The 49,241-nt window shown below is 70.7% G+C and carries 45 protein-coding genes and 1 pseudogene; 3 read left to right on the top strand and 43 right to left on the bottom strand.

Features of this window, described 5'->3' with window-relative positions:
• From B9S61_RS08560 to pyrR, 14 genes and pseudogenes are all read right to left on the bottom strand, one after another.
• Positions 1-404 (bottom strand): annotated as a pseudogene (locus tag B9S61_RS08560) (primosome assembly protein PriA); the annotation flags it as partial.
• 309 nt (positions 405-713) lie between these two features.
• Entirely contained in the window at positions 714-1,922 is a 1,209-nt protein-coding gene (gene metK, locus B9S61_RS08555) for a methionine adenosyltransferase (RefSeq protein ID WP_103541709.1), read from the bottom strand.
• A 236-nt stretch (positions 1,923-2,158) separates the two neighbouring features.
• Positions 2,159-3,361 (bottom strand): bifunctional phosphopantothenoylcysteine decarboxylase/phosphopantothenate--cysteine ligase CoaBC, encoded by a 1,203-nt coding sequence (gene coaBC, locus B9S61_RS08550; RefSeq protein ID WP_103541708.1) that lies wholly within the window; start codon positions 3,359-3,361, stop codon positions 2,159-2,161.
• 130 nt (positions 3,362-3,491) lie between these two features.
• Positions 3,492-3,764, bottom strand: a complete 273-nt coding sequence (gene rpoZ, locus B9S61_RS08545) for a DNA-directed RNA polymerase subunit omega (protein ID WP_004933985.1) — start codon at positions 3,762-3,764, stop codon at positions 3,492-3,494.
• A gap of 62 nt (positions 3,765-3,826) precedes the next feature.
• Positions 3,827-4,420, bottom strand: coding sequence for a guanylate kinase (gene gmk, locus B9S61_RS08540; RefSeq protein WP_103541707.1), 594 nt, complete (start codon positions 4,418-4,420; stop codon positions 3,827-3,829).
• 60 nt (positions 4,421-4,480) lie between these two features.
• Positions 4,481-4,804 carry an integration host factor gene (locus B9S61_RS08535; RefSeq protein ID WP_003977346.1) on the bottom strand — a complete coding sequence of 108 codons (324 nt, stop codon included), beginning with the start codon at positions 4,802-4,804 and terminating at the stop codon, positions 4,481-4,483.
• 257 nt (positions 4,805-5,061) lie between these two features.
• A complete protein-coding gene (pyrF, locus tag B9S61_RS08530; RefSeq protein ID WP_181007294.1) occupies positions 5,062-5,907 on the bottom strand; it encodes an orotidine-5'-phosphate decarboxylase in 846 nt (281 codons plus the stop codon).
• The gene (locus B9S61_RS08525; RefSeq protein WP_103541706.1) at positions 5,904-7,010 is read right to left on the bottom strand and encodes a quinone-dependent dihydroorotate dehydrogenase; all 1,107 of its coding nucleotides are present in this window, start codon (positions 7,008-7,010) and stop codon (positions 5,904-5,906) included. Before B9S61_RS08525 ends, pyrF begins: the two co-directional genes overlap by 4 nt.
• A gap of 51 nt (positions 7,011-7,061) precedes the next feature.
• On the bottom strand, positions 7,062-10,373 hold the full coding sequence (gene carB, locus B9S61_RS08520; RefSeq protein ID WP_103541705.1) for a carbamoyl-phosphate synthase large subunit: 3,312 nt from the start codon (positions 10,371-10,373) through the stop codon (positions 7,062-7,064).
• On the bottom strand, positions 10,366-11,523 hold the full coding sequence (carA, locus tag B9S61_RS08515; RefSeq protein WP_103541704.1) for a glutamine-hydrolyzing carbamoyl-phosphate synthase small subunit: 1,158 nt from the start codon (positions 11,521-11,523) through the stop codon (positions 10,366-10,368). The genes carB and carA overlap by 8 nt, the downstream gene beginning before the upstream one ends.
• Positions 11,520-12,080 (bottom strand): hypothetical protein, encoded by a 561-nt coding sequence (locus B9S61_RS08510; protein WP_103541703.1) that lies wholly within the window; start codon positions 12,078-12,080, stop codon positions 11,520-11,522. The genes carA and B9S61_RS08510 overlap by 4 nt, the downstream gene beginning before the upstream one ends.
• A complete protein-coding gene (locus tag B9S61_RS08505; RefSeq protein WP_103541702.1) occupies positions 12,077-13,363 on the bottom strand; it encodes a dihydroorotase in 1,287 nt (428 codons plus the stop codon). The genes B9S61_RS08510 and B9S61_RS08505 overlap by 4 nt, the downstream gene beginning before the upstream one ends.
• Before the next feature lie 5 nt (positions 13,364-13,368).
• Positions 13,369-14,349: an aspartate carbamoyltransferase catalytic subunit gene (locus B9S61_RS08500; protein WP_103541701.1), complete on the bottom strand. Its 981-nt coding sequence runs from the start codon at positions 14,347-14,349 to the stop codon at positions 13,369-13,371.
• A gap of 102 nt (positions 14,350-14,451) precedes the next feature.
• Positions 14,452-15,027 (bottom strand): bifunctional pyr operon transcriptional regulator/uracil phosphoribosyltransferase PyrR, encoded by a 576-nt coding sequence (pyrR, locus tag B9S61_RS08495; protein WP_103541700.1) that lies wholly within the window; start codon positions 15,025-15,027, stop codon positions 14,452-14,454.
• A 264-nt stretch (positions 15,028-15,291) separates the two neighbouring features.
• Between pyrR and bldD the strand changes: the two genes are divergently transcribed.
• The gene (gene bldD / locus B9S61_RS08490; RefSeq protein WP_103541699.1) at positions 15,292-15,792 is read left to right on the top strand and encodes a transcriptional regulator BldD; all 501 of its coding nucleotides are present in this window, start codon (positions 15,292-15,294) and stop codon (positions 15,790-15,792) included.
• 153 nt (positions 15,793-15,945) lie between these two features.
• On the opposite strand, the gene nusB is transcribed toward bldD, so the two are convergent.
• The 18 genes from nusB to B9S61_RS08395 form a co-directional block, all read right to left on the bottom strand.
• Entirely contained in the window at positions 15,946-16,374 is a 429-nt protein-coding gene (gene nusB / locus B9S61_RS08485) for a transcription antitermination factor NusB (RefSeq protein ID WP_103541698.1), read from the bottom strand.
• A 2-nt stretch (positions 16,375-16,376) separates the two neighbouring features.
• Positions 16,377-16,943: an elongation factor P gene (gene efp / locus B9S61_RS08480; protein ID WP_103541697.1), complete on the bottom strand. Its 567-nt coding sequence runs from the start codon at positions 16,941-16,943 to the stop codon at positions 16,377-16,379.
• A gap of 70 nt (positions 16,944-17,013) precedes the next feature.
• Positions 17,014-18,120 (bottom strand): aminopeptidase P family protein, encoded by a 1,107-nt coding sequence (locus B9S61_RS08475; protein WP_103541696.1) that lies wholly within the window; start codon positions 18,118-18,120, stop codon positions 17,014-17,016.
• Between the two features lie 289 nt (positions 18,121-18,409).
• On the bottom strand, positions 18,410-19,252 hold the full coding sequence (locus B9S61_RS08470) for a Pro-rich N-terminal domain-containing protein (RefSeq protein ID WP_103541695.1): 843 nt from the start codon (positions 19,250-19,252) through the stop codon (positions 18,410-18,412).
• Between the two features lie 122 nt (positions 19,253-19,374).
• Entirely contained in the window at positions 19,375-21,012 is a 1,638-nt protein-coding gene (gene aroB, locus B9S61_RS08465; RefSeq protein WP_103541694.1) for a 3-dehydroquinate synthase, read from the bottom strand.
• On the bottom strand, positions 21,009-22,193 hold the full coding sequence (gene aroC, locus B9S61_RS08460; RefSeq protein WP_103541693.1) for a chorismate synthase: 1,185 nt from the start codon (positions 22,191-22,193) through the stop codon (positions 21,009-21,011). The genes aroB and aroC overlap by 4 nt, the downstream gene beginning before the upstream one ends.
• 180 nt (positions 22,194-22,373) lie before the next feature.
• On the bottom strand, positions 22,374-22,763 hold the full coding sequence (locus tag B9S61_RS08455; RefSeq protein ID WP_103541692.1) for a hypothetical protein: 390 nt from the start codon (positions 22,761-22,763) through the stop codon (positions 22,374-22,376).
• Between the two features lie 51 nt (positions 22,764-22,814).
• Positions 22,815-23,642 carry a shikimate dehydrogenase gene (locus B9S61_RS08450; RefSeq protein WP_103541691.1) on the bottom strand — a complete coding sequence of 276 codons (828 nt, stop codon included), beginning with the start codon at positions 23,640-23,642 and terminating at the stop codon, positions 22,815-22,817.
• The gene (gene mltG, locus B9S61_RS08445; protein WP_103541690.1) at positions 23,642-25,330 is read right to left on the bottom strand and encodes an endolytic transglycosylase MltG; all 1,689 of its coding nucleotides are present in this window, start codon (positions 25,328-25,330) and stop codon (positions 23,642-23,644) included. The genes B9S61_RS08450 and mltG overlap by 1 nt, the downstream gene beginning before the upstream one ends.
• Positions 25,331-25,458: 128 nt before the next feature.
• Positions 25,459-25,923, bottom strand: coding sequence for a Holliday junction resolvase RuvX (gene ruvX / locus B9S61_RS08435; protein WP_181007295.1), 465 nt, complete (start codon positions 25,921-25,923; stop codon positions 25,459-25,461).
• A 35-nt stretch (positions 25,924-25,958) separates the two neighbouring features.
• A complete protein-coding gene (gene alaS / locus B9S61_RS08430; protein ID WP_103541688.1) occupies positions 25,959-28,628 on the bottom strand; it encodes an alanine--tRNA ligase in 2,670 nt (889 codons plus the stop codon).
• On the bottom strand, positions 28,628-28,999 hold the full coding sequence (locus tag B9S61_RS08425; RefSeq protein WP_103541687.1) for a hypothetical protein: 372 nt from the start codon (positions 28,997-28,999) through the stop codon (positions 28,628-28,630). Before B9S61_RS08425 ends, alaS begins: the two co-directional genes overlap by 1 nt.
• Before the next feature lie 7 nt (positions 29,000-29,006).
• Positions 29,007-29,459, bottom strand: a complete 453-nt coding sequence (locus B9S61_RS08420; RefSeq protein WP_181007293.1) for a DUF948 domain-containing protein — start codon at positions 29,457-29,459, stop codon at positions 29,007-29,009.
• Between the two features lie 203 nt (positions 29,460-29,662).
• Positions 29,663-30,277, bottom strand: a complete 615-nt coding sequence (rpsD, locus tag B9S61_RS08415) for a 30S ribosomal protein S4 (protein WP_103541685.1) — start codon at positions 30,275-30,277, stop codon at positions 29,663-29,665.
• 301 nt (positions 30,278-30,578) lie between these two features.
• Positions 30,579-31,934, bottom strand: coding sequence for a replication-associated recombination protein A (locus B9S61_RS08410; protein WP_103541684.1), 1,356 nt, complete (start codon positions 31,932-31,934; stop codon positions 30,579-30,581).
• 43 nt (positions 31,935-31,977) lie between these two features.
• Complete coding sequence (locus B9S61_RS08405; protein WP_103541683.1) at positions 31,978-32,646, bottom strand: vitamin K epoxide reductase family protein; 669 nt, start codon at positions 32,644-32,646, stop codon at positions 31,978-31,980.
• Between the two features lie 208 nt (positions 32,647-32,854).
• On the bottom strand, positions 32,855-34,117 hold the full coding sequence (hisS, locus tag B9S61_RS08400) for a histidine--tRNA ligase (RefSeq protein ID WP_103541682.1): 1,263 nt from the start codon (positions 34,115-34,117) through the stop codon (positions 32,855-32,857).
• Positions 34,118-34,129: 12 nt separating this feature from the next.
• On the bottom strand, positions 34,130-34,837 hold the full coding sequence (locus B9S61_RS08395) for an MBL fold metallo-hydrolase (protein WP_103541681.1): 708 nt from the start codon (positions 34,835-34,837) through the stop codon (positions 34,130-34,132).
• Positions 34,838-35,020: 183 nt separating this feature from the next.
• On the opposite strand from B9S61_RS08395, the gene B9S61_RS08390 reads away from it, so the two are divergent.
• A complete protein-coding gene (locus B9S61_RS08390; protein ID WP_103541680.1) occupies positions 35,021-35,869 on the top strand; it encodes a peptidylprolyl isomerase in 849 nt (282 codons plus the stop codon).
• 138 nt (positions 35,870-36,007) lie between these two features.
• Positions 36,008-37,237 (top strand): DUF349 domain-containing protein, encoded by a 1,230-nt coding sequence (locus tag B9S61_RS08385; protein ID WP_103541679.1) that lies wholly within the window; start codon positions 36,008-36,010, stop codon positions 37,235-37,237.
• A 72-nt stretch (positions 37,238-37,309) separates the two neighbouring features.
• Here B9S61_RS08385 and relA read toward each other — a convergent pair whose 3' ends face one another.
• The 11 genes from relA to pdxS form a co-directional block, all read right to left on the bottom strand.
• Entirely contained in the window at positions 37,310-39,832 is a 2,523-nt protein-coding gene (gene relA / locus B9S61_RS08380; protein ID WP_103541678.1) for a GTP pyrophosphokinase, read from the bottom strand.
• A gap of 191 nt (positions 39,833-40,023) precedes the next feature.
• Positions 40,024-40,572: an adenine phosphoribosyltransferase gene (locus B9S61_RS08370; RefSeq protein WP_103541677.1), complete on the bottom strand. Its 549-nt coding sequence runs from the start codon at positions 40,570-40,572 to the stop codon at positions 40,024-40,026.
• Positions 40,569-41,684 carry a protein translocase subunit SecF gene (gene secF / locus B9S61_RS08365; RefSeq protein WP_103541676.1) on the bottom strand — a complete coding sequence of 372 codons (1,116 nt, stop codon included), beginning with the start codon at positions 41,682-41,684 and terminating at the stop codon, positions 40,569-40,571. Before secF ends, B9S61_RS08370 begins: the two co-directional genes overlap by 4 nt.
• Before the next feature lie 3 nt (positions 41,685-41,687).
• The gene (secD, locus tag B9S61_RS08360) at positions 41,688-43,460 is read right to left on the bottom strand and encodes a protein translocase subunit SecD (protein WP_103541675.1); all 1,773 of its coding nucleotides are present in this window, start codon (positions 43,458-43,460) and stop codon (positions 41,688-41,690) included.
• A gap of 130 nt (positions 43,461-43,590) precedes the next feature.
• Complete coding sequence (gene yajC, locus B9S61_RS08355; protein WP_103541674.1) at positions 43,591-44,091, bottom strand: preprotein translocase subunit YajC; 501 nt, start codon at positions 44,089-44,091, stop codon at positions 43,591-43,593.
• A gap of 165 nt (positions 44,092-44,256) precedes the next feature.
• Positions 44,257-45,327 carry a Holliday junction branch migration DNA helicase RuvB gene (gene ruvB / locus B9S61_RS08350; RefSeq protein WP_103541673.1) on the bottom strand — a complete coding sequence of 357 codons (1,071 nt, stop codon included), beginning with the start codon at positions 45,325-45,327 and terminating at the stop codon, positions 44,257-44,259.
• 43 nt (positions 45,328-45,370) lie between these two features.
• Complete coding sequence (gene ruvA, locus B9S61_RS08345; protein WP_103541672.1) at positions 45,371-45,976, bottom strand: Holliday junction branch migration protein RuvA; 606 nt, start codon at positions 45,974-45,976, stop codon at positions 45,371-45,373.
• Entirely contained in the window at positions 45,973-46,557 is a 585-nt protein-coding gene (ruvC, locus tag B9S61_RS08340) for a crossover junction endodeoxyribonuclease RuvC (protein ID WP_103541671.1), read from the bottom strand. The genes ruvA and ruvC overlap by 4 nt, the downstream gene beginning before the upstream one ends.
• 205 nt (positions 46,558-46,762) lie before the next feature.
• Positions 46,763-47,515 (bottom strand): YebC/PmpR family DNA-binding transcriptional regulator, encoded by a 753-nt coding sequence (locus B9S61_RS08335; RefSeq protein WP_103541670.1) that lies wholly within the window; start codon positions 47,513-47,515, stop codon positions 46,763-46,765.
• Between the two features lie 48 nt (positions 47,516-47,563).
• Positions 47,564-48,172: a pyridoxal 5'-phosphate synthase glutaminase subunit PdxT gene (pdxT, locus tag B9S61_RS08330; protein WP_103541669.1), complete on the bottom strand. Its 609-nt coding sequence runs from the start codon at positions 48,170-48,172 to the stop codon at positions 47,564-47,566.
• Positions 48,173-48,179: 7 nt separating this feature from the next.
• The gene (pdxS, locus tag B9S61_RS08325) at positions 48,180-49,091 is read right to left on the bottom strand and encodes a pyridoxal 5'-phosphate synthase lyase subunit PdxS (RefSeq protein WP_103541668.1); all 912 of its coding nucleotides are present in this window, start codon (positions 49,089-49,091) and stop codon (positions 48,180-48,182) included.
• Positions 49,092-49,241 lie beyond the last annotated feature (150 nt).

Here is a 49,241-nt window from a genome sequence, read left to right as displayed (position 1 = left end):
GGCTCCGGCGAGACGACCTGGGCCAGCGCCGCCAGCGGGCCGGGGTAGTCGGATTCGGCGAGCCGCTCGACGAGGAATCCGTCGATCAGGCCGCCGCCCTCGCGCCGGCCCTCGCGCACCCGGTGCCGGCCGGCGCCGAACCGCACCCGCACCCGCACACCCGGCTGCGCGTCCGCGTCCAGTTCCTCGGGCACGGCGTAGTCGAAGTACCGGTCGAGATGGAGCACGCCCTTGTCGACGAGGACGCGGGCGACGGGCAGGTCCTTGGCGAGCGCTGCGCCCCGCCAGGTGCGCGGTTTGGCCCGGGGGACCTTCGCCTTGCGCACGCTGTCCCGGATGAGCGCGAGCTGCTCGGGCGGCGCGTCCCGCGCGCCGCCGTCCCGCTGTCCGTTCTCGCTGCTCACGCCTGCATTCTTACCAAACGACACGGACAACGGCGCCGGGCCCGAGACCGGGCAGGGCACGGACGGACGCCCGGAGGCGCTTCTGCCCTGGTCCACTCGGCCATACCGGTCCAGGACCGGCAGCAGGATTCGAACCTGCGAGGGATTCACCCGGAAGGATCCGTGCTCTTCGCACCGGGCCACGGCACCGCTGTACCCGCAGCGCAGGACTCACGGGCGCGGGCGCGCACGGGGATTACGGCCCCCGGGACGCACGGAGGCCCGGCCGCCCCTCGGGAGGGATCGCCGGGCCTCGACGCGAGGCGGGACCTACAGACCCGTCGCCTTGCGCAGGGCGTCCACGCGGTCGGTGCGCTCCCAGGTGAAGTCGGGCAGCTCACGTCCGAAGTGACCGTAGGCGGCGGTCTGGGCGTAGATCGGGCGCAGCAGGTCCAGATCGCGGATGATCGCGGCCGGGCGGAGGTCGAAGACCTCGTCGATGGCCTTCTCGATCTTCTCGGTGTCGATCGTGGCGGTACCGAAGGTCTCGACGAACAGGCCGACCGGCTCGGCCTTGCCGATCGCGTACGCCACCTGCACCTCGCAGCGGGAGGCCAGTCCGGCCGCCACCACGTTCTTGGCGACCCAGCGCATCGCGTACGCCGCGGAACGGTCCACCTTGGAGGGGTCCTTGCCGGAGAAGGCGCCACCGCCGTGGCGGGCCATGCCGCCGTAGGTGTCGATGATGATCTTGCGGCCGGTCAGGCCCGCGTCACCCATCGGGCCGCCGATCTCGAACCGGCCGGTGGGGTTCACCAGCAGCCGGTACTTCTCGGTGTCGAGCTTGATGCCCTCGTCCAGGAGCGCCTTGAGCTCCGGCTCCACGACGAACTCGCGGATGTCGGGGGCGAGCAGCGACTCCAGGTCGATGTCGGAGGCGTGCTGGGAGGAGACGACCACGGTGTCCAGGCGGACCGCCTTGTCACCGTCGTACTCGATGGTGACCTGGGTCTTGCCGTCCGGGCGGAGGTAGGGGATGGTCCCGTTCTTGCGCACGTCGGACAGGCGCTTGGACAGACGGTGGGCGAGGAAGACCGGCAGCGGCATCAGCGTCGGCGTCTCGTCCGTCGCGTAGCCGAACATCAGGCCCTGGTCGCCGGCGCCCTGCCGGTCCAGTTCGTCGTCGTCGCCCTCGACGCGGGCCTCGTAGGCGGCGTCGACACCCTGCGCGATGTCCGGGGACTGCGCGCCGATGGACACCGAGACGCCGCAGGAGGCGCCGTCGAAGCCCTTCTTCGAGGAGTCGTAGCCGATCTCCAGGATCTTGTTGCGCACCAGCGTCGCGATGTCCGCGTACGTCTTGGTGGTGACCTCACCGGCCACGTGCACCAGGCCGGTGGTGATCAGGGTCTCGACGGCGACCCGGGAGGCCGGGTCCTCGCGCAGCAGTGCGTCGAGGATGGTGTCGCTGATCTGGTCAGCGATCTTGTCGGGGTGGCCCTCGGTCACGGACTCCGAGGTGAACAGACGACGGGACACAATGCTCCCTGTGGTTGCAGCGGCTGCTGGCTGATCATTGGCGGACGGCGGGGGCTGCACCCGGGCGCCGTCCGTCGGACAGTTTATCGGTCGCGCTCCGACACGGGTCCCCTGTCTCGCCTACCGGGAGTGCAGTGACCTGCGGCACGGGCATTCTCTCCGGGCCGGGCGAGCTTCGCCAGAGGTGCCACGCCCCCGGTGGACGGTTTGCCAGGGCCCGAGGGCGGATGGCTCACTCATCCGAGGCGTTCGGCCACCAGGTCCCAGACGGTTTCGGCCAGGGTCTCCTTCGGGCCGTACGCGACGGGGGTCTCACTACCGTCGGCCCCCAGCACCACGGCCTCGCTCTCGTCCCGGCCGAAGGTCTTGTGCTCCCCCACCTCGTTCACCACCAGCAGGTCGCAGCCCTTGCGCTTCAGCTTGGCGCGGCCGTTGGCGAGCACGTCGTCGGTCTCGGCGGCGAAGCCCACGATCACCTGTCCGGACCGCACCCGGTCGCCGGAGATCTCGGCGAGGATGTCCGGATTACGCACCAGGGTGACGGGCTCGGGCTCCTGTCCGTCCTTCTTCTTGATCTTCCCGGCGGCGTAGGCCGCCGGCCGGAAGTCGGCGACGGCCGCGGCCATGACCACCGCGTCCGCGTCGGCGGCGGCGCGCAGGACGGCCTCACGCAGCTCCACCGCGGTCCCGACGGACACGAGGTCGACTCCGGCCGGGTCGGGCAGCGCGGAGTTGGCCGCGATCAGTGTGACGCGGGCGCCCCGGGCGGCGGCGGTACGGGCGAGGGCGTACCCCTGTTTGCCGGAGGAACGGTTGCCGAGGAAGCGGACGGGGTCGAGGGGCTCGCGGGTGCCTCCGGCGCTGATGACGACGTGCCGGCCCCTGAGGTCGGGCACGGTCACACCGCGGGCGAGCACCCGGCGGCAGACCTCGAAGATCTCGCCGGGATCGGGCAGCCGGCCCTTGCCCGTGTCGACGCCGGTGAGACGTCCCACCGCCGGTTCGATGACGACGGCGCCCCGGGCGCGAAGCGTCGCCACGTTGTCCCGGGTGGCCGGGTGCTCCCACATCTCGGTGTGCATGGCGGGGGCGAAGACGACCGGGCAGCGGGCCGTGAGGAGGGTGTTGGTGAGCAGGTCGTCGGCCAGGCCGTGGGCGGCCTTGGCCAGCATGTCGGCGGTGGCCGGGGCGACGACCACCAGGTCGGCGTGCTGGCCGGTGCGGACGTGCGGCACCTCGTGCACGTCGTCCCAGACCTCGGTGGAGACCGGGTGCCCGGAGAGGGCGGACCAGGTGGCGGCGCCGACGAAGTGCAGTGCGGAGGCGGTGGGGACGACCCGCACCTCGTGCCCCGACTCGGTCAGCCGCCTGAGCAGCTCACAGGCCTTGTACGCGGCGATGCCGCCACTGACCCCCAGAACGACCTTCGGCTTGTCCACCGTCTCTCCCCGACCTCGGAAATGTGCGACCAGCACCCATGAGACACCACAGGCCCGGCAGACGTGCTGCCGGGCCTGTGGAAAAGTCAGCTGCGAACCGCTGATATGACGTACTGACCGGTGACCGGTGTTACTGGCCGGGGCCTTCGACGGCCTCGGAGGTCAGCAGTCCCGCGTTGATCTCGCGCAGGGCGATCGAGAGCGGCTTCTCGTGGACGTGGGTGTCGACAAGGGGACCGACGTACTCGAGCAGGCCCTCGCCGAGCTGCGAGTAGTACGCGTTGATCTGGCGGGCCCGCTTGGCCGCGTAGATCACGAGGCTGTACTTCGAGTCCGTGGCCTCGAGGAGCTCGTCGATCGGCGGGTTGATGATGCCCTCGGGCGCGGAGATGGAAGAGGACACGCTCTACCTTCCGATGGATGGGAAAGATTCAGCCGACCTGACCGGTGAGCGACTGCTCACGATCACACGACCTTCATCAAGGCTAGCAGCTCGCGGGCGACGTCCTGGACGGAGGTGTTGACCAGGGTCGTGTCGAACTCCGGTTCGGCGGCCAGTTCGGTCTTCGCGGCGCCGAGCCGGCGCTCGATGACCTCGGCCGACTCGGTGCCGCGGCCCGTGAGCCTGCGCACGAGCTCCTCCCAGGAGGGGGGAGCCAGGAACACCAGCTGGGCCTCGGCCATGGACCCGCGGACCTGCCGCGCGCCCTGGAGGTCGATCTCCAGCAGCACGGGCACACCCGACTCCAGGTGCTCCAGCACCGCCGCGCGGGGCGTGCCGTAGCGGTTGCCGGCGAACTCGGCCCACTCCAGCAGCTCGCCGTTGGCGATCAGCTTGTCCATCTCGTCGTCGCCGACGAAGAAGTAGTGGACTCCGTGCTGCTCACCGGGGCGGGGCTTCCGCGTCGTCGCCGAGACGGAGAGCCAGACCTCCGGGTGTTCCTTGCGCATATGGGCGACGACCGTGCTCTTGCCGACCCCGGAGGGGCCGGAGAGCACGGTCAGCCGCGGACGTACGTCCGGGGGTACGGGGGACGTCCCCCGGGGTGTTGCAGCCATGCGGCGATTATTCCAGCAATCCCGGGATGCCCGGGACGCCGGTCCCGGGCCGCCCGGCACTCAGGAGCCGGTGCTGCCGAACTCGCGCTCCAGGGAGGCGATCTGGTTGGAACCGAGACCGCGTACCCGGCGGCTCTCGGAGATGCCCAGTCGCTCCATGATCTGCTTGGCGCGGACCTTGCCGACGCCGGGCAGGGACTCGAGCAGGGCGGAGACCTTCATCTTGCCGATGACGTCGTTCTCCTGGCCCTGCTTGATGACCTCGTGAAGCGAGGCGCCGGAGTGCTTGAGTCGATTCTTGACCTCGGCCCGCTCCCGGCGAGCCGCGGCGGCCTTTTCGAGCGCGGCTGCGCGCTGTTCAGGGGTAAGGGGCGGAAGAGCCACGCCTACGTCACCTCGGATGTCGAACTGTCGGATACGGACCGGTGAGGAACCTGGACGCCCCACACCTGCGGAGTCACGGGCGACAGCGTCGTCCGTTCACTCTCCGTCGGAGACTAGCGGCCAAGTTCGCCTGAGTCAGCGAGAACTGCGGAAAAGTCCTGGTCAGCCTCCGCCAGGTCGGACATTTGAGACAAATGGTTGCTGATTCGTGGGTGTATTCACAGTGCGACGACCACGGATTCCCTCGCCGGCCGGTCTCAGGCCGCCGTCACGGCGGTCCGGATCTCGTCCGCGAACCGCTCCGCGGCATCACGCAGAGCGACCACGTCGGGACCGTGGCGCAACACTCCCCGGCTGACGTTGGGCACGACATTGCGCACCGCCCTCCCGAACACCGCCGGGAGATCGGCCGCCGTGGCCCCCTGCGCGCCGATGCCGGGGGCGAGGATCGGGCCACCCATGTCGAGGTCGTACGAGGACAGATCGCCGAGCGTCGCGCCGACCACCGCGCCGAACGACCCGAGCGGCTCCTCGCCCGCGTTCTCCAGGGCCAGGTGCCCGAGCACGGTCGCTCCGACGGTGCGCCCGTCCGCGCGGACCGCGTGCTGCACCTCCCCGCCCTCCGGATTGGACGTCAGCGCCAGCACGAACAGCCCGGTACCGGTCTCCCGGGCCATCACGACGGCCGGGCTCAGCGAGCCGTAACCGAGGTACGGGGAGACGGTGAGCGCGTCCGAGAACAGGGGCGCGTCCTTGTGCAGGAAGGACTCGGCGTAGGCGGCCATGGTGGAGCCGATGTCGCCGCGCTTGGCGTCCATGACGACCAGCGCGCCCGCCGCCCGCGCCTCCTGGACCGTCTTCTCCAGGACGGCGATGCCGCGCGAACCGAAGCGCTCGAAGAAGGCGCTCTGCGGCTTGAGCACGGCGACCCGGCCGGCGACCGCCTCCACGACGGTGCGGCTGAACGACTCCAGACCCGTCACATCGTCGTTCAGGCCCCACTCGGCGAGCAGGGAGGCGTGCGGGTCGATGCCCACGCACAGCGGGCCCCGTTCGTCCATCGCGCGGCGCAGCCGCGCGCCGAAGGGATCCAGACCTGTCATACCGATGTCCTCACGTCGGCGCCCACCGCGTCGGCGAGCGTGGCGTAGGGGCTGGTGCGCAGCCGCGCGGCGAGCCCCCTGTGCAGGGCACGGCCCCAGAAGGGGCCCTGGTAGACGAGCGCGCTGTAGCCCTGGACCAGCGTGGCACCGGCCAGGACGCGCTGCCAGGCGTCCTCGGCGTTCTCGATGCCGCCGACCCCGACCAGGGTGATGCGGTCGCCCACGCGCGCGTAGAGGCGGCGCAGCACCTCCAGGGACCGGGCCTTCAGGGGCGCGCCGGACAGGCCGCCGGTCTCCCCGACGGCCGCGGGGTCGGACGTCAGGCCGAGTCCCGCGCGGGCGATGGTGGTGTTGGTGGCGATGATGCCGTCCAGGCCGAGCTCCACGGCGAGGTCGGCGACCGCGTCGACGTCCTCGTCGGCGAGGTCGGGAGCGATCTTCACCAGCAGCGGCACCCGGCGGGCCGGGACGCCGCGGTCGGCAGCCTCCCGTACGGCGGTGAGCAGCGGGCGCAGGCGGTCCACGGCCTGGAGGTCGCGCAGTCCGGGCGTGTTCGGGGAGGAGACGTTCACGACCAGGTAGTCGGCGTACGGTGCCAGCCGCTCGGCCGACTTCACGTAGTCGGCGACGGCCTCGTCCTCGGGTACGGCCTTCGTCTTGCCGATGTTGACGCCGACCACGGTCCGGAAGACGGGCGTGCGGGAGGCCAGGCGGGCCGCCACCGCGAGCGAGCCGTCGTTGTTGAAGCCCATGCGGTTGATCAGGGCCCGGTCCGCGACCAGGCGGAACAGCCGCTTCTTCGGGTTGCCGGGCTGCGGCTCCCCGGTGACGGTGCCGATCTCGACGTGGTCGAAGCCGAGCATCGCCATGCCGTCGATGCCGACCGCGTTCTTGTCGAAGCCGGCGGCGAGGCCGAAGGGGCTGTGCAGGCGCAGTCCGAGGGCCTCGGTGCGCAGCTCCTTGTGGCGCGGGGCGAGCACGGCGGCGACGAAGGTGCGCAGCACGGGGACCCGCGCGACACGGCGGATCCAGGCGAAGGCCAGGTGGTGGGCCTGCTCGGGGTCCATCCGCCGGAAGAGCACAGAGAAGAGAATCTGGTACATGGTGTCCTCATGAAGAGGGGGACACCGTCTCCGGTGTCCCCCTGGGGGCTGCTAGTCGTCGCGGGCCGCGGTCAGATGTTGCGCGTGTTCCTGGAGCGAGCGGACGCCCACGTCCCCGCGGTTGAGCGCGTCGATGCCCTGGACCGCGGCGGCGAGCGCCTGGACCGTCGTCAGACAGGGCACGGACCGTGCCACGGCGGCCGTACGGATGTCGTAGCCGTCGAGGCGGCCGCCGGTGCCGTACGGGGTGTTGACGATGAGGTCGACCTCGCCGTCGTGGATGAGCTGGACGATGGTCCGCTCGCCGTTCGGGCCGGTGCCCTCGGACTGCTTGCGCACCACGGTGGCGTTGATGCCGTTGCGCTTGAGGACCTCGGCGGTGCCGGAGGTGGCGAGCAGTTCGAAGCCGTGCGCCACGAGCTCCCGCGCCGGGAAGATCATCGAACGCTTGTCCCGGTTGGCGACCGAGATGAAGGCCCGTCCCTTGGTCGGCAGCGGTCCGTAGGCGCCCGCCTGCGACTTGGCGTACGCCGTGCCGAAGACGGAGTCGATGCCCATGACCTCGCCGGTGGAGCGCATCTCCGGGCCGAGGACCGTGTCGACGCCGCGGCCGTGGATGTCGCGGAAGCGCGACCACGGCATCACGGCCTCCTTGACGGAGATCGGCGCGTCCAGCGGCAGTTCGCCGCCGTCGCCCTTCGCCGGGAGCAGGCCCTCGGCGCGCAGTCCGGCGACGGTGGCGCCCAGCGAGATCCGCGCGGCGGCCTTCGCCAGCGGCACCGCGGTCGCCTTGGAGGTGAAGGGGACGGTGCGCGAGGCGCGGGGGTTGGCCTCGAGGACGTAGAGGATGTCGCCGGAGAGCGCGAACTGGATGTTGATCAGGCCGCGTACGCCGACACCGCGCGCGATGGCCTCCGTGGAGGCGCGCAGCCGCTTGATGTCGAACCCGCCGAGCGTGATCGGCGGCAGGGCGCACGCCGAGTCGCCGGAGTGGATGCCGGCCTCCTCGATGTGCTCCATGACGCCGCCGAGGTAGAGCTCCTCGCCGTCGTAGAGGGCGTCGACGTCGATCTCTATGGCGTCGTCGAGGAAGCGGTCGACGAGCACCGGCCGGGAGGGGCTGATCTCGGTCGACTCGGCGATGTAGGAGTCGAGCCGGGTCTCGTCGTAGACGATCTCCATGCCGCGGCCGCCGAGCACGTAGGACGGGCGGACGAGGACCGGGTAGCCGATCTCGTCGGCGATGGCCTTGGCCTCGGAGAAGGTGGTGGCGGTGCCGTGCTTGGGGGCGGGCAGGCCGGCCTCCTTGAGGACCTGGCCGAAGGCGCCGCGGTCCTCGGCGGCGTGGATGGCCTCCGGGGAGGTGCCGACGATCGGCACGCCGTTGTCCTTCAGCGCCTGCGACAGGCCGAGCGGGGTCTGGCCGCCGAGCTGGACGACGACGCCGGCGACCGGTCCGGCCTGCCGCTCGGCGTGGACGATCTCCAGTACGTCCTCCAGGGTGAGCGGCTCGAAGTAGAGCCGGTCGGAGGTGTCGTAGTCGGTGGAGACGGTCTCCGGGTTGCAGTTGACCATCACGGTCTCGTAGCCGGCGTCGGACAGCGCGAAGGAGGCGTGGACGCAGGAGTAGTCGAACTCGATGCCCTGGCCGATGCGGTTCGGGCCGGAGCCCAGGATGATCACCGCGGGCTTCTCGCGGGACGCGACCTCGGTCTCCTCGTCGTAGGAGGAGTAGAAGTACGGCGTCCGCGCGGCGAACTCGGCGGCGCAGGTGTCGACGGTCTTGTAGACCGGGCGGATGCCGAGCACGTGCCGCACCTCGCGGACGACGTCCTCGCGCAGTCCGCGGATCTCGCCGATCTGCTGGTCGGAGAAGCCGTGCCGCTTGGCCTCGGCGAGCAGCTCGCGCGTCAGCTCGGGCGCTGCCGCCAGCTCGTCGGCGGTCTCCTTGATGAGGAAGAGCTGGTCGACGAACCAGAGGTCGATCTTCGTGGCGTCGAAGACCTCCCCGGCGGTGGCGCCCGCGCGGATGGCTCCCATGACCGCGTTGATCCGGCCGTCGGTCGGGCGGACCGCCTCGCGCAGCAGTCCGGCCTTGTCACCGGGCTCGCCGACGAAGGTGAACTGGCTGCCCTTCTTCTCCAGCGAGCGCAGCGCCTTCTGGAAGGCCTCGGTGAAGTTGCGGCCGATGGCCATGGCCTCGCCGACCGACTTCATGGTGGTGGTGAGGGTGGAGTCGGCGCTGGGGAACTTCTCGAAGGCGAACCTCGGGGCCTTGACGACCACGTAGTCGAGGGTCGGCTCGAAGGAGGCCGGGGTCTCCCGCGTGATGTCGTTGGGGATCTCGTCGAGGGTGTAGCCGACGGCCAGCTTGGCGGCGATCTTGGCGATCGGGAAGCCGGTCGCCTTGGAGGCGAGCGCCGAGGAGCGCGACACACGCGGGTTCATCTCGATGACGATGACCCGGCCGTCCGCGGGGTTCACCGCGAACTGGATGTTGCAGCCGCCGGTGTCGACGCCGACCTCGCGGATGACGGCGATGCCGATGTCGCGCAGGATCTGGTACTCGCGGTCGGTGAGCGTCATGGCCGGGGCGACGGTGATCGAGTCGCCGGTGTGCACGCCCATGGGGTCGAAGTTCTCGATGGAGCAGACGACCACCACGTTGTCGTGCTTGTCGCGCATCAGCTCCAGCTCGTACTCCTTCCAGCCGAGGATGGACTCCTCCAGGAGCACCTCGGTGGTCGGCGAGAGGGTGAGGCCCTGGCCGGCGATGCGGCGCAGTTCGTCCTCGTCGTGGGCGAAGCCCGAGCCGGCACCGCCCATCGTGAAGGACGGGCGGACGACGACCGGGTAGCCGCCGAGGGTGTCGACCCCGGCGAGGACGTCGTCCATGGAGTGGCAGATCACCGAGCGGGCGGACTCGCCGTGGCCGATCTTGGCGCGGACGGCCTCGACGACGTCCTTGAACAGCTCGCGGTCCTCGCCCTTGTTGATGGCCTCGACGTTGGCGCCGATCAGCTCGACGCCGTACCGCTCCAGCGTGCCGGCCTCGTGCAGGGAGATCGCCGTGTTCAGGGCGGTCTGGCCGCCCAGGGTGGGCAGCAGCGTGTCCGGCCGCTCCTTGGCGATGATCTTCTCGACGAACTCGGGGGTGATCGGCTCGACGTAGGTGGCGTCGGCGATCTCCGGGTCGGTCATGATGGTCGCCGGGTTGGAGTTCACGAGGATCACCCGCAGACCCTCGGCGCGCAGGACCCGGCACGCCTGGGTGCCGGAGTAGTCGAACTCGGCGGCCTGGCCGATGACGATCGGGCCGGAGCCGATGACCAGGACGGACTGGATATCGGTGCGCTTAGGCACGCTGGCCCTCCATCGGAACGGTGCTCATCAAAGACGTGAAGCGGTCGAACAGGTAGGCGGCGTCGTGCGGACCCGCTGCCGCTTCCGGGTGGTACTGGACGCTGAAGGCCGGCCGGTCGAGCAGCTGGAGGCCCTCCACCACGTTGTCGTTGAGGCAGACGTGGGAGACCTCGGCGCGGCCGTAGGGGGTGTCGGAGACCTTGTCCAGCGGGGCGTCGACGGCGAAGCCGTGGTTGTGCGCGGTGACCTCGACCTTGCCGGTCGTACGGTCCTGCACCGGCTGGTTGATGCCCCGGTGGCCGTACTTCAGCTTGTAGGTGCCGAAGCCGAGGGCGCGGCCCAGGATCTGGTTGCCGAAGCAGATGCCGAAGAGCGGGGTGCCGCGTTCCAGGACCGCCCGCATGACGGAGACCGCGTGGTCGGCGGTGGACGGGTCGCCGGGGCCGTTGGAGAAGAAGACGCCGTCCGGGTCGACGGCGTAGACGTCCTCCACGGTCGCCGTGGCGGGCAGGACGTGCACCTCGATGCCGCGCTCGGCCATCCGGTGCGGGGTCATGCCCTTGATGCCGAGGTCGACGGCGGCGACGGTGAACCTCTTCTCACCGACCGCCGGGACGACGTACGGCTCGGTGGTGGCGACCTCGGCGGAGAGGTCGGCGCCGCTCATCTCGGGGGCCTTCCGCACCTCCGCGAGCATCGAGGCCTCGTCGGCGACCGCGTCGCCGGAGAAGATGCCGACGCGCATGGCGCCGCGCTCGCGCAGATGGCGGGTGAGCGCGCGGGTGTCGATGCCGCAGATGCCGACGACGCCCTGGGCGGCCAGCTCCTCGTCCAGCGTGCGCGTCGAGCGCCAGTTGGAGGGCACGCGCGCGGGGTCGCGGACGACGTAACCGGAGACCCAGATCCTCCGGGACTCCATGTCCTCGTCGTTGACCCCGGTGTTCCCCACGTGCGGGGCGGTCATCACGACGACCTGGCGGTGGTAGGACGGATCGGTGAGGGTCTCCTGGTAGCCGGTCATGCCGGTGGAGAACACCGCTTCGCCGAAGGTCTCCCCCACTGCCCCGTAGGCACGGCCGCGGAAGATCCGGCCGTCCTCCAGGACGAGTACGGCGGGAACCCTGCCGGTTCCCCTGGTGGAGGTTGTCATCGTGCGCCTTCCGTCTTGTTGATCATGTGGTGGAGGGTCTCGACCCACTCGTTGTGCTCGGCCGCGTGGTCGGAGCGGAACCCGGAGTCGATCAGCCGCTCGCCGTGCGCCCAGGTGACGATCAGCAGACCGCCCTCGGTGAGGACCTTGCCGGCGATGCCCTTGTCCAGCCGGACCCCGCGCAGCGCGTCCGCCGGGACGAAGAAGTCCTCCGCTCCGGGGCGTTCGACGGCCAGTCCCGCGTCGGTGAGCGTCAGCTCGGCCCGGCTGCGGGTGCCCAGTCCGCGCGCCACGATGCGGTCGAGCCACTGGCCGGCGGTGGTGGAGCCGTGGTACCGGCCGCTCAGCTCCAGTTTCGCCGGGCCCGGGTCGTCCGGCGCGCTGTGCAGCTCAGGAAGGTCGCCCTGGAGGGTGCCTCGCCACCGCCAGCCCTCGCGCATCAGCCAGTGGACGAGCGCGACGAAGAGGGCGAGTCCGACGACCCAGCCGATCCGGGCGGCCCAGTCGGTCACTTCCGCCGATTCCTTCTCGGCGGCCAGCAGGATTACAGGTGTCACGTGAGCTTCCCGTCGACGAGCGTGGCCTTGCCCCGGAGCCAGGTGTGCGTGACACGGCCCGGCAGCTCACGGCCCTCGTACGGGGTGTTGCGGCTGCGCGAGGCGAAGCCCGCGGGGTCCACGAGGCCACGGTATGCCGTGTCGACGAGGGTGAGGTTGGCGGGCTCACCTGCCGAGACGGGACGGCCGTGGCCCGTCGCCCGGCCGATGCGCGCGGGCTCGAAGGACATGCGGTCGGCGACGCCGGCCCAGTCCAGCAGGCCCGTGTCGACCATCGTCTCCTGCACCACCGACAGTGCGGTCTCCAGGCCGACCATGCCCATGGCGGCGGCGGCCCACTCGCAGTCCTTGTCCTCGTGCGGGTGCGGGGCGTGGTCGGTGGCGACGATGTCGATCGTGCCGTCGGCGAGCGCCTCGCGCAGGGCCATGACGTCCCGCTCGGTGCGCAGCGGCGGGTTGACCTTGTAGACCGGGTTGTACGTCCGCACCAGTTCGTCGGTGAGGAGGAGGTGGTGCGGGGTGACCTCGGCGGTCACGTCGATGCCGCGGGACTTGGCCCAGCGGACGATCTCGACGGACCCGGCGGTCGACAGGTGGCAGATGTGGACGCGGGAGCCGACGTGCTCGGCGAGCAGCACGTCCCGCGCGATGACCGACTCCTCGGCGACGGCGGGCCAGCCGCCGAGGCCGAGCTGGGCGGAGACGACCCCTTCGTTCATCTCGGCGCCCTCGGTCAGCCGCGGCTCCTGGGCGTGCTGGGCGACGACGCCCCCGAACGCCTTCACGTACTCGAGCGCGCGGCGCATGATCACGGCGTCGTGGACGCACTTGCCGTCGTCGGAGAAGACGGTGACACCGGCCGCGGACTCGTGCATCGCGCCCAGTTCGGCGAGCTTTCGCCCCTCCAGCCCGACGGTGACGGCGCCGATGGGCTGGACGTCGCAGTAGCCGGACTCCTGTCCGAGCCGCCAGACCTGCTCGACGACGCCGGCGGTGTCGGCGACCGGGAAGGTGTTGGCCATGGCGAACACGTTGGTGTAACCGCCGCTCGCCGCCGCGCGGGTGCCGGTCAGCACCGTCTCGGAGTCCTCGCGGCCGGGCTCGCGGAGGTGCGTGTGCAGATCGACCAGGCCAGGCAGGAGAACCCTGCCGGCGGCCTCGACGACCTCGGCGCCCTCGCCGGACAGCCCGGTGCCGACCTGGGTGATCGTCCCGCCGTCGATCAGGACGTCCCGCGGCTCGCCGCCGAGGACCTTCGCACCGCGGATCAGGATCTTGCTCATGGTTCTTACTTCTCCTCGGTGGTACGGGCGTGGGTCACGGCGGGTTCGTTGCCGCCCAGCAGCAGGTAGAGGACGGCCATCCGGATGGAGACCCCGTTGGTGACCTGTTCGATCACGGTGCAGCGGTCGGAGTCCGCGACGTCGGCGGTGATCTCCATGCCGCGGACCATCGGACCGGGGTGCATCACGATGGCGTGCCCGGGCATCCTCGCCATGCGCTCGCCGTCGAGGCCGTAGCGGCGCGAGTACTCCCGCTCGGTGGGGAAGAACGCGGCGTTCATCCGCTCGCGCTGCACCCGCAGCATCATCACCGCGTCGGACTTGGTCAGCGTGGAGTCGAGGTCGTACGACACCTCGCAGGGCCAGCTGCCGACGCCGACCGGCAGCAGGGTCGGCGGGGCGACGAGGGTGACCTCGGCGCCGAGGGTGTGCAGCAGGTCGACGTTGGAGCGGGCGACCCGGCTGTGCAGGACGTCGCCGACGATCGTGATGCGCCGGCCGGACAGGTCCTGTCCGAGCCCCGCGTCCCGGCCGACGAGCCGGCGCCGCATGGTGAAGGCGTCGAGGAGGGCCTGGGTGGGGTGCTGGTGGGTGCCGTCGCCCGCGTTGATGACGTGCGCGTCGATCCAGCCCGAGGTCGCCAGGCGGTACGGGGCCCCGGAGGCGCCGTGCCGGATGACGACGGCGTCGACGCCCATGGCCTCCAGGGTCTGGGCGGTGTCCTTCAGCGACTCGCCCTTGGAGACGCTGGAGCCCTTCGCGGTGAAGTTGATGACGTCCGCGGACAGGCGCTTCTCGGCGGCCTCGAAGGAGATCCGGGTGCGGGTGGAGTCCTCGAAGAAGAGGTTCACGACCGTGCGTCCGCGCAGGGTCGGCAGTTTCTTGATCGGCCGGTCGGCGACCCGGGCCATCTCCTCGGCGGTGTCGAGGATCAGGACGGCGTCGTCGCGGGTGAGGTCGGCGGCCGAGATGAGATGACGCTGCATCTGTCAGGCTCCGTAAGGCAGTTCAATGAGGCGAAATCGGGCAGACGGGTACGCGCACGGGCGTGCCGAGCCGGCGCACACCGTCGGTGTGCGCCCGAAGTGCTACTGGGCGGTCCGCTTGGCGCCGAGCAGTACGGTGTCGCGACCGTCCTCCTCGGCGAGCAGGACCTTGACCGTCTCCCGCAGCGACGTGGGGAGGTTCTTGCCGACGTAGTCGGCGCGGATGGGCAGTTCGCGGTGACCGCGGTCCACGAGGACGGCGAGCTGCACCGCGCGGGGGCGCCCGATGTCGTTCAGCGCGTCGAGGGCGGCGCGGATGGTGCGGCCGGAGAAGAGCACGTCGTCGACGAGGACGACCAGCCGGCCGTCGATGCCGTCACCGGGGATCTCGGTGCGGGCCAGCGCGCGCGGAGGGTGCATGCGCAGGTCGTCGCGGTACATCGTGATGTCGAGCGAGCCGACCGGGACCTTGCGCTCGGTGATCTGCTCGAGCTTGGCGGCGAGCCGCCGGGCGAGGAAGACGCCTCGGGTCGGAATGCCGAGGAGCACCACGTCGTCGGCGCCCTTGGCGCGTTCGACGATCTCGTGGGCGATGCGGGTCAGCACCCGCGCGATGTCGGGGCCTTCGAGGACGGGCCGGGCCTCGGACCCCGTCTGCTGTGCATTCTGCTTGTCCATATGAAACGGACCTCCTTCTCCGCCTCACGGGACGGACGTTAAAGGACGTCGGGTCGCGTCGCTCAGGCTATCAGGCCCGGATCCACGCGGAGCGACACCCCCCATCACTCCGATGGAGTAGCCGATCTTCGCTACCACGGAAGAGTCGGTGTGGACCATTCGGCTTGACGCACGAGAGTAACGCTGCGTAACCTCACAGTGAGTTACCAGCCGCGCGGCATGGAAACCAGCCAGAGCCGCGTCGACACAGTGCCGGGGAGCCATATGTCCAGCGAATACGCCAAACAGCTCGGGGCCAAGCTCCGGGCGATCCGCACCCAGCAGGGCCTTTCCCTCCACGGTGTCGAGGAGAAGTCCCAGGGCCGCTGGAAGGCGGTCGTGGTCGGTTCGTACGAGCGCGGCGACCGCGCCGTGACCGTGCAGCGTCTCGCGGAGCTGGCGGACTTCTACGGCGTGCCGGTGCAGGAACTGCTGCCGGGCACGACCCCGGGAGGCGCCGCCGAGCCGCCGCCGAAACTGGTCCTGGACCTGGAGCGGCTGGCCACGGTGCCGGCCGAGAAGGCGGGCCCGCTGCAGCGCTACGCGGCGACGATCCAGTCCCAGCGCGGCGACTACAACGGCAAGGTGCTCTCGATCCGCCAGGACGACCTGCGCACCCTCGCCGTCATCTACGACCAGTCGCCCTCGGTGCTCACCGAGCAGCTGATCGGCTGGGGCGTCCTGGACGCGGACGCGCGGCGTGCGGTGGCCTCGCACGACGACTGACCGCTGCGCGGATTGCGCAGAAACGTGCCGCCGGGGTGGCCGGAACCGTATGGGTTCCGGCCACCCCGGCGGTCTTCGTGGGCGGGCGGCGGTCTCCTGCCGCGGGCCGTCGGTGGCTGCGCGCGCGGTTCCCCGCGGCTCTGCGGGGCGCTTCTAATCCCGGCGCAGAGACGGCTTGAGCTCCTTGAGCCGGCCGAGCAGGCCGTTGATGAAGGAGGGCGACTCGTCGGTCGAGAACTCCTTCGCCAACTGCACCATCTCGTCGAGGACCACCGCGTCGGGGGTCTCGTCCACCCAGATCAGCTCGTACGCGCCGAGACGCAGGAGGCTGCGGTCCACGACCGGCATCCGGTCGAGGGTCCAGCCGACCGAGTACTGGGCGATCAGCTCGTCGATGCGCCCCGCGTGTTCCGCGTAGCCCTCGACCAGCTGCATCGTGTACTCGCTCACCGGTGGCTGCCGGGTGTCGGTCCGGGAGTGCCGGATCCAGTCGGCGAGGACCGTAAGGACCTCCGTGCCGCGCTGGTCGCCCTCGAAGAGGATCTGGAAGGCGCGCTTGCGGGCCGTGTTGCGGGCAGCCACGGTTAGCTGTTCACCCGGCCGAGGTAGTCGCTGGTGCGGGTGTCGACCTTGATCTTCTCACCGGTGGTGATGAAGAGGGGAACCTGGATCTGGTGACCGGTCTCCAGGATGGCCGGCTTGGTGCCGCCGGTGGAGCGGTCGCCCTGCACACCCGGCTCGGTCTCCTGGATGGTCAGCTCGACGGCCGCGGGCAGCTCGACGAAGAGCACCTCGCCCTCGTGCTGCGCCACGGTGGCCTCGAAGCCCTCGATAAGGAAGTTGGCCGCGTCCGCGACCGTCTTGCGGTCGACGTGCAGCTGGTCGAAGGTCTGCATGTCCATGAAGACGAAGTAGTCGCCGTCCATGTACGAGAACTGCATGTCACGCTTGTCGACGGTGGCCGTTTCGACCTTGACGCCGGCGTTGAAGGTCTTGTCGACGGTCTTGCCGGACAGCACGTTCTTCAGCTTGGTGCGCACGAAGGCCGGGCCCTTGCCGGGCTTGACGTGCTGGAACTCGACGACGGACCAGAGCTGGCCGCCTTCGAGCTTGAGCACCATGCCGTTCTTGAGGTCGTTCGTGGAAGCCACGGTTGCGGAATCTCCTGGACTGGACTGACGTGGACGACGGCCGGGGCGGGGGCAGGCGCACAGCACGGGGCTAGAGCGCGAGCAGCTCCTTGGTCGTGATGGTGAGTAGCTCGGGTCCGCCGTCCGCCTCGGGGCGCACGACGAGCGTGTCATCGATCCGGACCCCGCCCCGGCCGGGGAGATGGACCCCCGGCTCGACGGTGACCGGCACACAAGCGTCCAGTTTACCCATGGCCGCAGGGGTCAATTGAGGGTCCTCGTCGATTTCCAGTCCCACACCGTGGCCGGTGAGCACCGGGAGGGCCTCGGAGTACCCCGCGGAATCCAGTACATGGCGTGCCGCGCGGTCCACGTCGCGGTAGGCGGCGCCCGGCACCAGCGACTCCCGGCCGGCCCGCTGGGCCGAGAAGACCAGGTCGTACAGCTCGATCTGCCAGTCGGCGGGTGCCGTGCCGATGACGAACGTACGGCCGATCTCGCAGCGGTAGCCGCGGTAGGTGGCGCCGAGGCAGACCGAGAGGAAGTCGCCCTCCTCGACGCGGCGGTCGGTGGGGCGGTGGCCCGGACGGCCGGCGTTCGGGCCGGTGGCCACGGAGGTGGGGAAGGCGGGGCCGTCGGCGCCGTGGTCGACCAGGCGGCGTTCCAGTTCCAGGGCGAGGTGGCGTTCGGTGCGGCCCACGAGGATCGACTCCAGGAGTTCGCCCAGGGCCTGGTCGGTGATCTCCGCGCCGATGCGGAGACACGAGATCTCCTCCTCGTCCTTGACGACGCGGAGCTGTTCCACGGCGCCGGCGATGCCGGTGAGGCGCAGTCCCGGGGCGACCGAGTGGATCCGGCGGTGCCGGGTCACGGTGAGGTGGTGCTCCTCGACGGCGAGGGAGTCGACGTCCTGGGCGACGGCGAGGCCGGCGGCCGTGGCGGCGGGGTCGCCGCCGATGCTGTTCGTCACGTGCAGGCGGAGGGACTCGTCGGGGCGGCTCTGCGGGGACCGGTCGTCGGGCGGTCCCGCGCACACCAGGACGTCCTCGGTCCTGCCGAGCAGGAGGACGGCGCCCTCGGGGGCGGCGCCGGCGAGGTAGCGCACATTGGCGGGGCGGGACACCAGCGCCGCCGCGCTGCCGACCGCGTTGCAGCATTCCCGTAGCCGCGTCCGGCGGATCGCGTAGACCTCAGACATTCTTCGAGCGTAGGAGGGGTGGGGGGATGTCGCCGGTCGAGCGGGGCCGAGTGGGGGCCGGGGGCGCCGGCGGAGGTGCCGTTGGCCGGGGGGTGCCGGCGTCCGGGGGCGGTTCCCGTGCCTCCCCCGGAGGTACACCCGGGGGAGGCACGGGTGGGCGGTGCGGGTATCTCCCGCTCGAGCAGAGCCGGGAGTGAGGGAGGCACCCCGCGAGCGCGGGTGAGTGAAGTCCCCCGGGTGGCACGGACTCCGGTTCGGTACGGCCCCGGTCAGACCGGCAGCGCGGCGATCACCACTGTGGCGGGCTGGCTATCGAGCGGGCCAGGACGTCGCCCAGGATGCGGGCCGTCTCCGGTATGCCCAGCTGGGAGTTGTCGATGATGGGCAGACCCGAGCCGTACCAGCCCGCCATGCGGCCGTGGATGCGGGCGACCTCCTCGTCGGTCAGGCGCCGGTTGCCGCTGCGCTCCGCGTTGCGTTCCAGGACGATGTCCAGGCCCGGGAGGAGGACGACCGGCAGCAGGCCGGGACCCACGTGCCGCTTCCAGCCGCCGAGGCCGACGACCGGGCGGTCGGGGAAGACCGCGTCGTCGAGGATGCAGGAGATGCCGTTGGCGAGGAAGTTGCGCGCGGCGAAGCCACAGGTGCGGCGGGCCAGGCGGTACTGCGCCTCGGAGTGGTCGTTCCACCCGGACTGCGGGTCGGCGAAGCCGGAGCGGACCCACTCGCGTACGTCGTCCAGGCTGATGTGGGCGGTCGGGACCCGGCGGTGGTCCGCCCAGTACTTGGCCACACTCGTCTTGCCGGCGCCCGCGGGCCCTATGAGCAGCACCGCGATGATCGCACCGGCCGGATCGTGCGCGGCGGGGGACTGCGGCGGGCTCGGCATGGCGACGGGGCCGCCGGGCGGCAGCGGCACGTGGCCGGTGGTGTCCGGGGGCGGGGGCATCGAGGCATGCCGCGGACCCGCGGACGGTGCGGGCGGAGGCGCGGGGTAGCCCGGTGCCGGAGGAGGCACGGGGGCGGGCCCCGGGTGCGGGCCCGGGTGGTGTGCGGCCGGTGACCAGCCGACGACCGGTCGGTGCCCCGGCTGATGGGGCGGCGGCAGCGGAGAACCCCCTGCGTGCTGCATCCGGTGCCACTCCGTCTCGTACAGGCGATGGGGTGCTGACCGCGGGGTTCCCCGCGCTACCGAACGGTACCGCCCCCTGCCGTCGTTGTGTGAACGGCCGGGGGCGGTGATGAGTGCCCGGGTTACTCCCCCACCTCGCCGTACGCGGCGAGCAGGACGGCGGGGTCGGGGCCTTCCAGCACGGTGGGCTTGGCGAGACCGTCGAGGACGATGAAGCGCAGCAGATCACCGCGGGACTTCTTGTCGACCTTCATGTTCTCCAGCAGCTTCGGCCACTGGTCGTGGCGGTAGTGCAGCGGCAGGCCGACCGATTCCAGGATCGCGCGGTGACGGTCCGCGGTGGCGTCGTCGAGGCGGCCCGCGAGACGGCCCAGCTCGGCGGCGAAGTGCATCCCCACGGACACGGCCGCGCCGTGGCGCCACTTGTAGCGCTCGTTCTTCTCGATGGCGTGGCCGAGGGTGTGGCCGTAGTTGAGGATCTCGCGGAGGCCCGACTCCTTCAGGTCGGAGGAGACCACGTCCGCCTTGACCCGGATCGAGCGTTCGATCAGCTCCGCGGTGTGCGGGCCGGCCGGGGTGCGGGCGGCCTCGGGGTCGGACTCGATGAGGTCGAGGATCGCCGGGTCGGCGATGAAGCCGGCCTTGATGACCTCGGCGAGTCCGGAGACGTAGTCGTTGACCGGGAGGGAGTCCAGCGCGGCCAGGTCGCACAGGACGCCGGCGGGCGGGTGGAAGGCCCCGACGAGGTTCTTGCCCTCGGCGGTGTTGATGCCCGTCTTGCCGCCCACGGCCGCGTCGACCATGGCCAGGACGGTGGTCGGGACGGCGATCCAGCGGACCCCGCGCAGCCACGTGGCGGCCACGAACCCGGCCAGGTCGGTGGTGGCGCCGCCGCCCACGCCGACGATCACGTCGGTGCGGGTGAAACCGGACTGGCCGAGCGCCTTCCAGCAGTAGGCGGCGACCTCGGCGGTCTTGGCCTCCTCCGCGTTGGGGACCTGGATGGCGATCGCCTCGTAGCCCTGTCCGGCGAGGTCCGCGCGGAGCGCCTCCCCGGTCTCGGCGAGGGCTTCGGGGTGCACGACCGCGACCCGCTTGGCCCGGTCGCCGACCAGACCGGCCAGCTCACCGAGGAGCTGACGGCCCACCAGGACCTCGTAGGGCTCGGATCCGGCGGTGCCGCCGATCCGGATCCTCGTCACGTCGTTCACCACAGCGTCCTCCGGCCGGGGGTCCTGCTCCCCGGGAAACACGGTCTCCGGTTCCAGCGCGTCCAGGACGGCCTCGGTGACCTCTTCGGGCGTACGTCCGTCGGTCGGCACCACGGCCGTGGCGACCTCCTCGTAGAGGTGCCGGCGGGCCTGCATCAGTTCGCGCCACTGTTTGCGGGGGTTGACCGCGAGCAGCGGCCGCGCGGCGCCCAGGCCGGTGCGCCGGACCGCCTCCTCGACCTCCATGGACAGGTAGACGACCTGTCGGGGGGCGAGCAGTGCGCGGGTGTCGGCGTCGAGGACCGAGCCGCCGCCCAGGGCCAGGACGCCCTCGTGCTCGGTGAGCGCCGTGCGCACCGCGCGCTTCTCGATCGCGCGGAAAGTGGCCTCGCCGTCGTCGACGAAGATGTCGGCGACGGTCCTGTTCTCGGCGGTGACGATGTCGTCGTCGGTGTCGCGGTAGCCGACGCCCAGCCGCTCGGCCAGCAGGCGGCCGACGGTGGACTTGCCCACACCCATCGGGCCGATCAGAACGATCCGTGGGCTCATCGGACGACCAGGTTGTCGAGGTACGACGTCACGTTGCGGCGCGTCTCGGCGACGCTGTCGCCGCCGAACTTCTCCGCGACCGCGTCCGCGAGGACCAGGGCCACCATGGCCTCGGCGACGATGCCGGCGGCCGGCACCGCGCAGACGTCGGAACGCTGGTGGTGGGCGGCCGCCTCCTCCCCCGTGGCGACGTCGACGGTCCGCAGTGCGCGGGGCACCGTCGCGATCGGCTTCATCGCCGCGCGTACGCGCAGCAGTTCGCCGGTGGTCAGACCGCCCTCCGTGCCGCCGGAGCGGCCGGAGGCGCGGGTGATGCCGTCGGCGGTGGCGAGGATCTCGTCGTGCGCCTTCGAACCGGGTACGCGGGCGAGGCCGAAGCCGTCGCCGACCTCCACGCCCTTGATGGCCTGGATGCCCATGAGGGCGGCGGCCAGGCGGGCGTCGAGGCGGCGGTCCCAGTGGACGTGGGAGCCGAGGCCGACGGGAACGCCGTACGCCAGCACCTCGACCACGCCGCCGAGGGTGTCGCCGTCCTTGTGGGCCTGGTCGATCTCCGCGACCATCGCCTCCGAGGCGTCCGCGTCCAGGCAGCGCACCGGGTCCGCGTCCAGTCGCTCCACGTCGGCGGGGGTCGGGTACACGCCGTACGGAGCCTTGGCCGCGGCCAGTTCGACGACATGGCTGACGATCTCGATGCCGGCCGTCTCCCTGAGGTACGACCGGGCCACCGCGCCCAGCGCCACACGGGCGGCCGTCTCCCGGGCGGAGGCGCGCTCGAGGATCGGGCGGGCCTCGTCGAAGCCGTACTTCTGCATGCCCGCCAGGTCGGCGTGGCCCGGGCGGGGGCGGGTCAGCGGGGCGTTGCGCGCCAGGCCGGCCAGGATCTCGGGGTCGACCGGGTCGGCCGCCATGACCTGTTCCCACTTGGGCCACTCGGTGTTGCCCACCATGACCGCGACCGGGGAGCCGAGGGTCAGACCGTGCCGGACACCGCCGAGGAAGGTCACCTCGTCACGCTCGAACTTCATCCGGGCACCGCGTCCGTAGCCCAGCCGTCGCCTCGCGAGGTGGTCCGCCACCATCTCCGTGGTGATCGGCACGCCGGCGGGAAGACCCTCCAGCGTCGCTACGAGTGCGGGACCGTGGGACTCCCCCGCGGTCAGCCAGCGCAACCTGCTCAACGGTGCTCCTCCGTGCTTCGCGCCCCGGTATGCCCTGCGTACGCGTCGTTCGCGTACCGCTGTGGCGTGACGGGGTGCGCGGCCCCGGTCCGCCACCTCCGATCCTCCCACGTCCGGACGGGGCGACCGGCCGCCGGTCCATCAGGCGGACGGCCCGGTCGGGCCCCGGACAAGGAGGAATCAAGCCGTGCCGTCGCCCCGGCGCTGCTGCCCGGGCGCGTAGGCGCCGAGGAAGTCGGCACCGCTCGGCTGCTGCCGCGCGGCCGGTGTCGCGGGCCGCGGCGCGTGGGCTCCGAGGTGGTCCGCCCCGCGGCTCTGCGGCTGGGGCGCGTACTGGCCCAGGTAGTGGGCGCCGCTGTCCTCGCCGTATTGGGCCGCCGTGCGGACCGGCGGCCCCGAGCGGGCGGCGCGGCGCTGGACGATCCTGCGCCTGATCCTGACGGCCCAGGAGGCCACGACCGCGAGCACGATCAGGGCCAGCACCGCGATCTGTATCCAGCCGGGCAGGAATCCCAGCACGGACTCGAATATCTGGGTCTTCCACGATGCCAGCGGCATGCTTTCGGACATGGAACGCGTTCCCCTCCCGTGTTCCGCCCCCTGCGGAACCGAAGGTGGATCCTAGCGGGCCGCGAGGGCCCGTTCCGCTGCTTTTCGGACGGCGTCCAGCGGGGCCGGCGAGCGTCCCGTCATCTGCTCCACCTGGAGCACCGCCTGGTGCACCAGCAGGTCGAGGCCGCTGATCACCGCGCCGCCGTACGCGGACCAGCGGGCGGCCAGGGGGGTCGGCCACGGGTCGTAGAGCACATCGAAGAGGGCCGTCGGGCGTTCCGGCACGGCCCGGGCGAGCGGGTCCGTGACACCGGCCGGGGTGGTGCTGACGACCAGCGGTGCGTCCAGGGCCCGCTCGGCGTCGTCCCAGTCGGCGGTGCGCACCGCGACGTCGAGCCGTTCGGCCCACCCTCTCATCTCGGCCGCCCGGGCCTCGCTGCGGACGTAGACGGTGATCTCGCCCCGGCAGATCCGGGCCAGGGCGGCCAGGGCGGAGGAGGCGGTGGCGCCCGCGCCGAGGATCGCCGCCTGCTCCACCTCCACGATGCCGTGCTCGCGCAGGGCGGCGGCCATGCCCGGGATGTCGGTGTTGTCACCGGTCCTGCGGCCGTCCTCGTGGAAGACGACGGTGTTCACCGCGTCCACCGAGGCCGCCGTCGCGCTGATCCCGTCGAGCAGCGGGATGACCGCCCGCTTCAGCGGCATGGTCAGGGAGAGCCCCGCCCACTCGGGGCCGAGGGTCCCGAAGAATCCCGGCAGCACCTTCTCGTCCACGTCGAACCGGTCGTACGTCCATCCCTCGAGTCCCAGATCCGCGTACGCGGCACGGTGCAGCACCGGGGAGAGGGAGTGGGCGATCGGGGAGCCGAGGACGGCGGCGCGGCGGGATTCGGCCATCAGTTCTTCCTCGAGGCGTTGAATTCCCTGACCAGCTCCGCGTGTTCGGCGTTGGTCCTGGTGAACTTGCTGGTCTTCCCGTCGAGGGAGATGAAGTAGAACCAGCCGTCGTCCGTCGGGCTGAGGGCTCCCTCGACCGCGTCCTCGCCGGGGTTGCTGATCGGCCCGGGCGGCAGACCCTTGTAGAAGTACGTGTTGTACGGGTTGTCGTAGTTCCTGAGTTCCGCGAGGGTCAGGTCGATCTTGCTCTGGTTCTTGATGTAGTTGTACGTGGAGTCGAACTCCAGCATGCCGTTGGTCTCGGTGTTGCCGGCTTCGAGGCGGTTGTAGATGACCTCGGCCATCTTGCGGAAGTCGCTGTGACTGGTGCCCTCCGCCTGGACGAGGCTGGCGACGGTGACCAGCTGCCACGGGTTCTCCAGCCCGAGGCTCTCGGCCTTCTCCTCGACCTTCAGCCGGTCGTAGACCTCGGTGGCCTGCGCGACCATGCGGGTGAGGACGTCCCCGGGCTTCTGCCCCTTGGACACGCCGTAGCTCGACGGGAAGAGGAATCCTTCCAGCGGGTCCTTGACGTTCTTGTGGTTCCGGGCCCACTCGGGCAGACCGAGTTTCTCCCAGTCCTCCTTGGCCACCTTCGCCGTCGTACCCGCCTGGACGCCGACGCGATCGTCGATGAGCCGGTAGATGTCGGCGTTGCGCTTGCCCTCGGCGATGATCAGGTTGTTGCGGCTCTTCGGGCTGAGCATCAGGTCGACCGCGCTGGCGGCCGACATCTCCTTCTGCAGCGTGTACACGCCGTCCTGGATGTTCTTGCCCTGCGGGTTGGCGGCCTGGGCCGCCACGAACGCGTCGACGCTCTCGACGACGCCCTGCTTCTTGAGCTCCTGGCCGATGGCGTAGCCGCCGGAGCCCTTGGGGATCGTGACGGTCACCTGCTCGCCGTTGCCGGTCCCCGCGTAGTCCGCGGGGCTGCCGAAACGATCCTGGTAGAACTGGTAGCCGAAGTAGGTGACACCGGCCAGGCCGCCGCCGAAGACCACGACCACCACGAGACAGGCCAGGCCGCTGCGCCGCTTCTTCTCCTTGCCGCCCCGGCGCTCGCCGCGTCGTTCGGCCGGTTCGTCGTCGCGGCCGTCATCGTCGTCGGCACCCGAGAAGAAGGCGTGCTCGCCCTGGTCGGGGCCGGGGTCCCAGTCGGCCTCCGCCTCGGGCTCGGGCTCCGGATCGGCGCGGCGGCGGCCGGGCGGCTCGGGCGGCGGGTAGGCATCGGGCGTGCCGTAGTAGTCGCTCTGTTCCCCGCCGTATCCACCGGGCTGCTGCCCGTACGCGTTCGCCGGATCGGCGGCGTACGGGTCCTGCGGCTGATGCGCGCCGACGGGCCAGCCGTTCTGGTCGTACTGCGGCTGCTGCTGGCTGGGGGCGTACTGCTGGTCGTACTGCTGCTGCCCGTAGTCCTGCTGCCGGCTGTACTGGGGATACTGCTGCTGCCCGTAACCGTGCTGGTCGGGGGTGCCCCAGTCGCCGTACTGCGCCTGAGTCTGCGGCTGCTGCGGATAGTGCTGCGGCTGGCCGCCGTAGGGGGACTGCTGACCCTGCCAGGCCTGCTGTCCTCCCCATCCGCCGTCCCCGTACAACGGGTCCTCCGGATGCCACGGTTCGGAGCCTGGGCCCCGGCCATACTCAGTCATCGATCCCCTAGAGCCGCGAGGCGGCGGTCACCCCGGCCACCTGAAGACCATGGTTTCCGTGCCGCCTCTCTCTGTGCGGCGGCTGTTCGAACACCGTCCGCATCGCGCGGAACGTTACCGTATCGCGATCAGATGACCACTTCGACGCCCTCACCGGGTGGTCTGCCTGCCACCCGTTCGGATTCCAGTGCCTGCTGGAGGATGATCACAGCGGCCGCCTGGTCGATGACCGAGCGCCCCTTCCTGGATCTCACCCCGGAGGCACGCAGTCCCTGACTCGCCGTCACCGTCGTCATCCGCTCGTCCACGAGCCGCACCGGAACGGGGCTGACCAGGCGGGCCAGTTCGCCCACGAAGCCGCGGACCTTGACGGCGGCGGGGCCCTCGCCCCCCTTGAGGGAGCGGGGCAGACCGACGACGATCTCGATCGGTTCGTACTCCTCGACGAGCTGCCTCAGCCTGCGGTACGCGGCCGGGACGTCCCGGCCGGGCACCGTCTCGACCGGCGTGGCGAGGATCCCGTCGGGGTCGCAGGAGGCGACCCCGATGCGGGCGTCCCCGACGTCGATCGCGAGGCGGCGGCCGCGGCGCATCGCCGGGCCGTCCGCCCGCTCGTCCACCGGGCCGTTCACTTGGCGGTGTCCGCCACGAGCCGCTCGACGGCGTCGACGGCCTCGCCGACGGCGGCCGGGTTCTGGCCGCCGCCCTGGGCGACGTCCGGCTTGCCGCCACCGCCGCCGCCGAGCGTCTTGGCGGCGGTGCGCACCAGGTCACCGGCCTTGAGTCCGCGCTCGCGGGCGGCCTCGTTGGTGGCGATGACGGTCAGCGGCTTGCCGTTGTTCACGGTGAACAGCGCGACGACGACGGCCCGGCCGCCCTGGATGCGGCCCCGCACGTCGAGGACCAGCCTGCGCAGGTCGTCCGGCGTGGTGCCCTCCGGGACCTGACCGGTGACCAGGGCGACGCCTCGGACGTCCTTGGCGGACCCGGCGAGACCGGCGGCGGCCTGGAGCACCTTCTCGGCGCGGAACTTCTCGATCTCCTTCTCGGCGTCCTTCAGCTTGCCGAGCATGGCGGAGACCTTCTCCGGGAGCTCCTCCGGGCGGCCCTTGATCAGTTCCTGGAGCTGGGCGACGACCGTGTGCTCGCGGGCGAGGAAGTTGTAGGCGTCGACGCCTACCAGAGCCTCGATGCGGCGCACACCGGAGCCGATGGACGACTCGCCGAGCAGCTTCACCAGGCCCAGCTGGGCGGTGTTGTGCACATGGGTGCCGCCGCACAGCTCCTTGGAGAAGTCGCCGATGGTCACGACGCGCACGCGCTCGCCGTACTTCTCGCCGAACTCGGCGATGGCTCCCTGCTTCTTGGCCTCGTCGATGCCCATGACGTCGGCGCGCACGTCGAGGTCGCGGGCGAGCACCTCGTTGATCTTCTGCTCGACGTCGGTCATCACGGCCGTCGGTACGGCGGACGGCGAGCCGAAGTCGAAGCGGAAGCGGCCGGGCTGGTTCTCGGAGCCCGCCTGGGCGGCCGTGGGGCCGAGGGCGTCGCGCAGCGCCTGGTGGGTGAGGTGGGTGGCCGAGTGGGCGCGGGCGATGGCCGTACGGCGGCGGCCGTCGATGGAGGCCTCGGCCCTGGCGCCGACGGTGACCTCGCCGACCTGCACGACGCCCTTGTGGACGTACACGCCCGGTACCGGCTTCTGGCAGTCGCGGACCTCGATGACGGCACCGGTGTCGACCCTGATCCGGCCGGTGTCGCCGATCTGGCCGCCGCCCTCGGCGTAGAACGGGGTGCGGTCGAGGACGATCTCGACCTCGTCGCCCTCGGTGGCGGCCGGGGAGGAGGCGCCGTCGACGAGGACACCGAGAATCGTGGACTCGCTCTCGGTGGCGGTGTAGCCGACGAAGTCGGTGGCGCCGGCCTTGTCGGCGATCTCGCGGTAGGCGCCGGTGCCGGCGTGGCCGGTCTTCTTGGCCTGGGCGTCGGCCTTGGCGCGCTCCCGCTGTTCCTTCATCAGACGGCGGAACCCGTCCTCGTCCACGGAGAGGCCCTGCTCGGCGGCCATCTCCAGGGTGAGGTCGATCGGGAAGCCCCAGGTGTCGTGGAGCAGGAAGGCCTTGTCGCCGGCGAGGACGGTGCCGCCGGTGGCCTTGGTGTCGCTGACGGCGGTGTCGAGGATGTTGGTGCCGGCCTTCAGCGTCTTCAGGAAGGCGTTCTCCTCGGCGAGGGCGACCTTCTCGATGCGCTCGCGGTCGGTGATCAGCTCGGGGTACTGCTGCCCCATCATGCCGATGACGACGTCGACCAGGTCCTTGACGACCGGGCCGGTGGCGCCGAGGAGCCGCATGTTGCGGATGGCGCGCCGCATGATGCGGCGCAGCACGTAGCCACGGCCCTCGTTGCCCGGGGTGACGCCGTCGCCGATGAGCATGACCGAGGTGCGCATGTGGTCGGTGACCACGCGCAGGGAGACGTCCGAGGCCTGGGCGTCGCCGTAGCGGACGCCGGTCAGCTCGGTGGCCTTGTCGATCACGGCCATGGACGTGTCGATCTCGTACAGGTTCTGCACACCCTGCAGGATCATGGCGAGCCGCTCGAGACCGAGACCGGTGTCGATGTTCTTGCTCGGCAGCTCGCCGAGGATCGGGTAGTCCTTGCCCGGCCCCTCGCCCCGCTCGTACTGCATGAAGACCAGGTTCCAGATCTCCACGTACCGCTCGTCGTTGACGGCGGGGCCGCCCTCGGCGCCGAACTCGGGGCCGCGGTCGTAGTTGATCTCGGAGCAGGGACCGCAGGGGCCGGGGACGCCCATGTCCCAGTAGTTGTCCTTCTTGCCCAGGCGCTGGATGCGCTCCTCGGGCACGCCGACGACGTCGCGCCAGATGCGCTCGGCCTCGTCGTCCTGCTCGTAGACGGTGATCCACAGGCGCTCGGGGTCGAGGCCGTAGCCGCCCTTGTCCTGGGGCGTGGTGAGCAGTTCCCAGGCCAGCTTCGCGGCGCCTTCCTTGAAGTAGTCACCGAAGGAGAAGTTGCCGCACATCTGGAAGAACGTGCCGTGCCGGGTGGTCTTGCCGACCTCTTCGATGTCGGGGGTGCGCACGCACTTCTGCACGCTGGTGGCGCGGTCGAAGGGCGGCTTGACCTCACCCAGGAAGTAGGGCTTGAAGGGCACCATCCCGGCCGGGACGAGCAGCAGAGTCGGGTCGTCCGCGATGAGCGACGCCGACGGGACGACGGTGTGCCCGCGCTCCTCGAAGAAGCTCAGCCAGCGGCGGCGGATCTCGGCCGACTCCATCAGTGGTCCTCATTCCGGTTGTACGGGTGCGTCGTGTACGTCGGTCTGTGCCCCGGGCCCTCGACGTACTTGGTGCTGTTGCGGTTCTCGATGACGGCGTAGCCGCGGGGCGGCGGGAGTTCGCGGTCGACCGGGGTGCTGAGCCCGAGCGCGTCGCCCAGCTCCGCCTCGCGGCGGGCCATGTTGTCGCGGACCTCGAGGGCGAAGTCCACCGCGCGGTCCCTGAGCCGGCCTCCGGCGTCGATCGCCTTGTTCGCCGCGGTGACGGCGAGGCTCTCGGGCGTCAGCTGCTTCAGCTTGCGGTTGACCTTGGTGGTGGCCCACACGCCGGCGGCGACGCCGGAGGTGAACCAGAACGTTCGGCGGAACATCGCTGGGTCAGTCCCTCTTTCCCCGGGTCCGCTTTTCCCGCCGCGCCCCCGGGACGGTACGGCCCACGATCACGGAACGCCTCGACGGCTTGGCCGGGGCGTCGTCCTTGCGGCCGCTGACGGCCCGGCGTACGCCGTAGCCGAAGGCGGCGACCTTCACCAGGGGGCCCCCGAAGGTGGAGGCCACGGTGGTCGACAGCGCGGAGGCGTTGGAGGTGACCTCCTGGACGTCGGAGGCGATCGCGTCGACCCGCTCGATCTGGGTCTGCGCGGAGCGCACCGCCGTGGAGGCTTCGGCCAGCAACGGGACCGCCTGATCGGTCACCTCCGCCACCAGCCGGGTGGTCGCCCGGAGCGTCTGGGCCAGCCTCGCCAGCGCGACGGCGAGGAAGGAGACCAGGATCGCCCAGAACACGGCCACCAGGATGCCGGCCACCTCGCCACCGGACACTGTGTGCACCCGCTCCCTTGAAACGCGCCTGTACGTCGAGAAAATCGTGTCCCCGAGCCTATCGCGCCGGTGACGCCACTCCGCACCGGATTACCGTGCGCCACCGGCGAAGCCGTGCCGGAACGCGGGCACGGGCGAAGACGGGCCCGCCGCCTCGTCCGCCCGGAGGGGCGGGGAGACGGCGGGCTCGGGATACCGCGTGCCTGCTGGAATCAGCGGGCGTAGTACTCGACGACGAGCTGCTCGTCGCAGATCACCGGGATCTCCTTGCGGTTCGGCTCGCGGTCCAGGCGGAACGCCAGGGCCTTGAGGTTCACCTGGAGGTAGCGCGGGGTCTCGCCGTCGGGGGCGAAGCCGCCTTCACGGGCGATCGTGAAGAGGGTCTTCTCCTTGCTGCGCTCGCGCACCTGCACGACGTCGTCCGGGCGCAGGAGGAAGGAGGGCTTGTCGACCTTCTTGCCGTTGACCTGGATGTGGCCGTGGACGACCATCTGGCGGGCCTGGTAGATCGTGCGGGCGATGCCCGAACGCAGGACCAGCGCGTCGAGACGGCGCTCGAGCTCGATGACCAGGGCCTCACCGGTCTTCATCGAGGTCTTGGAGGCACGCTCGTAGGCGCGGACCAGCTGGCGCTCGGAGAGGTCGTACTGCGCGCGCAGACGCTGCTTCTCCAGCAGACGGACCTTGTAGTCCGAGTTCTGCTTGCGGCCGCGGCCGTGCTCACCCGGGGGGTAGGGGCGGGCCTCGAAGTACTTGACGGCCTTCGGGGTCAGCGCGATGCCGAGGGCACGCGACTTCTTGACCTTGGGACGGGGCTGGTTCGCCACTTCTCTTCCTTTTCCATTTCGGCTGCCTCAGGGTTACGGGAGGTCGCATCCGCAGCCGGGGAATTCCCGGCAGGTCCGCTCGGGACATGCCAGGCAGCCGCTCCCCTGGTCTGGGCACATACGTGCAGCACACGAACGGCCCACCGACCGGTCCCGGGACTGACGGGTGGTGGTGGGCTGCCCGCGACACCTACAACGGTGCGCGACGCTCCTGGATCGAAGATCCGGCTGGATGTCCCGCCTGAGGCGCCGACCGGAGCCGGACACGGGACGCAGCACTGTCCCGAAGTCTACAGGGTGGTCAGGACCGCTTCCGACCGAGGTGCTTCCTGGTCCACTCGACCGCGTCCGCGTATCTCGCCTCCGCGCCGTGCCGGGTGGGCTCGTAGTACGCGCGGTCCTTCAGGGCGTCCGGCGCGTACTGCTGTTCGGCGATGCCCTCGGGCAGGTCGTGCGGGTAGGTGTAGCCCTTTCCGTGCCCGAGCTCGGTCGCGCCCTTGTAGTGCCCGTCCCGGAGGTGGGACGGCACGGGACCGGCCAGCCCCTTGCGTACGTCGCCGAGGGCGGCGCCGATCGCGGTGGTCGCCGCGTTGGACTTCGGGGCGAGGGCGAGCGCGATGGTGGCGTGGCTGAGGGTGAGGGCGGCCTCGGGAAAGCCGATCATGGCGACGGCCTGGGCGGCGGCGACCGCGAGGGGCAGCGCCTGGGGGTCGGCGAGGCCGATGTCCTCGCTGGCGGAGATCATCAGCCGCCGGGCGATGAAGCGGGGGTCCTCGCCCGCCTCGATCATGCGGGCCAGGTAGTGCAGGGCGGCGTCCACGTCGGAGCCGCGGATGGACTTGATCAGGGCGCTGGCGACGTCGTAGTGCTGGTCGCCGTCACGGTCGTACTTCACCGCGGCCCGGTCGACCGTCTCCTCCAGGGTGGCCAGCGTCACCTCCGCCTCGCCCTTGTCGAGGGCGGCTCCGGCGGCGGCCTCCAGGGCGGTCAGCGCGCGGCGGGCGTCGCCGCCGGCGATGCGCTGGAGGTGGTCCGCGGCGTCGTCGGGAAGGGTGACGGCGCTCTTCAGCCCCCGCTCGTCGGTGAGGGCGCGGCGGAGCAGGTCCCGGATGTCGTCGTCGGTGAGCGGTTCGAGGGTGAGCAGCAGGGACCGGGAGAGCAGCGGGGAGATGACCGAGAAGTAGGGGTTCTCGGTGGTGGCGGCGATCAGGGTGACCCAGCGGTTCTCCACGGCCGGCAGCAGGGAGTCCTGCTGGGCCTTGCTGAAACGGTGGATCTCGTCGAGGAAGAGGACGGTCTCCTGGCCGTACCCGCCGACGGCGCGGCGGGCGCCGTCGATGACCGCGCGGACCTCCTTGACGCCCGCGGTGATCGCCGACAGCTCCACGAAGCGTTTGTTGGTGGCCTTGGAGACGACGTAGGCCAGGGTCGTCTTGCCGGTGCCGGGCGGGCCCCAGAGGATCACCGAGGAGGGTCCCGCGGGGCCCGAGGCGCCTTCGCCGACGAGTCTGCGCAGGGGGGATCCCGGCTTCAGCAGGTGCTGCTGGCCCACCACCTCGTCGAGGGTGCGCGGGCGCATCCGGACCGCCAGGGGACTGCCGGTCGGGTCCTTCTCCTGGCGTTCTTCGGCTGCGGCGGTGAACAGGTCGGGCTCCACGCTGAAACCCTAAGGCACCGCACCGACAACCCGGGGCGGGTGGTCAGCTGGTCCAGAAGTCCCACCAGCGGGTCAGGATCAGCATGCCGATGATGCCGATGTGCAGGACCGGCAGCACCCAGGTGAACTCGCCGAAGAAGCTCTTCAGCCAGCCCGGGGCGGGCAGGAAGCCCTTGCGGACGTTGAACGACGTCACGTACCAGAACATGATGATCGTGGCGACCCAGGCCAGGGAGCACCACAGGCACAGGGCGTTGATCCGGTACAGGGACTGGTACATCAGCCAGGCGCAGAAGACGACGCCGAAGAGCGTGCCCGCGTTGAAGGTGAGCCAGTACCAGCGCGGGAAGCGGGCCCGGGCGAGCAGGCTCATGCCGACGCACACCACGATGCCGTAGGTGACGAGGCCGAGCATCGGGTTGGGGAAACCGAAGACGGAGGCCTGGTCGCTCTCCATCACGCTGCCGCAGGAGACGACGGGGTTGAGGCTGCATCCCGGGACGAAGGTCTCGCCCCTGACCTTGGCCTCGAGCAGCTTGAACTTGTCGAGCGTGATCACCCACGCGGCGAGCACGCCGGCGGCTCCGGTGATCACCAGGAGCAGGGCGAGCGCCCGGCTCGCGCCTTCCGCGCGCGGGGCCGGTGCGGACTGCTCCGGCGAGGCCGGGTGTTCGGGCTCCATGTCGACGTCCCTGACTGTCGTCTTGCTCATCACGCCGATTCCGTCACTGAGAAGTGTGGACCTGCTTCGGGCAGGGGCCATTGTGCCGTACGGAGCTGCGGGTCCGCCGTTGAGCGGGCATAAGGACATACCGGTGTTCGCCCGTGGGCGTGCGGTTTCGGCCGACGTACGGGGCGCGACCGCACACACGCTCCACCCCGTGTCCCCCGCCGGGGTGTCCCGCGGGCCCGCGCGGGGTTCAGCCGAGCCGTGACTCCAGTTCGGCCACGACCTCGTTCACGCCGACCGCCGTCTGCTCGCCGGACTCCATGTCCTTGAGCTGGACGACGCCTTCGGCGAGGTCGCGCTCGCCCAGCACCAGGGAGTAGCGGGCGCCGGAACGGTTGGCGGCCTTCATCGCGGCCTTGAGGCCCTTGCCGCCGTAGGAGAAGTCCGCCGCCACACCGTTCTTGCGCAGCTCGGTGACCTTGGCGAACAGCACGCGGCGGGCCTCGTCACCGAGCGGGACGGCGAACACGCTGGTGGTGGCGGGGAGTTCGAGCTCGACGCCTTCCGCCTCCAGGGCCAGCACGGTGCGGTCGACGCCGAGGGCCCAGCCGACGGACGGCAGGGCGGGGCCGCCGATCATCTCGGACAGTCCGTCGTAGCGGCCGCCGCCGCCCACCGCGGACTGGGAGCCCAGACCGTCGTGGACGAACTCGAAGGTGGTGCGGGTGTAGTAGTCCAGGCCGCGGACCAGCCTGGGGTCGTCCTCGAAGGCCACGCCCGCCGCCGTGACCAGCTCGCGGACCTCCTCGTGGTAGGCCTTGCAGGCGTCGCAGAGGTAGTCCCGCAGCAGGGGCGCGCCGGTGAGCTGCTTCTGTACCGACTCGCGCTTGTCGTCCAGGACGCGCAGCGGGTTGATCTCCGCGCGGCGCAGGGTGTCCTCGTCCAGGTCCAGGCCGCGCAGGAAGTCCTGCAGCGCGGTCCGGTACACCGGGCGGCACTCCCGGTCGCCCAGGCTGTTCAGCAGGATGCGGAAGTCGCGCAGGCCCAGTGAGCGGTAGGCCTGATCGGCGAGGATGATCAGCTCGGCGTCCAGCGCGGGGTCCTCCGCGCCGATCGCCTCGGCGCCGACCTGGGAGAAGTGGCGGTAGCGGCCCTTCTGGGGGCGCTCGTAGCGGTAGTACGAGCCGGAGTACCAGAGCTTGACCGGGAGGTTGCCGGCCTTGTGCAGGTTGGCCTCCAGGGCGGCGCGCAGCACGGAGGCGGTGCCTTCGGGACGCAGGGCGAGCCGGTCGCCGCCCTTGGTCTCGAAGGCGTACATCTCCTTGGTCACGATGTCGGTGGACTCACCGACGCCGCGTGCGAACAGCTCGGTGTTCTCGAAGCCCGGCGTCTCGACGTAGCCGTAGCCGGCGCCCCGCAGCGGGGCCGCGATGGCCTCACGGACGGCGAGGTACCTGGCGCCGACCGGCGGGATCAGGTCGTACGTGCCCTTGGGGGCCTTGAAGGTGCTCACGGAAGTTACTCGTCACATTCCTCGTCGGGGCGCCTCGGAGGTGCCCTGGCCGCCCGCCACCTGCCGCAGATACGGGTTGGTGGCGCGCTCCTGGCCGATGGTCGTCTGGGGGCCGTGGCCGGACAGCACCACGGTCGAGTCGTCGAGCGGCAGGCACACGCGGGCCAGCGAGTCGAGCATCTCGGCCATGTCACCGCCGGGCAGGTCGGTGCGTCCGATGGAGCCGGCGAACAGCAGGTCGCCCGAGAACATGACCGGCGGGATGTCCGCCGCCTCGGGCAGGCCGAAGGTCACCGACCCCTTGGTATGGCCCGGCGCGTGCGCGACGGAGAACGTCAGGCCCGCGAGGTCCAGCCGCGTGCCGTCGGTGAGTTCCCTGACGTCGTCCGGCTCCCCCACGGTCAGCTCGCCCATCAGGGGCATGCCGATGGCGCGGCCGATCCCCTTCTCGGGGTCGCTCATCATGTAGCGGTCCTCGGGGTGGATCCAGGCCGGTACGTCGTGCGCTCCGCACACCGGGACGACCGAGGCGACATGGTCGATGTGGCCGTGGGTGAGGACGACGGCGACGGGCTTGAGGCGGTGCTTGCGGACCGCCTCCACGACGCCGTCGGCGGCCTGGTGGCCGGGGTCGATGATCACGCACTCCTCACCGGCGGCGGGGGCGACGAGATAACAGTTCGTCCCCCAGGCCCCGGCGGGGAACCCGGCAATGAGCACGATCGTCCTTCGTTGTGTCGATACGGGAGGCTTGCGACGGGGCTGCGCCCGTGGTCAGAGCCTACCGGCGCTGCCGATTCCTCAGCGAACCCATATACGGTACGGGGCACACGCAGGCGGTCGGCTCACCGCACGCACGCACGCGTACCGGCCGGCACACGAGACGCATGAGGAGAGAACCCGGTGGTCAGCCAGGAACAGCGGCGGCGTCAGCTCGCCCGGGAGAAGTTCTTGCGGCAGCAGCAGCGGCGTACCGACGCGCGCCGCAAGTCGCGGATCCGCAACTCGGTCATCGCGTCCGCGCTCGGTGTGGTCCTCGTGGGCAGCGGCGCGCTGTACGCGACCGGGGCGCTGGAGCAGGACGACGACAAGAGCAACGCGAACGCGGAGGTCACGCCGAGCGCCGCGCCGAGCAGCAAGGCGCCGGACCCGTGCGGCAAGCCCGCCGGGGGCAAGGTCGCCTCGCAGACGTGGAAGAAGGAGCCGGCGATGTCCATCGACAAGTCGGCGAAGTACACCATGAAGCTGGACACCACCTGCGGTGCGATCGACGTGGCGCTGAAGGCGTCGGCGGCGCCGCACACCGTCAACTCCTTCGACTTCCTCGCGAACAAGGGCTACTTCGACCACACCAAGTGCCACCGGCTGACCGACCAGGGCATCTACGTGCTCCAGTGCGGCGACCCGCAGGGCACCGGAGCGGGTGGCCCCGGCTACACGATCCCCGACGAGAATCTGAAGGACAAGAGCCTCCAGGGCAACGTGTACCCGGCCGGCACGGTCGCGATGGCCAACCAGTACAACGCGCAGACGCAGCAGGGGCGCGACAGCGGAGGCAGCCAGTTCTTCCTGGTCTACCGGGACAGTCAGCTGCCGCCCGACTACACACCGTTCGGCACGGTGTCCGAGGCGGGGATGAAGGTGCTGAAGAAGATCGCGGACGCGGGTGCGCAGCCCATGGACCCCGCGACCGGGAACACGGCACCCAACGCGACGGTCGTCATCAACAAGGCGACGGTCACCAAATCCTGACCCCCAACTGCGGAACTTCGGTCGCGCGGGATGCGGACAGGCATCCCGTCGGTCGCCTATGTTGGCCGTGACGAAACTGTGGACGATGCCCGGGGGAGCTCGCAGGCCCCCTCGACGGCATCATGTGGAGGAGGCGCTGTGAGCAGCGACCCGTGGGGCCGCGTCGACGAGACGGGGACCGTGTACGTGCGTACGGCCGACGGCGAGCAGGTCGTCGGTTCCTGGCAGGCGGGCTCCCCCGAGGAGGCGCTGGCCTACTTCGAGCGCAAGTACGAGGGCCTGGTTGTCGAGATCGGCCTCCTCGAGAAGCGAGTGAAGACCACCGACCTGTCGTCCAAGGACGCCCAGACCGCGATCGGGCATCTGCGCGAGCAGGTCGACGCCCACCACGCGGTCGGTGATCTGGACGCCCTCAGGGCCCGGCTGGACATGCTCGTGGAACTGGTGGAGGCGCGCCGCGAGGAGCGCAAGGCGCAGCGGGCCAAGCAGTCGGACGAGGCGCGCCACGCCAAGGAGGCGCTGGTCGTCGAGGCGGAGGAGCTGGCGCAGTCCGACCAGTGGCGGGTGGCCGGTGAACGGCTGCGGTCCCTGGTGGACACCTGGAAGGGCCTGCCGCGGCTGGACCGCAAGTCCGACGACGAGCTGTGGCACCGGTTCTCGCACGCGCGGTCGGCGTTCTCCAAGCGGCGCAAGCAGCACTTCGCGCAGCTGGACGCGCAGCGCGAAGAGGCCCGCAAGGCCAAGGAGCGGCTGGTCGCCGAGGCCGAGTCGCTGTCGGGCTCGACGGACTGGGGGCCGACGGCGGCCCGCTACCGCGATCTGATGACGGAGTGGAAGGCCGCGGGCCGCGCCCAGCGCGAGCACGAGGAGGACCTGTGGAACCGCTTCCGCGGCGCCCAGGACGTCTTCTTCGCCGCCCGCAGCTCGGTCTTCGCCGAGCGGGACGCCGAGCAGGCGGAGAACCTGAAGCTGAAGGAGGAGCTGGCCGGGGAGGCCGAGAAGCTGCTGCCGGTCACTGATCTGAAGGCCTCGCGGGCCGCGTTCCGCGCGCTCAACGAGCGCTGGGAGGCCATCGGCCACGTGCCGCGGGACGCCCGCCCGAAGGTCGAGGGCCGGATGCACACCGTGGAGCGGGCCCTGCGGGAGGCCGAGGAGACCGAGTGGCGCCGGACGAACCCGGAGGCACGCGCGCGTGCCGCGGGTCTGACCGGCCAGCTCCAGGCCGCCGTGGACAAGCTGAAGGGCCAGGCCGAGCAGGCGCGCGCGCAGGGCAACACCGCCAAGGCGGAGAAGCTCGAGCGGGAGCTGGAGGGCCGCCAGGCGCTGCTGGACCAGGCGCTGAAGGGCCTGCAGGAGTTCGGCGGCTGAGACCCCCGGATCCTGACCCGCCCGCACGAGAGGGGGCTGCCGTAGCTGGTACGGCAGCCCCCTCTCGTGCGTCTACGTGCGGTTGCGGGCCGAGGTCACCCGGTAGACGTCGTAGACGCCCTCCACGCCGCGTACGGCCTTCAGGACGTGGCCCAGGTGCTTGGGGTCGCCCATCTCGAAGGTGAAGCGGGAGGTGGCGACCCGGTCGCGGGAGGTCTGGACGGCCGCGGAGAGGATGTTGACGTGCTGGTCGGACAGGACGCGGGTGACGTCCGACAGCAGCCGGGAGCGGTCCAGGGCCTCGACCTGGATGGCGACCAGGAAGACCGAGGACTGGGTGGGCGCCCACTCGACCTCGAGGATCCGCTCGGGCTCGCGGGACAGCGAGTCGACGTTGACGCAGTCGCTGCGGTGCACCGAGACCCCGCTGCCACGGGTCACGAAGCCGATGATCGGGTCTCCGGGCACCGGTGTGCAGCAGCGGGCCAGCTTGACCCAGACGTCCTCGACGCCCTTGACGACGACGCCGGGGTCGGCGCTGGAGCGGCGCTTGCGGCTGCGGGCCGGCGGGACCGACTCGTCGATCTCCTCGGTGGCCGCCTCTTCGCCGCCGAGGGCCTGGACGAGTTTCCGCACGATGTTCTGTGCGGAGACGTGGCCCTCGCCGATCGCCGCGTACAGCGCGGAGATGTCGGAGTAGCGCATCTCGTGCGCCAGGGTGACCAGGGAGTCGCCGGTGAGGATGCGCTGGATCGGCAGGTTCTGCTTGCGCATGGCGCGGACGATGGAGTCCTTGCCGTGCTCGATGGCCTCGTCGCGGCGCTCCTTGGAGAACCAGGCGCGGATCTTGTTGCGGGCGCGCGGTGACTTGACGAAGCCGAGCCAGTCGCGGGAGGGGCCCGCGCCGGCCGCCTTGGAGGTGAAGACCTCCACCAGGTCGCCGTTGTCGAGGGTCGACTCGAGCGGTACGAGACGGCCGTTGACCCGTGCTCCTATGGTGCGGTGGCCGACCTCGGTGTGGACCGCGTACGCGAAGTCCACGGGGGTGGCACCGGCGGGCAGCGCTATCACGTCGCCCTTGGGGGTGAAGACGAAGACCTCGTTGCGGGAGAGGTCGAAGCGCAGGGACTCCAGGAACTCGCCCGGGTCCTCGGTCTCCTTCTGCCAGTCCAGGAGCTGCCGGAGCCACGCCATGTCGTTGATGGCGTCCTTGTCCTTGCCGGCCGGCCTGGGGACGTCGGTGCGGACCTTGGAGGCGCCGGCGACGGCCTCCTGCTTGTACTTCCAGTGCGCGGCGATGCCGTACTCCGCGCGGCGGTGCATGTCGAAGGTGCGGATCTGCAGCTCGACCGGTTTGCCGCCGGGGCCGATGACCGTGGTGTGCAGCGACTGGTACATGTTGAACTTGGGCATCGCGATGTAGTCCTTGAACCGGCCGGGGACCGGGTTCCATCGCGCGTGCACCGTGCCGAGGGCCGCGTAGCAGTCGCGGACGGTGTCCACGAGGACGCGGATGCCCACCAGGTCGTAGATCTCCGCGAAGTCACGGCCGCGGACGATCATCTTCTGGTAGACGCTGTAGTAGTGCTTGGGGCGGCCGGTGACGGTGGCCTTGATGCGGGCGGACCGGAGGTCCTGCTGCACCTCGTCGGTGACGATGGCGAGGTACTCGTCGCGCTTGGGGGCGCGCTCGGCGACCAGGCGGACGATCTCGTCGTACATCTTGGGGTAGAGGATCGCGAAGGCGAGGTCCTCCAGCTCCCACTTGATGGTGTTCATGCCCAGGCGGTGGGCGAGCGGCGCGTAGATCTCCAGGGTCTCGCGCGCCTTCTTCTCCTGCTTCTCGCGCTTGAGGTAGCGCATGGTGCGCATGTTGTGCAGGCGGTCGGCGAGCTTGATGACCAGGACCCGGGGGTCCTTGGCCATGGCCACGACCATCTTGCGCACGGTCTCGGCCTGCGCGGCCTCGCCGAACTTGACCTTGTCCAGCTTGGTGACGCCGTCGACGAGCAGGGTGACGACGTCGCCGAAGTCGCGGCGCAGGTCCTCCAGGCCGTACTCGGTGTCCTCGACGGTGTCGTGCAGCAGGCCGGCCATGAGCGTGGCCGGGTCCATGCCGAGCTCGGCGAGGATGGTGGTGACGGCGAGCGGGTGCGTGATGTACGGGTCGCCGCTCTTGCGCTTCTGGCCGCGGTGCCAGCGCTCGGCGACCTGGTAGGCACGCTCGATCTGGCGCAGCGTGGCGTTCTCGATCTTGGGGTCGTTGCCGCGGACGATGCGCAGCAGCGGCTCGAGCACCGGGTTGTACGGGTTGGCGCGCTGGACGCCGAGCCGGGCGAGGCGGGCGCGGACGCGGTTGGAGGAGCCGGAGCGGGCGGGCTGGCCCGTGTTGGGACGGGCCACGGCGGCCGAGCGCTCGGGTGGGGAGGGCTTGGGGCGGGGCTGCTCGGGCTTGTCGACCGGCGTGGACTGGGCGTGCTGGACCGGCCCACGCGTGTCGTTCTTCGCGTGGGGCGCGCTCGGCGCGGGCTTCGCCGCGGCCGCCGAGGCGGACTCGGGCTTGGCTGCGGTCAGATGTTGGGCCTCGTCTGGCAAGAGGACTCCTCGTGCGCGATCCGGGTCCCCCGGTCAGGCTCCGGAGCCCCCATGGTAGCGATCCCCCGCCCGCGGATCGCCTTCGGAGCGGTGTGAGGACCGTCTACCCCGGAGACGCACGAGGCGGACGCCGGATTCCTCCGGGTCCGCCTGCGTGGTGCGATATGGACACATTTGCCTGTCCGGGCCGGTCAGACGGTGAGCAGCGCCTCCAGCGGGGCGCCCGCCAGGGCGGGCTCCACCCTGGCCCGGCCGCCGAGGAAGCCCAGTTCCATCAGCACGGCGAGGCCCACGACCTCGGCGCCCGCCCTGCGGATGAGCTTCAGGGAGGCCTCGGCGGTGCCACCGGTGGCGAGGACGTCGTCGATCACCAGGACGCGGTCACGCTCGGTCAGATCCTCCGCGTGCACCTCGATCTCGGCGGAGCCGTACTCCAGGTCGTAGGCCTGGCTGAGGGTGGCTCCGGGGAGCTTGCCCGCCTTGCGTACGGGGATGAAGCCGAGGCCCGCGCGGACGGCGACCGGGGCGCCGAGGATGAAGCCCCGGGCCTCCAGACCGACGATCTTGGTGGCGCCGGTGCTCCGGGCGATACCGGAGAGGACGTCACTGAGCGCGGAGAAGGCCGCCGGATCCGCCAGGAGCGGGGTGATGTCCTTGAACATCACCCCCGGCTCCGGGTGGTCCGCCACGTCCCGGATCCTGCTGAGCAGCAGGGTCTGGATGCCGGTGAGCCCGGTCATCGGCGCTTCCCCGAGGGACGGCCCCGGCCGCGGGACGCGGACCGGCTGCGCGGTCCGACGACCGCCGGCGTGACGTCCTCGCCCTCGTCGCCGGGGCCCCCGACGGCGACCGTCGCCGTCTGCGGGTCCTCGTCCTCGTCAGCGCCCTGGGCGCGCTTGGCCATGACCCGCTTCTTCAGGGACTTCATCCCCGGCTCGAGCTCCTTGAGGTCGGCGACGAGCGGGGTGGCGATGAAGATCGAGGAGTACGCGCCGGCGGCGAGGCCGACGAACAGCGACAGCGAGATGTCGTTGAGCATGCCCGCGCCGAGGACACCGCCGCCGATGAACAGCAGGCCCGCCACCGGCAGCAGCGCGACCACCGTCGTGTTGATGGAACGGACCAGGGTGCTGTTGATGGAGCGGTTGGCGATCTCGCTGTACGTCCAGCGGTTCTGCTTGGTGATGTCTCTCGTCTGTTCCTTGAGGCTGTCGAAGACGACGACCGTGTCGTACAGCGAGTAGCCGAGGATGGTCAGCAGACCGATCACCGTGCCCGGTGTGACCTCGAAGCCGACGAGCGCGTAGATGCCGACCGTGATCGTGATGTCGTGGATCAGCGCGACGAACGCGGCGACCGCCATGCGCCACTCGAAGGCGATCGCCAGATAGATCACGACGAGGACCATGAAGATGCCGAGGCCCTGCCAGGCCTTGTTGGCGATCTGCTCGCCCCAGCTCGGTCCGACCAGCTCGGCGTTGATCTGCTCGGCGTCGATCTTGAGGTCCTCGGCGAGCGTGTCCTTGATCTTGTCCGAGGTCCCGGTGTCGATGCCGGCGACCTGGATGCGCATGCTGCCGTCGCCGAGCTGCTGGACGATGGCGTCGTGGCCGGAGGCCTCCTCCGCGTACCCCTCGGCCGTGGCGACCGAGACGGTCATGTTCTTGGGGGTGGTGAAGACCGCGCCGCCCTGGAACTCGATGCCCATGTGCAGGCCTCGCACCGCCAGGCCGGCGATGGCCAGGATGGTGATCAGGATGGAGACGGCGTACCAGATCTTGCGGTTCTTGACGAAGTCGTAGCCGACCTCACCGTGGTGCAGCCGGGCCCCGAGGGTGCCGAGTTTCGACATCTCTCACGCCTCCTTCGTCATGGCGGGGGCGGGGGAACGACGGGTGCGGCGCAGGGGTGGTTTCGCGCCCAGCGCCTTCGGGTCGAGTCCGGACCACTTGTGGCCGCTCGCGAAGAACTTCCGGCGGGCCATCAGCGTGAGCAGGGGCTTGGTGAAGAGGAACACCACCACGACGTCGAGCACGGTGGTCAGGCCGAGCGTGAACGCGAAGCCCTGGACCTTGCCGACGGTGACGACGAAGAGCACGGCGGCGGCGAGGAACGACACGAAGTCGGAGACCAGGATGGTCCGCCGGGCACGCGGCCAGGCCCGCTCCACGGCCGGGCGCAGCGTGCGGCCCTCGCGGATCTCGTCGCGGACCCGTTCGAAGAACACGATGAACGAGTCCGCCGTGATGCCGATCGCGACGATGGCACCGCACACGGCCGGCAGGTTCAGCGCGAAGCCGATGGTCGGGCCGAGCAGCGACATGATCACGTAGGTGAGGGCCGCGGAGACCAGCAGGGAGAGGATGGCGATGAAGGACAGGCCGCGGTAGTAGACCAGCAGGTAGAGGACGACCAGGGCGAGGCCGATGGCACCGGCGATCAGACCGGCCTTCAGCTGCTCGCCGCCGAGCGCGGCGGTGACGGTGGTGACGCTGTCCTCGCGGAAGGTCAGCGGCAGCGCGCCGTAGGACAGCATGTTCGCCAGTTCCTGCGACGACTGCTGGTTGAAGTTGCCGGAGATCTCGGCGTTTCCACCGGTCAGGGCCTGGCTGACGTACGGGTCGGAGACGACCTCGTTGTCCAGGACGATGGCGAACTGGTTCTGCGGGGACTGCTTCTGGGCGAGCTGGCCGGTGATGTCGGCGAACTTCTCGGCGCCCTTGCCCGTGAACTTCATGGTGACGATCCAGCCGGCACCGGTCTGGGTGTTCAGGACGGCGTCGGCCTCGTCGACGTCCGTGCCGTCGACCGCGGCGGGGCCGAGGACGTACTTCTGCCACTGGCCCTGGGAGTTCTGGCCGCAGGCGACGATCGAGTCGGTGGCCTTGGATCCGTCACCGGCCTTGGCGCGGACGCTCTCCTTGGTGCAGTCGAGCGCGGCGTACTGGGCCTGGAGGTCTGCGTCGCCGGAGGCGCCGCCGGTGGCGGACGGGGAGTCCTCGGCCTTGCCGCTCGGGGAGGCGGAGGGGGTCTCGTCGGCCTTCAGGGCGTCGGTGACCGCGCGGCCCTGGGTGGTGGCACTCGCCGACGGGCCGGTGGAGGCGGACGGCGACGAGCCGTCGGTCGCCTTGTCCGTGGCCTTGTCGGTCGCCTTGTCCTTGCCGGAGTCCTGCTCCGATTCGTCGCCGGTCGCGCTGGGCGACGGAGCGGTCCCGCCGCCGGCGAGTTCGGTGGCGATGACCGGGCGGAAGTAGAGCTTGGCGGTGGTGCCCACCTGTTCCCGGGCCTGCTTGGAGTTCGTGCCCTTGGGAATGTTGACGATGATGTTGCGGGTGCCCTGCGTCTGGACCTCGGCCTCGGAGACACCGAGACCGTTGACACGCCGCTCCATGATGGAGACCGCGGTGTTCATGTTGGTCTTGTTGATCGCGGACTCCTGGCCGGCCTCGGGGACCGCCGCCAGGGTGATGCTCGTGCCACCGGCCAGGTCGATACCGAGACGCGGTGTGGTGTGCCCGGAGGCGAACATTCCCCCCGTGAGCGCCACCATGGCGATCAGGATCAGAGCCAGCGAGCGCCACGGATTGCTTGTGGCGCTCGCGTTCTTTCCCTTTTTGAGTGCTGCCACCTTCTCGTACTCCCTCTCGAGCCGCCGCGCACCGGGTCAGGGTGCGGCGCGGTCATATGGTGTGGGGATTCCGTGCGAGCTGGGCATGTCCCGGGGCGCGCGGGCAGCACCCGCGCGCCCCGGGACATGACTACTTCGCCTCGGAGTCGCCCTCGGACTTCTTCGACTGCGCGTCCGCCTTCGCCTCGTCGGCGGTGTCGGCGTCGGCCGGCTCGTCGGCCGCGTCCTTCTTGCCGAGGTCGACAGGCGTGTCGTCGGAGGCGGCGGCAGCGTCGGAGGAGTCGTCGGTCTCGGTGAGGGAGGAGGCGTCGTCGGGGACGACGTCGGTGTCGGACTTCAGGTCGTGCTCGATGCCGTGGACGATGCGGTTGTACTCCTCGTCCGTCAGGACGGCACCGATCGAGTTCTTCGCGAACAGCAGTTCCACACCCGGGCCGGCGTCGAGGAGGACCGTGTCCTCGCTGACCTCCTTGACCGTGGCGTACATGCCCCCGATGGTGCGGACGCCGGAACCGGGCTGCATCTGGTTCCGCATGTCGATGGCCTGCTGCTGCTTCTTCTTGGCCGACCGGGTCATCAGAAACATGGCCCCGATGAGCACAATGAACGGGAGGAGGGTCAGGAGACTCACGGGTCGGAACTTCCTTCACACGACCGCGATGGTGAACGGCCTGATGGTTGGGGGTATGTGGTGCCGCCGACAACGGCGGCACCGGCGGAGTCTAAGCGAGTCCGCGCCAAGGGAACAACGCTCAGCATGGCACCCGGGTTCCTGCCCCGGCCAGTGCCCTCGCGCTCACGCCCCGAACAGGTTCCCTTGTCCGTTTCCGGCGGCCTGCGAGCGGGGCGGTGTGAGCCCGAGGTGCGCCCAGGCCGCCGGGGTGGCGACCCGTCCGCGGGGGGTGCGGGCGAGCAGTCCCTCCCGTACCAGGAAGGGCTCCGCCACCTCCTCCACGGTCTCACGCTCCTCCCCCACCGCGACAGCGAGCGTGGACAGGCCGACCGGTCCGCCGCCGAACAGCTTGAGGAGGGCCTCGAGCACCCCCCGGTCCAGCCGGTCGAGGCCGCGGGCGTCGACCTCGTAGACGGCGAGGGCCGCCGCGGCGATGTCCTTGGTGATCAGGCCGTCGGCCTTGACCTGCGCGTAGTCCCGGACGCGGCGCAGGAGACGGTTGGCGATACGGGGCGTGCCGCGGGAGCGGCCGGCGATCTCCGCGGCTCCGTCCGGTTCGATCTCGACGTCGAGCAGGCTCGCCGAGCGGTGGACGACCCGCTCCAGTTCGGCCGGCTCGTAGAACTCCATGTGCGCGGTGAAGCCGAAGCGGTCGCGCAGCGGGGGCGGCAGCAGGCCGGCCCTGGTGGTGGCGCCGACCAGGGTGAAGGGCGGCAGTTCGAGCGGGATGGCGGTGGCGCCGGGGCCCTTGCCGATGATCACGTCGACGCGGAAGTCCTCCATCGCCATGTAGAGCATCTCCTCGGCGGGCCGCGACATGCGGTGGATCTCGTCGAGGAAGAGGACCTCGCCCTCCTGGAGGGAGGAGAGGATCGCCGCGAGGTCGCCGGCGTGCTGGATGGCCGGGCCCGAGGTGATGCGGATGGGCGCTTCCATCTCGGCCGCGATGATCATCGAGAGGGTGGTCTTGCCGAGACCGGGGGCGCCGGAGAGCAGTACATGGTCGGCGGTGGCACCGCGCGCGCGTGCGGCGCGCAGGACGAGGTCCAGTTGCTCGCGGACCTTCTCCTGGCCGATGAACTCGCCCAGGTCCTTGGGGCGCAGGGCGGCCTCGACCGCCTGGTCCTCACCGTCGGCGGACGCCCCGACGAGCCGCTCCCCGTCGGAGGTGTCGGTCGTGTCGTCCCAGTTCATGTGCGTGTGCCTCAGCTCTCGGTACGGGCTCTCGGGCCGCGGGCTATCGGGCGCGGTTCAGTGTCTGCAGGGCGGCCTTCAGCAGCTGCCCCACCTGCGGGGTGCCCCCGGCGGCCTCCGCACCGGGCGCCACCGCGGACACGGCCTCGTCGGCCTCGCGGGTCGCGTACCCGAGGCCGATCAGGGCGGCGTGCAGCTGGTCGCGCCAGCCGGTGGTGACCGGTGCGCCGACGGCGGGGGTCCCGGTCGGCGCGCCCAGGCGGTCCTTCAGCTCCAGGAGCAGTTTCTGGGCACCCTTCTTGCCGATGCCGGGGACGGCGGTCAGCGTCTTCTCGTCACCGGCGGCGACGGCCGCGCGCAGCGCGTCGGGGGCGTGCACGGCGAGCATCGCCTGGGCCAGCCGGGGGCCGACGCCGCTGGCGGTCTGGAGCAGCTCGAAGACCTGGCGCTCGTCGTCGTCGGCGAAGCCGTAGAGGGTCAGGGAGTCCTCGCGGACGACGAGGGAGGTGGCGAGTCTCGCGGGCTTGCCGACGCGGAGCGTGGACAGGGTGCCCGGCGTGCACTGGACGGCCATGCCGACGCCGCCGACCTCGACCACCGCGGCGTTGGGGGCGAGGGCGGCGACCGTGCCGCTGACGAAGGCGATCATGCCGTACGGCCTTTCGTTGCATGCGGGGCTTGTGGTGCTGGTGAGGCTTGTGGTGCGCGGGAGGTCTTCGAGGGGTGCAGGGCGGCGGCCCGCTGGAGCCGGTTCTGGGCGGGCGCGCGCCAGATGTGGCAGATGGCGAGCGCGAGGGCGTCGGCGGCGTCGGCGGGTTTCGGCGGTGCGTCGAGCCGCAGCAGCCGGGTGACCATGGCACCGACCTGGGCCTTGTCGGCGCGGCCCGAGCCGGTGACGGCGGCCTTGACCTCGCTGGGCGTGTGCAGGGCGACGGGGAGGCCGCGGCGGGAGGCGCACAGGATCGCCACCGCGCTGGCCTGGGCGGTGCCCATCACCGTACGCACGTTGTGCTGGCTGAAGACGCGCTCCACGGCGACGCAGTCGGGGCGGTATTCGTCCAGCCACTGTTCGAGGCCCTGCTCGACGGCGACGAGACGGTGTCCGAGGTCGGCGTCCGCCAGCGTGCGGACGACTCCCACGCCGAGCATGGTGAGCGGCCGTCCGGCCACACCCTCCACGACGCCGACACCGCACCGGGTCAGCCCCGGGTCCACCCCCAGCACGCGCACGCGCCGCACCCTTCCCTCTTTGCGGCTGAACCGCCGCCGCTCTCGCGGACCTGGTCGATCGCCGTCGGGGTTCCTCAATTGCTGGTTGCGGCCCGTGGACGGTGATCTTTGACGTATGCCAGGCTAACGGCCGCCACTGACAGAAGCGGCGGGCCCGCGGGGAGATGTCCCAGGGGCCCGCCGAACCGCCGTGCACGCCACAGCGCTACGCGTCGACCCTCTCCATGATCTCGTCGCTCACGTCGAAGTTGGCGAAGACGTTCTGCACGTCGTCGCTGTCCTCCAGGGCGTCGATGAGCTTGAAGATCTTCTTGGCGCCCTCCTCGTCCAGCTCGACCTGCATGGTCGGGACGAAGTTGGCCTCGGCGGAGTCGTAGTCGATCCCGGCGTCCTGCAGGGCGGTGCGCACGGCGACCAGGTCGGTGGCCTCGCTGAGCACCTCGAAGGACTCACCGAGGTCGTCGACCTCCTCGGCGCCCGCGTCCAGGACGGCGGCGAGGACGTCGTCCTCGCTCAGTTCGCCCTTGGGGACGATCACCACGCCCTTGCGGTTGAACAGGTAGGAAACCGAGCCGGGGTCGGCCATGGAACCGCCGTTGCGGGTCATCGCGACGCGTACGTCCGAGGCGGCACGGTTGCGGTTGTCGGTGAGGCACTCGATGAGCACCGCGACACCGTTCGGGCCGTAGCCCTCGTACATGATCGTCTCGTATTCGGCGCCACCGGCCTCGAGACCGCCACCGCGCTTGATGGCGGAGTCGATGTTCTTGTTCGGTACCGACTGCTTCTTGGCCTTCTGGACGGCGTCGTAGAGCGTGGGGTTGCCGTCCAGGTCGATGCCGCCCATCCGCGCGGCGACCTCGATGTTCTTGATCAGCTTCGCGAAGAGTTTGCCGCGCTTGGCATCGATCACGGCCTTCTTGTGCTTCGTCGTGGCCCATTTAGAGTGGCCGGACATCTGCCTGTCTCCTTCGCGTAACCCATCTCTGCAACGAACGCAGGAATCCTACAAGGACTCGGCCGTCCGCTTCTCGCGTGTCATGTCGACGAACAGGGCGTGCACGCGGTGGTCTCCGGTCAGCTCCGGGTGGAACGACGTGGCCAGGGCGTTGCCCTGACGGACCGCGACGATGTGTCCGCCGTGCTCGGCGAGCACCTCCACCGCGGCGCCGACGGACTCCACCCAGGGGGCGCGGATGAAGACACCCTCGACCGGTTCGCCCGGGACGCCACTGACGTCGACCGAGGCCTCGAAGGACTCGTTCTGCCGTCCGAAGGCGTTGCGGCGCACGATCATGTCGATGCCGCCGACGGTCTCCTGGCCGGAGCGGGGATCGAGAATCTTGTCGGCCAGCATGATCATGCCTGCGCAGGTGCCGTAGACGGGCATGCCGTCCCGCACACGCGCGCGCAGCGGTTCCATCAGGCCGAACAGGACGGCCAGCTTGGAGATCGTGGTGGACTCGCCGCCGGGGACGACCAGGCCGTCGACCTCGGCGAGCTCCTCGGGGCGCCTGACCGGCCTGGCCACGGCGTCGGCCGCGGCCAGGGCGACAAGGTGCTCCCGTACGTCGCCCTGGAGGGCCAGGACACCGATGACGGGTGCGTCGCTCATCAGGGGACTACCAGCCCCGGTTGGCGTAGCGCTCGGTCTCGGGGAGGGCGTCGCAGTTGATGCCGACCATGGCCTCGCCGAGGTTCCGGGACGCCTCCGCGATGACCTTCGGGTCGTCGTAGAAGGTGGTCGCCTTGACGATGGCGGCGGCGCGCTTGGCCGGGTCGCCGGACTTGAAGATGCCGGAGCCCACGAAGACGCCCTCGGCGCCGAGCTGACGCATCAGCGCGGCGTCGGCCGGGGTGGCCACACCACCGGCGGAGAACAGCACGACGGGGAGCTTGCCCAGTTCGGCGACCTCCTTGACCAGCTCGTACGGGGCGCGCAGGTCCTTGGCGGCGGCGTACAGCTCGTTGTTGTCGTAGCCGCGGAGCCTGGCGATCTCGTTCTTGATCTGACGCAGGTGGCGGACGGCCTCGACGACGTTGCCGGTGCCGGCCTCACCCTTGGAGCGGATCATGGCGGCGCCCTCGGCGATACGGCGCAGGGCTTCGCCGAGGTTGGTCGCACCGCAGACGAAGGGGGTCGTGAAGGCCCACTTGTCGGAGTGGTTGACCTCGTCGGCCGGGGTGAGGACCTCGGACTCGTCGATGTAGTCGACGCCGAGCGACTGGAGCACCTGGGCCTCGACGAAGTGGCCGATGCGGGACTTGGCCATCACGGGGATCGACACGGCGCCGATGATGCCCTCGATCATGTCCGGGTCGGACATACGGGCCACGCCGCCGTCCTTGCGGATGTCGGCCGGGACCCGTTCCAGGGCCATGACGGCGACGGCTCCGGCGTCCTCGGCGATCTTCGCCTGCTCCGGAGTGACGACGTCCATGATCACGCCGCCCTTGAGCTGCTCGGCCATGCCGCGCTTCACACGGGCGGTGCCGGTCTCGGGACCCTGGTTTTCGGAGAGCGTGCTGGACACGAATGACCTCGCTGAGGGGAAAGGGGGGTTTCTGCAGCACCGAGGAAACGTGAACGGAGCAGGCCACAGCAAGGGCCAATGGGAAGCCGGTGGATCGTTTTCGCACAGCGGTGAGCCATTCCGGGGCGGGAGGGTCCGCTGCGAGCGCCG

Source organism: Streptomyces sp. SM1 (assembly GCF_002910825.1).
GTDB classification, from domain to species: Bacteria; Actinomycetota; Actinomycetes; order Streptomycetales; family Streptomycetaceae; genus Streptomyces; species Streptomyces okerensis.
Note: the sequence above shows the minus strand (reverse complement) of the source record. Positions and strands in the feature narration are given on the sequence as shown.

What these genes read in the sequence shown, in the direction of transcription:
- B9S61_RS08500 (WP_103541701.1), bottom strand. Translation starts at nt 14,349, where the DNA reads ATGCAGCGTCATCTCATCTCGGCCGCCGACCTCACCCGCGACGACGCC.
- B9S61_RS08505 (WP_103541702.1), bottom strand. Translation starts at nt 13,363, where the DNA reads ATGAGCAAGATCCTGATCCGCGGTGCGAAGGTCCTCGGCGGCGAGCCG.
- aroB (WP_103541694.1), bottom strand. Translation starts at nt 21,012, where the DNA reads ATGAGCCCACGGATCGTTCTGATCGGCCCGATGGGTGTGGGCAAGTCC.
- mltG (WP_103541690.1), bottom strand. Translation starts at nt 25,330, where the DNA reads ATGACTGAGTATGGCCGGGGCCCAGGCTCCGAACCGTGGCATCCGGAG.
- B9S61_RS08370 (WP_103541677.1), bottom strand. Translation starts at nt 40,572, where the DNA reads ATGACCGGGCTCACCGGCATCCAGACCCTGCTGCTCAGCAGGATCCGG.
- B9S61_RS08455 (WP_103541692.1), bottom strand. Translation starts at nt 22,763, where the DNA reads ATGTCCGAAAGCATGCCGCTGGCATCGTGGAAGACCCAGATATTCGAG.
- pdxT (WP_103541669.1), bottom strand. Translation starts at nt 48,172, where the DNA reads ATGAGCGACGCACCCGTCATCGGTGTCCTGGCCCTCCAGGGCGACGTA.
- ruvA (WP_103541672.1), bottom strand. Translation starts at nt 45,976, where the DNA reads ATGATCGCCTTCGTCAGCGGCACGGTCGCCGCCCTCGCCCCCAACGCC.
- B9S61_RS08405 (WP_103541683.1), bottom strand. Translation starts at nt 32,646, where the DNA reads ATGAGCAAGACGACAGTCAGGGACGTCGACATGGAGCCCGAACACCCG.
- gmk (WP_103541707.1), bottom strand. Translation starts at nt 4,420, where the DNA reads ATGGCTGCAACACCCCGGGGGACGTCCCCCGTACCCCCGGACGTACGT.
- carA (WP_103541704.1), bottom strand. Translation starts at nt 11,523, where the DNA reads ATGACAACCTCCACCAGGGGAACCGGCAGGGTTCCCGCCGTACTCGTC.
- B9S61_RS08470 (WP_103541695.1), bottom strand. Translation starts at nt 19,252, where the DNA reads ATGCAGCACGCAGGGGGTTCTCCGCTGCCGCCGCCCCATCAGCCGGGG.
- B9S61_RS08425 (WP_103541687.1), bottom strand. Translation starts at nt 28,999, where the DNA reads ATGTTCCGCCGAACGTTCTGGTTCACCTCCGGCGTCGCCGCCGGCGTG.
- ruvB (WP_103541673.1), bottom strand. Translation starts at nt 45,327, where the DNA reads ATGAACTGGGACGACACGACCGACACCTCCGACGGGGAGCGGCTCGTC.
- B9S61_RS08450 (WP_103541691.1), bottom strand. Translation starts at nt 23,642, where the DNA reads ATGGCCGAATCCCGCCGCGCCGCCGTCCTCGGCTCCCCGATCGCCCAC.
- ruvX (WP_181007295.1), bottom strand. Translation starts at nt 25,923, where the DNA reads ATGCGCCGCGGCCGCCGCCTCGCGATCGACGTCGGGGACGCCCGCATC.
- secF (WP_103541676.1), bottom strand. Translation starts at nt 41,684, where the DNA reads ATGTCGAAACTCGGCACCCTCGGGGCCCGGCTGCACCACGGTGAGGTC.
- alaS (WP_103541688.1), bottom strand. Translation starts at nt 28,628, where the DNA reads ATGGAGTCGGCCGAGATCCGCCGCCGCTGGCTGAGCTTCTTCGAGGAG.
- bldD (WP_103541699.1), top strand. Translation starts at nt 15,292, where the DNA reads ATGTCCAGCGAATACGCCAAACAGCTCGGGGCCAAGCTCCGGGCGATC.
- B9S61_RS08335 (WP_103541670.1), bottom strand. Translation starts at nt 47,515, where the DNA reads ATGTCCGGCCACTCTAAATGGGCCACGACGAAGCACAAGAAGGCCGTG.
- pyrF (WP_181007294.1), bottom strand. Translation starts at nt 5,907, where the DNA reads ATGACAGGTCTGGATCCCTTCGGCGCGCGGCTGCGCCGCGCGATGGAC.
- B9S61_RS08475 (WP_103541696.1), bottom strand. Translation starts at nt 18,120, where the DNA reads ATGTCTGAGGTCTACGCGATCCGCCGGACGCGGCTACGGGAATGCTGC.
- B9S61_RS08525 (WP_103541706.1), bottom strand. Translation starts at nt 7,010, where the DNA reads ATGTACCAGATTCTCTTCTCTGTGCTCTTCCGGCGGATGGACCCCGAG.
- pyrR (WP_103541700.1), bottom strand. Translation starts at nt 15,027, where the DNA reads ATGGACAAGCAGAATGCACAGCAGACGGGGTCCGAGGCCCGGCCCGTC.